Here is a 40590-nt window from a genome sequence, read left to right as displayed (position 1 = left end):
ATGTCGAGATAGGGCAGCACCAGACCTTCGGCCATCAGCGGGATCAGTTTGCGCACATGGGGGTAGGGGTAGATGTAATGCAGCCGTACCCACGCCCCGAGCGACCCCAGATCACGCGCCAGATCGGTGATATGTGCGCGGTGGCCACGGTCTTCGGCATGTTTGATATCGACGCCGTAGGCCGAGGTATCCTGAGAGATCACCAGCAGCTCGTTCACGCCGTTCTGCACCAGCTTTTCAGCCTCGCGCAGGATCGCATGGGCAGGGCGCGACTGCAGGCGGCCGCGCATGTCGGGGATGATGCAGAACTTGCACTTGTGGTTACAGCCTTCCGAGATCTTCAGATAGCTGTAGTGGCGCGGCGTCAGGCTGACGGCCTGCGCGGGCAGCAGATCAATAAACGGATCGGGCGAAGGCGGCACGGCCCCATGCACCGCGTCCAGCACCTGTTCATATTGGTGCGGGCCGGTGACGGCCAGAATACGCGGGTGATGTTCGCGGATATAATCCGGCTCGGCCCCGAGGCAGCCGGTCACGATCACCTTGCCATTTTCGTTCAGCGCCTCGCCAATCGCGTCAAGGCTTTCGGCCTTGGCGGAATCAAGGAACCCGCAGGTGTTCACAATCACCGCATCCGCCCCGGCGTAATCCGGCGACACGCCGTAGCCTTCGGCGCGCAGGCGCGTCAAAATCCGTTCGCTGTCGACCAGCGCCTTGGGGCAGCCCAGCGATACCATGCCGATGGTCGGCTGGCCGGGGCGGGACGGATTGCTGATCTGGGCCTTTGGCGCAAGATCGGGGCGTAGATTTGGTGGGTTTGTGCTCATGAACTGCGCTATAAGCCATGCAAAGGGTCTGGGAAAGGCCCCGCATCAGGCAAGGAGACGGGCGATGAAGTGGATTATTCGGGCAATTGGCATACTGCTGCTGATTTTGGTGGTCGCGGTGGGGTCGCTGTTCTTGCTGCCCGCCGACCGTATTGCGCGAATCGCGGCGGACCAGCTGCGCAACCTGACAGGGCGCGAGGTCACGATCACGGGCGATGTGGGGTTGACCTTCTGGCCGGTGCTGGGGGTGACCGCAGGCGGGCTCGAGGTCGGGAATGCCGATTGGGCCAAGGATGGGGCGATGCTCTCGGCCGCCAATGCCGCCATCGGGGTTGATGCGATGGCGCTGATCCGGGGCGAGATCAAGATCACCAACATTGAAGCACAAAGCCCCACCATCCGGCTGGAGCAACGCCGCGACGGGCGCGCCAGCTGGCAGTTCAGCGACGGCGGCGGCGAGGCAGTCATCGAGACCGCTCCGACCGCGCCTGCGCGCAGCCCGCGCCCGCTGACGATCCAGCGGCTCAATATCACCGACGCCACGTTGATCTATGATGCCGAGGGCAGCGATCTGGTGCGATTTGACGGTGTGGACCTGTCGCTCGACTGGCCCGAACGGGCGGGCGATGCGGTGATCAAGGCCGCCCTGCGCCCCGCGGCCGATCGCGTGTCGATCGAGGCGACGATCAACCGGTTTGATCAATTCCTGAACGGCGATATCCGCCCGTTGCGTGCCCGTGTGGACACCAAAGGCGGCGGCGTCTCGCTGACCGGGAGGGCGGGGCTGACCGGCGCTGTCGCGGGGGATCTCTGGCTCAAGACGTCGGACACAGGGCGTTTTCTGGCAGCGCTCGGGGTGGGTGACATCGCACTGCCGCAGGGCTTGGGAAAGACGGCGGATATCAACCTTGATCTGACCCTGACGCCCGACCGGCGCTTGGCCCTGCGCGAGGTGGTGGCCGATCTGGGCGGGAACGTCCTGACCGGTGCGGCGGATATCACGCTGAACGGCACGCCCGATGTGAACGCGCAGATCAACGTCGGCGCGCTGGACCTGACCGGCTTTGCAGGCAGCGCCCCCAGTGGCACCGCGCCCGCGTCCAGCACCCCCGCGCCAGCGTCCCCGACAGGGTGGTCGAAAGCGCCGATTGATGCGTCCGCGCTTTCCGCCTTCAACGGCGAGGTCGCGCTGCGCGCAGATAGCATTGATCTGGGCACGCTAAGCTTGGGCGCAACGCGGGTGTTACTGCGCAACGACCGTTCGCGTCTGGTCGCCGAACTGCGCGAGATCAGGGCCTATGCCGGTGTGATCAGTGGCGAATTCGTGGTCAACAACCGCAACGGCCTGTCGGTGGGCGGGGCGCTGAACGCGACCTCCATCGCCATGCAGCCTTTGCTGCAACAGACCGCAGGGCTGGGCCGGTTCCACGGTACCGGCGATGCAGAGGTATCCTTCCTCGGGTCCGGCGCATCGCTGGACGCGATCATGCGGTCGCTTAGCGGATCGGGCGCGGTGAATGTTGGGCGTGGGCATATCGAGGGGATCGACCTTGATGCGCTGATGGGCAATTTCGACGTCGAGGGTGGCACGACGGTCTTCGATTCCCTTGCCGCGACATTCGACATGGATCAAGGCGTGCTGCGCAACGACGACCTGCTGATGCAGCTGCCGAACTTTACCGCCACGGGCACAGGGCAGGTGGGGCTGGGGGCGCAAACGCTGGATTATACCGTCACGCCCAAGGCACTGCGGGTGAACGGCGATCGGGGGCTGGCCATTCCGGTGCGCATCTTCGGGCCGTGGGCCGCACCGCAGATCAAGCCGGATTTGCAGGCGGCGCTGGACATGAACTTTGCCAAGGAAAAGGAACAGGCCCGCCAAAAGCTGAACGAAAAGCTGGAGGAGGAACTGGGCGTATCGCGGCAGGACGGGCAATCGGTTGAGGATGCGGTGAAACAAAAGGTAGAGGACGAGCTGCGGCGCGGGCTGTTCAAGATCTTTGACTAGCGGCGCGCCACGCGGGCGGTGTATTTCTAAAACCTCAGTTTGGAAAATTGCAATTTTCCGTGGCGTTTTACGGGCGAGGGGCGGTACGGGCCCTTCGCCGCGCCCACCCCGTCTTTACCTGTCGCGGCGGGGGCGTTAAGGCTGGTCGCCAAGCGCAAGGAGCACCTCCATGGACAATGATCTTTTCAACTCTTTCATGACCGGACCTGACGAGAATGGCCGCTTTGGCGATTTCGGGGGGCGGTTTGTGTCGGAAACCCTGATGCCGCTGATCCTCGAACTGGAAGCGGAATATGAAAAGGCCAAGACGGACGACAGCTTTTGGGCCGAGATGGACGACCTGTGGACCCACTATGTCGGTCGCCCCAGCCCGCTGTATTTCGCAGAGCGTCTGACCGAACATCTGGGCGGTGCCAAGGTTTACATGAAGCGCGACGAGCTGAACCACACCGGCGCGCATAAGATCAACAATGTGTTGGGCCAGATCATTCTGGCGCGGCGCATGGGCAAGAAACGGATCATCGCGGAAACCGGTGCGGGCCAGCACGGTGTGGCGACGGCCACCGTTTGTGCCAAGTTCGGTCTGCAATGCGTTGTCTATATGGGCGCGCATGATGTTGAACGTCAGGCCCCCAACGTCTTCCGCATGCGTCTGCTGGGTGCCGAAGTGATCCCCGTAACCTCGGGCCGTGGGACGCTGAAAGACGCGATGAACGACGCGCTGCGCGATTGGGTCACCAATGTGCGCGACACATTCTATTGCATCGGCACGGTCGCAGGGCCGCACCCCTATCCGGCGATGGTCCGCGACTTTCAGGCGATCATCGGCAAGGAAGTGCGCGAACAGATGGACGCCGCCGAAGGCCGTCTGCCCGACACGCTGGTCGCCGCGATCGGTGGCGGGTCGAACGCGATGGGGCTGTTCTATCCGTTCCTTGATGACAAGGACGTCAATATCATCGGCGTCGAAGCTGGCGGCAAGGGCGTGAACGAAAAGATGGAGCATTGCGCGTCACTGACCGGTGGCCGCCCCGGCGTGCTGCACGGTAACCGTACCTATCTGTTGCAGGACGACGACGGTCAGATCCTTGAAGGCTTCTCTATCTCGGCCGGTCTGGATTACCCCGGTATCGGGCCTGAACATTCCTGGCTGCACGACATTGGCCGCGCACAATATGTGTCGATCACCGATAAAGAGGCGCTTGAGGCATTCCAACTGAGCTGCGCGCTTGAAGGGATCATTCCTGCGCTCGAACCCAGCCACGCGCTGGCGCATGTGATGAAGATCGCGCCAGAGCTGCCCAAGGATCACATCATCTGCATGAACATGTGTGGGCGCGGCGACAAAGACATTTTCACCGTCGCCAAGGCGCTTGGTTTTGACATGAAGGTCTGAGGATCAGACGAAAGCCTAGACACTGACGATTACGAAGGGGGCGGCGCATCGCCCCCTTTTCTTTTGGCGTTGGCCCTATCGGGTCAGCTCTAGGATATCAAAGTCGCTTTCGACCACCGGCGCGGGAAACATCAGCCGCGCCCGCTGGTTGCTGACACGTTCGAACACCGCGACATCGGGTTGCAGGGTGCCATCTCCGGCAAAACCGGGTGGCAGGGCGTCGTAAGCGGGCGGCACCTCTCCCGCGACATAGCCAACGCCTGCATAGACCGCGCGCCCGTCTCGCAGCGTGATGACCCCCGTGGTGCGCTGCGACCCGCTGAGCTTTTCAAACAGATACCCGTTGCCCTGAAACGTCAGGCGGCATTTGAACGGGCTATAGACCACAAGAGCGGGCAGCCCGCCTAGTTTCATCGTGCGGCAGGACCAATCGCCGGCCAGCCCCTCGTCAAAGGCAACTTGCGGCGTGCCGGACAACGCGCGCGACAGGGCGGCCAAATCATCCGCGCTGCCGCTTTGAAACGCTTGCAGCAGGGCATCGCCCGCCGTGGCCTCGAACCGGTCGAGGCGGAGCTGCTCTTGCGGGCGCAGGGCGTCTTGGGCGATGGCTGGGGCGGCGCAAAGCACTGCGGTCAAGGTCGTAGTCAGGGCAGCAGTCAGGCGCAGCATCAGTCTGCCCCGCCGTTCGGGCGCAGGGCATGGGCCTGCAGGATATTCAGCGGCACGATATCCAAGGCGCGCTGATGGGTTGCCTCAAGATGCACCTTTGGCGCGCAGCCCTCGTCCGCCGCTTGCAAGAAACGCCCCGCACAAAGACACCACGGATCGCCCGCCGACAGTCCGGCAAAGCCGAATTCGGGGCGCGGTGTGCTGAGGTCGTTGCCGACATATTTGGAATAGGCCAGGAATTCGGCCGTCATGATCGCGCAGACCGTGTGGCTGCCCTGATCGGCGGCACAGGTGTTGCACGACCCGTCGCGGAAAAAGCCCGTGACGGGGTCGCTGCCACAGACGGCCAGCGGGCCGCCCAGAATATTGATGCTGTCGTCAGGTGTCATGTGCCCCCCAAGGCTGCGCTGATCTGGCGGAAGATGGCGATGTTCTGATCGCTGACCCCGGTATCGCGGAACTTGCGGTCGGCGGCATTGGTCGCGATCACCACCCCGTCAGCGCGGTTGATGTAGATATACTGACCATACACACCGCGGGCCATGAATTCACCCTCTGTCGCGCCTTGGGGAATCCACCACTGATAGCCATAGCCGATCTGCCCCTCTGCCGTCGGGGCCGATGGTGCGGTAGAGGCGGCGACCCAGTCTGCCGGTACAATCTGCTGACCGTTGTAGCGACCTTTTTGCAGGAACATCTGCCCCATGCGGGCGTAATCGCGGGTCGTCAGGTTCAGCCCGCCCAAGACAAAGGCGACACCCGCGCCGTCCGTCACGTAATAGGGCGCGTGCTCCAGCCCCATGGGGGTGATGACCTTTTCCGACAAAAGATCGGTGACGGACCGGCCTGTTGCCCCCCGAACGACCATGCCGATGACATGGGTGTCGATCGACACATACTGCCACTGGCTGCCGGGCGTGGTGAAAGTGTCTTTCAGGCTTGCGGTGAAATCGTCCAGCTCTCCGCCAAGGGCGAGGGCGCGGCCCATCTTGTTGATGTCGGAATCCGGGTCGAGGTAATCTTCGTCGAAGGTAACCCCGCTGGCCATGTTAAGCACGTTGCGCAGCGTCGCCCCGTCATAGGCGGTGCCTTTCAGCTTGGGCGCGTAGGTCGTGACGGGGTCGTCAAGCGATGCAATCGCCCCTTCGTCCAGCAGGATACCCACAAGCGCGGAAAGGTAGCTTTTGGCGACAGACCAGCTGATCCGCAGATCATCGGGCTGGGTGCCTTTAAAGTAGTTCTCATAGACAATCTGACCGTCTTTCAGCACGACCAATGCTGTCACATCCCGCGCCTTGATCCAGTCGTTGACCTCGGCAGGGGGGGCGTATTCGGGTCCATAAGACAGCTCTGCCGTGGGGCCATCACCGCGCGACAGGGGTTTGGACAGGAAGGCCTCGTCCATATGGCTGAAGTTATGCACGATCTTGTCTTCTGCAAAGAGCGAGTTCACCGCGAGCAGCCGCGTGATCTCTTCGCGCTTCCACAGGCCGACAACGACCACAGCCACCACCAGAGCCAGTAAAATACGGCCCAGCCATTTCCCGAATGTGCGCATGAAATCCTCCCTGATATGCGGGGATACCCAAGCACGAAGGCTGCGGTGGTGCCAGATAAACTTGGCGTCAGCCGGTGTAGGTCCAATCGATCCAGCGACCGTGGAAATCGACCCGCGCCAAGGGCAGGGTGATGTCACCGGGCCAGAGCCTGAGCGTCAGCGCGGCCCCCTTGAGGCCCGATCCGTCCTGCTCCATAGACAGCCATGCCAGCGGGCGGTTGCGCGTGGCGCGTTTGCCAGCTGCCTCGATCAACGCCTTGCCACGGGCCTGTGCCGCTTTGGGGAAATACTGCCACGCGACGGTGTGCTGGATCAGGTGCAGGCACCCTTCGGGGGATTGGGGCAGGGTGCGGGCCAGCCAGTCAATCGCATCGCCGCGTTGCACCTGCGCCGTCATGACAGAGGCCGCGGTCCGCGTCAGTGTCAGGCGTTCGGGTTGGTCCGCCCAGATATAGGACATCAGCCGCAACAGGTGGTCGGGCCGCGTCGGGTCCAGCGGGTTCAGATCAACGCCGCGACGTTTTTCGACCTGCGGGTTGATCGCCGGTGGCAGTTTGCCGGTCCAGTCAGGCGACAGCAGGATTGTGGACATGTTCGACCCGAAGCGATGCCCCTCGATCTCGAGGACGAAGTGGTCCCACATCAGGTTGAGCCCGCCGCTGGCCCCGAGTTCGGACAGGTGGATCGGCAGGTTGAAATGCTGCGCCGCGACGCGGGCCCCGGCGATCAACGCGGCAGAGCGGCGGACCTCGTTCGTTTGCGGCGCGCTGTCGGTCCAATCAAGCAAGAAGGCTTCATGCGTTGTGATCGCGTCGCGCACGGCCTCTGACAGGGCTTGGTCGCTCGCCTTGTGCGGGGGGTAAACGGCCATCAGCGCAGGCGCTTTGCGTTTCAATACCAGCGCATGCAGCCCGCCCGCGATGCGCAGGGGAAGGGACGCGCCCGACGGGCCGATATCCCCTTCGATCGCCGCAAATTTACGGCCAAGGGCTGTGTCGGCGGGCCAGTCCCGCGCCAGCACGCCCATCAACTGCCCCATGAAGGGAGACCCAAGTGCGATGCAATGCCCGGCTTGCTCTTCAAAGGCTTCTCGCAGTGTCACTTGAACCGGTCCAACAGTTTTTGCATGGCGCTGCGGTCGTCGGTCTGGGGGGCGGGCTCTGCCTTGGGCTGCGTTGGGGCCGGCTGCGCGGGCTTTGGCGCAGCGGCTTGAGCGTTGGCCGCAGTGCCCGCGGGTTTCTTGGTGCCCGTGCCGGATCGTGGCGGGGCAACACGCAGGGCCACGGCGTTCATGAACTTGGCCGTATCGCCGCGCGCCAGGTCCGCAGCACCGTCGCTGATCCCGCGCAATACGTCATCCAGCCACGCCTGCTCTGCTTTGGCAAAGTCGCGCAGGACATAGCCCGGTACGGCGTCCTTATGCCCCGGATGGCCTACGCCAAGGCGCACACGGTCATAGTCGGGACCGATATGCGCATGGATCGACCGCAAGCCATTGTGCCCCGCATGCCCGCCGCCGGTCTTACATTTTACCTTGCCGGGGGCGAGGTCGATTTCGTCGTGCAGAACGATCACATCTGCCGGTTCAAGCTTGTGAAACCGCATGGCCGATTGCACCGACTGACCAGAGTTGTTCATGAATGTCTCGGGCTTGAGCAAGACCACGCGGTCCGCGCCAAAGCGCCCTTCGATCGTTAGCCCGTTGTGCTTGGTCTTCCATGCGGCAAAGCCGTGGTCCTGCGCGATGCGGTCCAGCGCCATAAAGCCGATGTTATGCCGGTTGCCCGCGTATTTGGCACCCGGATTGCCAAGCCCTACGATCAGTTTCATGCGGACCCCTTCAAGTGGATAAAAACGTTTGTTTGGCCAAGGATAGCAGACCGCGCGGCCAAACGAAATAACGCCCCAACGAAAAACGGGGCCGCCCATGGCGACCCCGTCTCGACCCATCCGCACCCGCAGGCGCGACGGATATATCGGTATCAGTCTTCTTTGACTTCTGTTGCGGGCACTTCGTCTGCTGCAACATCTTCGTCTTCATCATCGTCCTGGCTGGCCAGACCGGAGGGCGCGGAAATCTGCGCGATCACGAAGTCACGGTCGATGACCGGCTTGGTGCCGTTTGGCAGCTTCACGCTCGAGATGGTGAGGCTGTCGCCGATTTCCAGTTCGGAAACGTCGATTGTGATGTGATCAGGGATATCGCCTGCGGTCACAACCAGTTCAACTTCGGGACGTACCAGCGTCAGAACGCCGCCTTTTTTCAGGCCGGGGCTGACTTCTTCGCCTTCGACTTCAACCTGGATGAAGAGGTTGATTTTGGTGGTGCGCTTCAAACGCATCAGGTCGACGTGCGTTGGCAGGTCTTTAACAACGTGACGCTGAACGTCGCGGCAGATGACGCGGACGTCTTCTTGGCCTTCAACCTTGAGGTTGAACAGGGTCGCCTTGAAGCGGCCTGCGCGCAGTTTGGTCAGCAGCTTGTTAAAGTCCAGGTTAATCGGCAGCGGATCAAGGTCACCACCGAATACGATACCAGGAACCATGCCGTCGCGGCGTGCCTGACGAGCGGCGCCCTTGCCTGTCCCCGTGCGTTCGAAAGCTTCAAGATCAGGAATCTCTCCAGCCATTGTAATCTCCAATATGTTTAGGGCGGACATCCTCCAAGGCTGTATGTCCGCGTGAAGCCGCGCGTATAGACGGGTTTGGGCGTTTGGGAAAGACTAAAACGCCGCTTTTGCGCAAGTTGGCCTTGGTTTGCGACCTATGCGGGGCGGGGCAGGGGCTGCGCGCAGGGTTTTCGCCCGCCCTGACATATCAGCCAAGGCGGGCGTATCATGCGAAGAAGGCGCAGCCTCAGGGCTGCCAGTCGCCTTCAAAACCTTTTGGAATAAGCAGGTTATGCTTGCCCAAACCCGCGACAGAGGTTTCACCGCAAAGCGCCATGGACAGGTCGAGCTCCTTATGGATGACCTCAAGCGCCGAGGTAACCCCGGCCTGACCCATCGCGCCAAGCCCGTAGATGAAGGCGCGCCCGATATAGGTGCCCTTGGCCCCCATCGCCATCGCCTTGAGCACGTCCTGACCGGACCTGATTCCACTGTCCAGATGGACTTCGATCTGGTCGCCCACGGCCTCCAGGATCGACGGCAGCGCCCGGATAGAGCTGATCGCCCCGTCCAACTGGCGCCCGCCGTGGTTGCTGACGATGATCGCATCCGCCCCGACTTTCAGCGCCATCCGTGCATCGTCGGCGTCAAGAATACCCTTGAGGATAACCTTGCCGCCCCATTGCTCTTTCAGCTTGGCGATCTTGCCCCAATCGAGCGTGGGGTCGAATTGCTCTGCCGTCCATGCGCCGAGGTTGGCTGTGTCGTCGACGCCGTGCACATGGCCCACGATATTGCCAAAGCTGCGCCGCTTGGCCCCCATCATGCCGATGCCCCAGCTCCATTTGGTTGCCAGATTGGCGAGCGTTTTGACGGTCAGCTTGGGCGGGGCAGAGAGGCCGTTCTTCAGATCCTTGTGGCGCTGGCCGAGGATTTGCAGATCAAGCGTGATGACAAGGGCCGAGCATTTGGCATCCTTGGCGCGCTGGATCAGTCGCGCGACATAGTCATCGTCGCGCATGGTATAAAGCTGGAACCAGAATGGTTTCGTCGTCGCCTCTGCCACATCCTCGATCGAATTGATGGACATGGTCGACAGGGTGAAGGGCACGCCAAAGGCTTCGGCGGCGCGGGCGGCTTTGATCTCTCCGTCGGCGTGCTGCATGCCGGTCAGCCCGACAGGGGCCAGTGCCACAGGCATCGCCACATCCTGCCCGATCATCTGCGTCTTGGTGCTGCGCCCGCTCATATCCACGGCGACGCGCTGGCGCAGGCGGATCTGTTCAAAATCGGTCGTGTTCTCGCGAAAGGTCTGCTCTGTCCAGCTGCCCGATTCCGCGTAGTCATAGAACATCCGCGGCACGCGGCGTTCATGCAGGCGCTTGAGGTCGTCGATGGTGGTGATCACGGGCATGGTGGCAAGTTCCTATGTATTGGTCAGATGATCTAACCAATACGGCCCGTTGAAATCAATTGCTTTACGCCACGACATCGGGCGTCGGGCGGGGCGCTCAGGCCCGATGCGCACCATCCGACAGGGTTTTGACAAAGCTCAGCACGTCTTCGACAGGCAGCCCATCTGCGATTTTCGACACGATGGCAGAGCCGACAACAACCCCATCAGCAACGCTTGCAATGGCTTCGGCCTTGGCGGGGGTGTTCACGCCGAACCCGACAATGACGGGCAGGCCGCTGGCCTTCTGGATGCGCTCAACTTCGGGGGCGACATCGCCCGCATCCGCTTCGGCAGAGCCGGTGATGCCGGTGATCGACACATAATACACAAAGCCCGAGGTGTTCTGCACAACCCGCGGTAGACGTTTGTCATCGGTCGTAGGGGTCGCAAGGCGGATGAAGTTCATACCGGCGGCTTGCGCGGGCAGGCACAGCTCGGCGTCTTCTTCCGGTGGCAGGTCCACGACGATCAGCCCGTCCACGCCGGCCTTCTTGGCCGCCTCTAGGAAGTTATCCACGCCTTTGGAATAGATCGGGTTGTAATAGCCCATCAGCACGATCGGGGTCGTGTCATCCTGTTCGCGGAACGCCGCGGCAAGCGCCAGCGTCTTGTCCAGCGTCATCCCGCCTTCAAGCGCGCGCTGTCCCGCCAGCTGAATGGCAGAGCCATCGGCCATCGGATCGGTAAACGGCAGCCCCAGTTCGATAATATCGACGCCCGCGCCAGGCAGGCCGCGCACTACCTCGAGCGACGTGTCAAAGTCGGGATCGCCTGCCATCACATAGGCGACAAAGGCTTTCTTGCCTTGGGATTTGAGGTCAGCGAATTTGGCGTCGATACGTGTCATGAGGGCGGCCTTTTTACGTTACCCTGCTGCAATGCCGAATATATCACGGGAAATCAATCCAACTCCGCCGGTGGGCTCGGGCGATTTTCCGAAAAACAGGGGGCAAAGACACTGTATTTATGCAGGTGTGCATAACATAGTCCTTTAAATCCCGCCGCCGGTGCCTACATTTATCGCATGAATTATGTACTCGCCCTGCTGTTGCCGCCGCTTTCCATCCTGCTGACAGGACGGATCTTCACGGCGATTATCGTCTTCCTGATCTGGATTCCGGCCGTGATTTTTTCGGGCGGGTTGACCCATCCGATGTTCATCGTGCTCGCATGGATCCTGATTTACCAGACGCACGAGGACCGACGCCTGCGCTAAGACTTGCGCAAAGGCGGCCAAAACCCTAGGACAACGCCAACTTATAAAGGATGCTTGTCATGGGCTTTAAGATGGGAATCGTGGGTCTGCCGAATGTCGGCAAGTCGACCCTCTTCAACGCGTTGACCAAAACAGCGGCAGCGCAGGCGGCCAATTTTCCGTTCTGCACAATCGAACCGAACGTCGGTGAAGTCGCGGTGCCGGATTCGCGCCTGGATAAACTCGCGGCGATTGCGGGCTCCAAGCAGATTATCCCGACGCGGATGACCTTTGTGGATATCGCAGGGTTGGTCAAAGGTGCGTCCAAAGGGGAAGGTCTGGGCAACCAGTTCCTGGCCAATATCCGCGAGACGGACGCGATCGCCCATGTGCTGCGCTGCTTTGAAGACGGCGATGTGACCCACGTCGAAGGGCGCGTGGACCCCGTGGCCGACGCCGAGACCATCGATACAGAACTGATGCTTGCCGATCTGGAAAGCATCGAAAAACGCCGTGCCGGTCTGGTCCGCAAGATCAAGGGCAACGACAAGGACGCAGCGCAGCAAGACCGTCTGCTGGCCGCCGCGCAAGAAGCCATCGAAAACGGCAAACCCGCGCGCACCGTGGAGGTCGACGCGGATGACGCAAAAGCCTGGCGCATGCTGCAATTGCTGACGACCAAGCCGGTGCTTTATGTCTGCAACGTCGGTGAATCCGAAGCGGCCGAGGGCAATGCCCTTTCTGCCAAAGTCGCGGAAATGGCCGCGGCGCAGGGCAATAGTCATGTCGTGATCTCAGCCCAGATCGAGGAAGAAATCAGCCAGCTGGAGCCCGAAGAGGCCAGTATGTTTCTGGACGAGATGGGGCTAGAGGAAGCCGGGCTTGATCGGTTGATCCGCGCGGGCTACGAGCTGCTGCACCTTGAGACATACTTCACCGTCGGCCCGAAAGAGGCCCGCGCCTGGACGATCAAGGCTGGCACCTCTGCGCCGAAAGCCGCAGGCGTGATCCACGGTGATTTTGAAAAAGGCTTCATCCGCGCCGAAACCATCGCCTATGACGATTTCGTGGCTTTGGGCGGTGAAGGCCCCGCCAAGGAAGCCGGCAAGATGCGCGCCGAGGGCAAAAGCTACACCGTCAAAGACGGTGACGTGCTGCATTTCCTGTTCAACACCTGATCCAATCCGGCGGGCCGCTTTCCAGGCGGCCCGCCGATCTGGCGCGCGAGCAGCACCTCCCGCTGCCATCGCCCCACGGCTCTGCCCGCCTTCGCCCTCGACCTACGGATGCCCCCGGCCCGCGCCGCGCGCATAGCGCCGCAAGCCGTATCCCGCCCCCGATATCCTCCGCTATCCCCGCGATCCCGACATTCCCGGTATTTTCTGAGATTACCGCTTGTGCCCCATGCGTTTTCTTGGATATACGAGTCGACGGAGACGTGGCCGAGTGGTCGAAGGCGCTCCCCTGCTAAGGGAGTAGGCCCGGAAGGGTCTCGAGGGTTCGAATCCCTTCGTCTCCGCCATACACCTAGACATTTATCTACATACTGATCAGGTGTTGCGCGGCCCGAGATGGGGCGCGACGTTGCGCTTGGCTTTCCCCTCCGACAGTTTCGCCGCCACCCGCCTTTTGCAAACCGTGCGCCCATGCTTTCGCGAGGAAAGGAGGTGGGGTAGAGGGGGTGTAATACTCAGGAGCGGATCATGGAATTAAAGAACAAGCGTATCATCGTCACTGGTGGCAGTGATGGTATCGGGCGGCATATTTGCCTTAAACTCGCGGCAGTAGGGACGCGTCTGGCCATTCTGGGGCGCGATGCTGACCGTCTGGCTGCGGTAGAGGCTGAATGTATCGCCGCTGGAGCCAGCGAAGCGATCGGCATTGCGTGTGATATCCAGAACCCGGATGCGATCAGCGGGGCGGTGGAGCAGGTGACAGCTGCATTTGGCGGGCTGGATATTCTGATCAACAATGCGGGCATCTGGCACAAAACCGGTCCGCTGGATGAGATCCCGCCGCAGCTTTTGCAGGCGACCGTGCAGACCAACCTGACGGGTTTGATGCAGATCACGCAAGCCGCCATTCCGGCGCTGCGGGCGAATGACGAGGGGATCATTCTGAATGTCGTCTCCAAGTCCGGCGTCGTCGCGCAGGCCGGGCAATCTGTCTATACCGCCACGAAATACGGGGTGCGTGGCTTTACCGAGGTGCTGAAAGCGGACGAGGAAAACACCGGCGTGCGCGTGGGCGGAGTTTACCAGTCGGGGACAAACACGGGGATGTTCAGCAAGGCGGGGGAGGATGTGCCCAACCATATCTTTACCGAGCCCGACGATCTGGCGGATGTGGTAGTCTTTGTGCTCTCGCGGCCGCCGAAACTGTGGATCCACGATATCCGCATCGAATTGTGAGCCGCGGGCGCATCTGTCGCGCCCGCTGGCAAGACGGGTGCCAGTCCAAACATCGCGTCACGTGAAACATGGGGGCGGGGGTAAAGCCCCGCCCCGCCCTCAAGGCATCAGGTGGTTTTCTTGTCGTTGACGATGTTCATCGACGCCACGCCGCTTTCGCCGAGGTCGACCGCGGCAAAGGGGCCACCGTGGTGCATTTGGCCGGGGTCTTTCAGATCGACCGGTGGTGCTTCGGCAAGGATCTTCTCGGCGAACTGCTCTGCGTTGTCTTTCGGGCGATAGCCGAGGAAGGACGCTTTGGCATTGTCCACCGGCGCGCGGTCGTTGTTGGACACGCCGTAGACGACGCTGAAGCCGACCGATGGGGTATCGATGGCGCGGGTGACCAGTTGGATCAGATCGTCATAGGACAGCCACGATCCCAAGGCGCGGGTGTTGTTGACCTGCGCGCAGCTGAGGATGCGCAGGCACACGGCCTCTAGCCCGCGTTTGTCCCAATACATGGACGCAAGGTCTTCGCTAAAGCATTTGGCGAGGCCGTAGAATGTATCGGGCTTGTGGGGCGCGTCGATGCCGATGAAGTCGGATTTCTTGTGCATGCCCACGGCGTGGATGGAGGACGCATAGACGACCCGTTGAAGCCCGTGCTGATAGGCGGCTTCCCATACGTTGTAAGATCCGACGAAATTCGGGCCCAGCAGTTCCTCGAAGGGTTTTTCGTCGACGATGGCACCGAAGTGGACAATCATATCGGCACCCTCCAGCAACGGCGCGATCTGGTCATAGACGGCGACATCGGCCTTGGCGTAGCTTTCGCCTTCATAGAGCTTGCCGATGTCATCGACAATGTCGGTGCTGACCAGTTCTTGGCACATCTTGGACAGGGGTTCACGCAGGTAGGACCCAAGCCGCCCTGCGGCCCCCGTCAGAACCAGTTTCTTCATCATGTCGTTTTCCTTCCACTATCGTTTTGCGAGGCCAAGCAAGGCTGCGCGCCCGCACAAAGGGGTGTTGCCTGGCATGGGTATGTCATCGGGGCAGGGGGATCAAATCACCGCCTTTTCAATCAACGATTGGTTTTCCTCGATCCGGCGGTAGGCGTAGGGGCCTAGGTCCAACGTGCGGTATGCGCCATAGGCGATCCATTCAGCGATGCCACGGCCAAGGGCGGGTGCCTGTTGCAGCCCGTGACCGGAAAACCCGTTCAGGCACAGGAAATTCTCGACCACACTGTGCGGGCCGACAATCGCGTTCTGGTCCAGCGTGTTGTAATCGTAGTGCCCGACCCATTCGTTGATCACCTTGACCTGATCGAACTGCGGGACGCGGGTGGCGATGGCGGGCCACACCTTGTCCTCCCAAAGGCTGTGGTCAAAGGCAAAGTCATCATAGGCGACCGCAGGATCTTCGCGCGGGGGGCAGCCCGCCATGTAGTATTTCCCTTCGGTCCTGAAATGCACCCCCGACGGGTCGATTGTCAGCGGCAGGTCGCGGTCCAGCGGTTTGGCGGCATCGAACACAAAGGTATAGCGTTTGCGCGGCTCGACCGGGAGGGTGATGCCGGCCATGCCCGCCGTCGCGGCCGCCCGCGGGCCAGAGGCGTTGACCACCGTCCCGCAGGCCACCGTCGCGCCGGATTTCAGCGTGACATGGGTGACGGATGTGCCATCGGCGGCTTTGGTCATCGCGGTCACTTCGTCGTGCAGGTATTCCACCCCGTTGCGGCGAGCCATGCGCTTGAACCAGTCAAACATGGTGCCGCCGTCGAAATAGCCTTCGTCCACACGGTTGTGGTTGGCGGCAATGATGCCATCAAGCTGATAGAACGGGTAGGCGGCAGCGACCTCGGCGGCGGTCATGTGTTGCGTGCCCGCCCCCAGTGCCACCTGTATCTGCTGGTTCTGTTGCAGCGTCTGCGCAAACTCTGGCGTGTCCGCGAGGTAGAGATAGCCAAAGCTTTGCAGCGCCAGATGCGGCACCTCTGGATCATCGCCCATAAACCGACGGAAGTTCTTGATAAACTCGGCCCCGAACTGCGACACCTTCACGTTGATGGCCGAGCTGAACTGCTGGCGGATGCAACTGTTGGTATGGCTTGTGGCGGCGTATTCATAGGTGGGGTCACGTTCGACCACCAGAACCTTGCCGTCAAAACCGGCCATCTGGGTCAGCCACCATGCGACCGACGATCCAAAGATCGCGCCACCGATAATGACAACGTCATAGGTGCTGTGATTGGGCTGCGGCATCGCGATACTCCTTCCACATATGGGCCACATAGGGGCCAGACAGACGGGATGCCGTGCAGCGGTGTACAACAGGGCAGCCCTGCCACGACTAAACGCGCAACACCGGCCCCCGTCCATAGCTTGTGAACGCGGGGGGCCATTTCCGCGCCCGCTTGCCGCGCGATAGATTACCCATTGGCCAACGCGATGCGCGTGGGTTACACAAAGTTGTCCAATGACAACGCTTTGCTGGACAAATGTAGTGAGTGCCGTAGGTTTCGGTGTAACGCTGGAAACCCGTTCAGGTGGAGAAAAGGCCCGTGCAAATGGACCGACAAGAAATCGAAAACTTGATTGCCCGTGTCGCGTTGAAAGACCGCGCGGCGTTTGACCAGCTCTATGATCGTGTTTCTGCGAAACTTTTCGGGGTTTGTCTGCGTGTGTTGAACAAACGCGCCGCAGCAGAGGACGCCATGCAGGACAGTTTCGTCAAAATCTGGAACAATGCCGATAAGTATAATGCCAATGGCCTGAGCCCGATGACGTGGCTGATCACCATTGCGCGAAATACCTCTATCGACCGTCTGCGGGCCCGCAAAAAAGGCCATCAGGACGTGAATACGCCCGGTTTTGAACTTGTCTCCCCCGGTCCCACGCCCGAACAATACGCCGTTGCCTCGTCAGAGGCGTCGCGCCTGTCGGGCTGTCTTGATACGCTGGAAGAAGACCGTGGCAAAGCCATTCGGGGTGCCTATCTGGATGGCGAGACCTATTCCGATCTGGCTGAACGCTTTGGCGTGCCGCTGAATACGATGCGAACCTGGCTGCGCCGTGGCCTGATCGCCCTGCGGGAGTGTATGAGCCAATGACCCAAACGCCTGAAACACCCCATGATGATGATCTTCTGGCCGCCGAAATGGTGTTGGGCCTGTCGTCTGACGACGATATGATCGCGGCGCGTCATCGCATTGCGACTGAACGTGATTTCGCGGATCGCGTTGTGTTCTGGCAGGAACGCCTGACGGCCATGACCGACGGGATCGACCCCGTCTCGCCGCCCGCGCGCGTGAAGAAAAAGCTGATGGCGCAGGTCTTCCCCAAGCAGCGGGTTTCGATCCTGCAACGTTTGTGGCTCTGGCAGGGGGTGGCGATGGCATCGCTGCTGTTTGCGGGCTACCTTGGCGTGCAACTGCTTGAGATCAACACACGTCCGGGCGGCGATCAACCGACCGTTCTGGCGGCACAGCTGGTCAGCGACACCAGCCCGTTGCAAGTGTTGGCCGTGGTCGAACCGGTCAAGCACGAGATCGCGCTGCGCCGCGTTTCGGGCTCCGCGAACGAGGGGCGTGTGCTAGAACTTTGGGCGATCCTGCCCGATCAGGCTCCGGTTTCCTTGGGCGTTCTGCCCGACAGCGAGACGACGCGGATTCTTGTTCCGGCAGAGCTGCGCAGCCAGGCGGCACAGATCACGCTGGCGATTTCGGATGAACCCGTCGGCGGCTCGCCCACGGGGGCGCCTACGGGCGATGTCCTGGCCGCAGGGGCTATGTCTGAACTGTAATCCGGGTTTTATCGGGTTCGCTGACTTTTTACGCAAATGCTTCGCCCGCTTTCATGTGGGCGAAGTCTTTGTTTCTTAATGGTATTTGAGAAAGTTTAATAAAAACTTTGGTTTTTTGCGTTTTCGGTGAAACTTCTCGTTTTCTACTTCCGTGTATTTCCACAACTCAGGCCGACACTGGTTGCAAGCCCATGTCGCTGAGGGACCGTGCCGTGTTTTTGGCGCGGTTTGGTAACGAGTTTGTTGGCGTGGAACCATGCATTCCGCCAACGGGTTTATCCAGTATCGGCACCTCGCGTGCCTTGTAACGAGTACCGCCGGATGTCAGCGCGACGTCCGGCGGCCCTTTCAACAGACATCCAATCTATCCGCAGTACCGCAACCTTAAGGGGGCATTATGAAACGCCGGAATTTCCTGAAATGCACAACGATGACGATGGCGGCCTTGCCGTTTGGCGTAGGCGCGGCGGCGCAGGCCGGGACCGTGGCACAGGGCGACTTTGAAGTCAGCCGCACCCCTGCCGAATGGCGCGCGCAACTGGGCGATGACGCATATGCCGTCCTGCGCGAGGGGGATACCGAACGCGCATTTACCAGCCCGCTGAACGATGAGGTCCGCAAAGGCGTGTTCCACTGCAAGGGTTGTGATCAGGCCCTTTATAGTTCCGAGACCAAGTTCAAAAGCGGCACCGGCTGGCCAAGCTTCTTCGCCCCGCTGGACGATGCTGTCGAAACCATGCCGGACAAGGGGTTCTTTACCACGCGGACCGAGGTGCATTGCGACCGCTGCGGTGGCCATCTGGGCCATGTGTTCGATGATGGTCCTGCACCCACGGGCAAACGCCACTGTATTAACGGTTTGGCGATGACCTTTACGCCCGCCGCCGCCTGATGCAGCGGGTTGAGAGGATTGCGATTTACACGGGCCGCCTGCTTTTGGCGGCCCTTTTCGTCGCGGGATTTGTGCAAAAGCTCGTGGACCCTGCAGCGGCGCAGGGTTTGCTGTCGGATCGCGGATTGCCCGTGTTCCTCGTCTGGCCCGCGATGCTGTTCAACGGGGTGGCGGCGATCAGCCTGATCTTCGGTCTTTGGCTCGCCCCCATGAGCGCAGCACTCGCGCTTTATTGCATGGCAACGAGTATCTTCCACTTCATACCTGATGACCCGTGGCAGATGTCGATCTTTGTCAAGAACTGGGCGATTGCGGGCGGATTACTGGTACTCGCAGGGTACGCCGCGCGACATCGCGGGGCCTCAGGTGCCGTGGGGTTTGGCCCGTAGCGTCGGATCGGCCTGCGTCGGGTCTTCGGGCCAAGGGTGGCGCGGATAGCGGGCGCGCATGTCTTTGCGCACATCGGCATAGGACCCAGCCCAGAACCCCGGCAGATCGGTGGTCACCTGCACGGGGCGCTGTGCGGGGGACAGCAGCGTGATCTGCAAGGGCTGCCCTGCGATCATGGGGTGACGGGTAGTGCCAAAGACCTCTTGCAGGCGCAGGGCGATCTGGGGCTGCGTTTCGCTATAGTCAATCGCGATCTTGCGCCCCAGCGGCGTGGTGAAATGCGCAGGCGCGGCACGATCAAGTGCTTGCTGGTCGTCCCAGCTCAGCCGCGCGGTCAGGGCAGGCAGCAGGTCAAACGCCTTCCAGTCGGCGGTGCTGCGGACACCTGCCAGATGACCGGGCAACCAATCCTCCAAGGTCTCAAGCAGGTGATCCTCGCTGAAATCGGGGAAACCATCGCCCATCAGCCGTGCCCGTGCGAGAAACAGCGCCGCCGCTTTGCCGGGCATCAGTCCCAGCTGCCGCACCCCGTCGAGCATGGCCTGCGCTATGTCTTCGGCGGGGGCGTCTGACCACGCCCTGTCGTCCAGCACCAATGCGCCAAAACGTTCCTGCTGCCGCGCCAGCACGCGGCCCTCGCGGCGGGACCAGACGCAGAGTTTATGCCATCCGATTTGATCCGCGAAGCTTTCACGCAGATCGCTGTCGGACAGGCGCGCGGCTTGGCGCATGCGTGCTTCTCGCGGGTCGCCGTCAAGATCGGTCGCCACCAGCAAGCGTTCCCCCGCCAGCGGATCGCTCTCGGACAGGATCGCGCCTTTGCCGCCCGACATAACGTATCGCGGCGCGTCGCCCTTGCGCCGCAGCGCCACCCTATCGGGGTAGGCAAGGGCCGCCAGCACCCCCAGCGTATCGGGGCCGTCACCGGTTTGCCCTCTGGCCAGCCGTTTGGCGTCTTGCTTGATGCGTGAAAGGGCCGCGTGGTTGACCTCGGCCGGGACGCGCTTGCCCGCGACCGCATCAAGCCGCAGCGCCAGATCGACAGAGCCGCCGCGCAAGGGGTCACGCTCCGACAGGATCGCGGCCAGCGTCGGGGCGCTGCGCCCGCCTTTGGCGACCATATGCGCCAGACGGGGATGCAGCGGCATCTTCGTCAAGCTGCGGCCATGCTCTGTGATCCGACCCGTCGAATCCAGCGCCCCCAGCATGTGCAGCACGGCCTGCGCTTCGGCCAGACGGCCTGCATGAGGCGGGGTCACGAACTTCAGGTCATCGGCCTGCGCCCCCCAGACTGCCAGCTCTAACGCGAAGGCGCATAGATCGCCGGCCTCGATCTCGGCGGGGGGGTAGGCGGCCAGCGCGCCTTCCTCGCCGCGGGTCCAGAGTTTGAACGCGGCCCCTTCCGACACACGCCCCGCACGGCCCGCGCGCTGCGTCGCTTCGGCGCGGGTTACGCGGTCGGTGATCAGCCGCGACATACCAGAGGACGGATCGAACTGCGCCCGTCGCGCGCGGCCCCCGTCCACCACGATCTGCACCCCTTCGATGGTCAGCGAGGTTTCCGCGATAGAAGTCGCGAGCACGACCTTGCGCCCTGTTTTGGCCGGGGCAATCGCAGCGCGCTGCGCTTTGAAGTCCATCGCGCCGAACAGCGGGGCGAGCGTGCAATCGGCGGGCAGCCGTCCGGTCAGCGCGCTTTCAACCCGTCGGATTTCACCTTCGCCGGGCAGGAACACCAGCGCCGATCCGGGGGCGGTATCCAGCGCGTGCAACACCAGATCGGCGACTGCCTGCTCGAACCGTTGCTTGCCTACGGGCCGGTCCAGCCAATGGGGCGTCACCGGAAAGCTGCGCCCTTCGGAGGTGACCACCGGAGCCTGCATCAGGGCGGCGACGGGGGCGGCGTCCAGCGTGGCGGACATGGCGACGATCAACAGGTCATCGCGCAACGCTTCGGCCACCTCCAGGCAAAGCGCGAGGCCCAGATCCGCGTTCAGGGATCTTTCGTGGAATTCGTCAAAGATCACGGCGCCGACACCGGGCAGGTCGGGGTCGTCTTGCAGCATGCGGGTCAGAATGCCCTCGGTCACGACCTCGATACGGGTGGATTTGCTGACGGCGCTGGCACCGCGGACGCGAAAGCCCACGGTTTGCCCCGGTTCTTCGCCCAAGGTCGCAGCCATGCGTTCGGCAGCTGCACGCGCGGCAAGGCGGCGCGGTTCCAGCATCAGGATGCGGCCGTTGGTCAGCCCCGCGTCCAGCATCGCCAGAGGCACGCGCGTGGTCTTGCCCGCACCGGGGGGCGCTTGCAGCACAACACGGTCCTGGTCGCGCAGCGCGTCGATCACCTGCGGCATCACGTCATCAATGGGAAGGGTAAAAGCCATAGGCGTGGTTATGGGCGAAACCCAGCGCGGGGCCAAGACCCGGCCTGCGGTCTGGACATTTGCGCCGCCGGGATCGAAACATGGGCCAAAGGCGTGAGGGGCAGAACCAATGAACATCGACGATCTGGCAAAGGGTATCGCAGCAGGGGAGCGCCGCGCGCTGGCGCGGGGGATCACCTTGATCGAATCCGGTCGCGAGGATCACCGTGCGCAGGCGACAGAGCTGCTTGCCGCGCTGCCCAAGGGGCGCGAGGCGCTGCGGATCGGGTTGTCGGGGACGCCGGGGGTGGGGAAATCCACCTTTATCGAAAGCTTTGGCATGATGCTGATCGGGCGCGGGCTCAAGGTCGCGGTGCTCGCAATTGACCCGTCCTCTTCGCGTTCGGGCGGGTCGATCTTGGGGGATAAGACGCGGATGGACCTCTTGTCGCGCGAACGCGATGCTTTCATCCGCCCGTCGCCCAGCCAGACGCATCTGGGCGGCGTGGCCCGCCGCAGCGGTGAAGCGGTGACCCTGTGCGAGGCCGCAGGCTTTGACGTGGTACTGATCGAGACGGTCGGCGTCGGCCAGTCAGAGACGGTGGTGGCAGAGATGTCCGATGTTTTCATGCTGTTGCTGGCCCCCGCGGGCGGGGACGAGCTGCAAGGCGTCAAGCGCGGCATCATGGAGATGGCGGATATCATCGTGATCAATAAAGCCGATGGGGATCTGAAACCCGCCGCGTCGCGGACCTGTGCCGATTACGCGGGTGCCCTGCGGCTGCTGCGCAAACGGCCACAAGACCCCAAGGGGTTTCCCAAGGCGATGATGGTGTCAGCGCTGGAGGAAAACGGGCTGGACGAGGCATGGGCAGAGGTAGAGGCCCTGACCGAATGGCGCCGCGCCGAAGGGTTCTGGCAACATGCCCGTGCCGCACAAGCCCGCTATTGGTTTGAACAGGCGGTAAAGCAGGCGTTGCTTGCGCAGTTGGAAAAGCCCAAGGCTAAGGCCGCGTTGACCGAGCTTAGCGATCGTGTGGCACAGGGGCTGGCGGACCCCACCAAAGCCGCGCTGGATTTCGTCACCCAGCTGGACCGCTAACTGCCGCCGCCCGCCTTGGGGTGGGCGCGGTTATAGACATCCATCAGACGCGCGGTATCGACAGCCGTATAGGCCTGCGTGGTCGAGAGCGAGGCATGGCCCAAAAGCTCTTGGATCGCACGCAGATCGCCCCCCGCATCCAGTAGATGCGTGGCAAAGCTGTGGCGCAGCGCGTGGGGTGTGGCGCTGGCAGGCAGGCCAAGCTGCATCCGTGCATCCGCCATCACCTGCGATATCGCCCGCGCCGCCAAAGGCCCGCCGCGCATTGCGCGAAACAGCGGCGCATCCCGTTCCTTCCCAAAGGGGCAGACGCGCAGATAGGCACCCACGGCATCGCGCGCCGCAGGGAGCACGGGCACCACCCGTTCCTTGCCGCCCTTACCGATGATGCGCAGCACCTCGGGCAGGGGCGCGTCGGCCCCCTTGAGGCCAAGCGCTTCGGATATCCGCAGCCCGCACCCCCACAGCAGGGTCAGGACCGCCACATCCCGCGCGGCCACCCAGGCGTGACGCGACTGCATTTCCACGCTGTCGATCATCGCCTGAGCGGCATCAATCGCCAACGGGCGGGGCAGCTTTTTGGAAAACTTCGGCGATCTGGTCGACAGCACGGCGGTAGGCTCGAACCCCTCGCGCTCTGCCAGCCAGCGATAGAACGCCTTGACCGCGGACAGCTTACGCGCCATCGACCGTGGCCCGACATCCCCACTGCGGGTCTGCGCCATCCAGGCGCGCATGTCCGAGATGGTGATCTTTGACAGCGCGCCCAAGCCTTGGCTGTCGCCCTTGTGTAGCGTCATGAACGCAAGGAAATCGACCAGATCCCCCTGATAGGCGGTAAGCGTGTTCTGGGCAGCCCCTTTCAGGGCGCGTTGATGGTCCAGCCAGCTTTGCAGGGCGTCCCGCGCGGCGGGGCTGATCAAAAGCGCGTTTGCCCCGCTCAAGACAGCCAGCGGCGCATCGTCCGCTCGAACACGCCAGCGAAGAAGCCCAGCAGGTCGGTGCCCTGTTGCGGGCTGAACATATGCGGGTCTTCGGAGCCAAGGATCAGCAGGCCCGGCAAACGGCCCGCGCCAAAGTTCAGTTTCAGGCAGGCTTCCGACCGTATCCAATCCGCCGCGCCGCCGTAGATATGTTCGGGGCTGTGTTGCACACCGCGCAGGGTCACCTGACGCACCGTGCCGCCGCGCCCGTGCGACAGGTAGTCGTCGATAAAACCCGGTTCGGCGACGTTCAGCACATCGCCCAAGCGCTTGATCGCGGGATCGTCGTCATTCTCGGCAGATTCCAGCACCAGCCGCACAGCGTCGACCCGCAGGATATCGGCAACCTCGCCCCCGAGATCCTTGAGGAAGGGTTCGAAGTCCACAGGGTCAAGCATGCGCAGGATCGCGCGGTGGATCTGGTTGGTCCCCGCAAGGTTTTCATAAGCCGCGGCGATCACGTTGCGGTGCGTGTCCTCAAGCCGGTCCAGACGGGTTTCCAGCCGGTCCATGGCGATGCCGCGCAGATCGACAATATTGCCCCCCATCGCGCGTTCATTCGCGGCGATCAGGGCTTGCATCACGTCGTTGTCGTCAAGAATGACGTCGGGCTGTGAAATAATCGCTTCCCGAAGGGAATCTTCGATCTTGTGGTTACTGCTCATGCGGGTCTCTTTTTATATTTGGCACTGACATAGCACGCGCGTCAGGCTAAATCTGCTTTTTTCTTTTGGCGTATGGCTGGTTTTTCGGCGTCAAACCGCCCGCTCGCCGCGCATGGACGGGGCAGAGGCAGGGCGAGGCTGGTGCGGTTTTCTGCGAGGGCATGGGCCGACTACGGGCCCATGCAGATCGTGGTGGGCACGCGCAGCCTGTGACGCGCGTGCCCCTTTGTCGTCGCCTTAAGGCGGGATCAGAGGATGTTCTGACCTGTCTTTGCCCAATCGGCCATGAAGGTCTCGAGCCCCTTGTCGGTCAGCGGGTGCGCGGCCAGCTTCTTGATCACTTCTGGCGGGGCGGTCATAACATCGGCACCGATACGCGCAGCGTCCAGCACATGGTTCACGGTACGGATCGACGCGGCGAGGATTTCAGTCTCGAACCCGTAGTTGTCATAGATCGTGCGGATGTCCTGGATCAGGTCCATACCGTCAAGGTTGATGTCATCCAGACGCCCGATGAATGGCGAGATGAAGGTGGCACCGGCCTTGGCGGCGATCAACGCCTGGTTCGCCGAGAAGCAGAGCGTGACGTTAACCATCTTGCCCTCGTCCGACAGCACTTTACAGGCTTTCAGACCGTCCCACGTCAGGGGCAGCTTCACGGTGATGTTTTCTGCGATCTCGGCCAGTTTGCGGCCTTCGGCGATCATGTCGTCCGCTTTGGTCGCGACAACTTCGGCAGAGACGGGGCCGTCGACCAGATCACAGATCTCTTTCGTGACTTCCAGAATGTTGCGGCCGGATTTCAGGATCAGCGACGGGTTTGTTGTTACCCCGTCTACCATGCCCAGATCGTTCAGCTCGGCGATGGCATCGATTTCGGCGGTATCTACGAAGAATTTCATGTTACGTCCTTCAGGTTGGAATAGGCAGCAGGAATGGCTATGTCTGTCGCCTAGGGCTTTAGCGCATCATCCGCCAAGCTGGAACCCTAATTCCCGTAACCCCGTTCCGGAGCGATTGGTGAAACCGCCAGAATTTTTTCATGCAAGTGAGCTGGTGGCCGTGATGACCACCCAGCCGCTGGGCCGTGCGCTGGATTACAAAGCGCCCGAAGGCGGCTGCCATATGGGGGCCTTCGTCGAGGTGCCTTTGGGTCCGCGCAAGGTGATCGGTGTCGTCTGGGGCGCTGGGCAGGGGGATTACGATCTGTCCAGGATACGGTCGGTGATCCGCGTGCTCGATGCGGCCCCCATGCGCGAAGAACTGCGCAGTTTTCTGACCCGTGCCGCCGCCTATACGCTGACGCCGATGCCCGCGATGCTGCGGCTGGCGACGCGTGCGCCGGGGCTGGGCGACCCGCCGTCGATGCGCAAGATTTACCGGCGCGGCGAGGGGGAGCCTGACCGGATGACCGACGCGCGGCGTCGCGTGTTGGAAACTCTGGCGGAGTATGGCGACCTTTCGTTCACGCTCAAGGAACTGGCCGAGATGGCGGGGGTGACGGCGTCGGTGATCAAGGGGTTGGTGACCCAGGGCGCAGTGCTGGAACAGGACAGTCCGCGCGATCTGCCGTTCATGCGCATGGACCCCAGCTTGCCCAGCAAAGAGCTGACGGAGGATCAGGCCTCGGCCTCGGCGCTGCTGGCGGCGGGGGTGGCCTCGGGCACATATGGCACCACCTTGCTGCGGGGGGTGACCGGATCGGGCAAGACCGAAGTCTATCTGGAGGCCGTCGCCGCTGCGCTGAAATCCGGCAGGCAGGCTTTGGTGCTGCTGCCGGAAATCGCGCTGACCGAACAGTTCTTGCACCGTGTGCAGGCGCGGTTTGGCGCAAAGCCTGCGGAATGGCACTCGGGTGCCACGATGACAGAGCGGCGTCGCATCTGGAAAATGGTCGGACAGGGACAGGCTCAGGTGGTGATCGGTGCGCGGTCGGCGCTGTTTCTGCCGTTCCAGAACCTTGGTCTGATCGTCGTCGACGAGGAACATGACACCTCGTACAAGCAGGAAGAAGGCGTGCTGTATAACGCCCGTGACATGGCCGTGCTGCGGGCGTCGATCTGCGGGGCGCAGGTGGTTCTGGCCTCTGCCACTCCGTCGTTGGAAAGCTGGGCCAACGCCGAGGCGGGCAAATATACGCGGGTCGAGCTGACATCGCGCTTTGGGCCGGCGGTGATGCCGACGATGGGCGCGATCGACATGCGCAGCGAAGGCCTGCCGAGCGATAAATGGGTGTCGCCCACGTTGAAGGTCGAGGTCGACAAGCGGCTGGAACGGGGCGAGCAGGCGATGCTGTTCATCAACCGCCGCGGCTATGCGCCGGTGACCCTGTGCCGCGCCTGCGGGCATCAGATCGGCTGCGATCACTGCGATGCGCGGATGGTCGAACACCGCTACCTCAAACGGCTGGTCTGCCACCAATGCGGCGAAAGCAAGCCCATGCCCGAGGTCTGCCCCTCGTGCGAGGTCGAAGGCAAGCTGGCTGCCGTGGGGCCGGGGGTGGAACGTCTGGGCGAAGAAGCCGCCGCCCTTTGGCCCGAGGCGCGGGTCGCGACGCTAAGCTCGGACATGTACGGTTCGGCCCGCGCGCTCAAGGCCGAGATTGCAGGGATCGCCGACGGGGCGGCGGATATCATCATCGGTACGCAGCTGGTTGCGAAGGGGCACAATTTTCCCAACCTCACGCTGGTGGGGGTCATCGACGCGGATCTGGGGCTGATGGGATCGGACCTGCGCGCGGCAGAACGAACCTATCAGTTGATGCGGCAGGTGGCGGGGCGCGCCGGACGGGCCGAGGCTCCGGGCACCGCGCTGTTGCAGACCTTTCAGCCGGATCACCCCGTGATCCGCGCCATTCTGGCAGGCGACGAGGAGGGGTTCTGGAAAGCCGAAGCCGGAGAGCGCCGCCACGCCGGCGTGCCACCCTATGGCCGGATGGCGGGCATCATCCTGAGCGGCCCTGATGTGGCCGCGCTGTTTGATGCGGGCAACCAGCTGGCGCGACAGGATGCGCCGCTGCGGGCCGTCGGCGCGCAGGTCTATGGGCCCGCGCCCGCGCCAATCGCACGGGTGCGCGGGCGCCATCGGGTGCGGCTGCTGGTCAAGGCCGAAAAGGCCGCCCCCTTGCAAGAGGCATTGGTGAAATGGGTCGCACAGCTGCGGTTGAAGAATGATGTGCGCATCGCCGTCGATATCGACCCTCAGAGTTTTTATTAGCGGTGCGAAGTGCTTGCCCCTGCGGGGCAAGGGCCTTCGGCGAGGATTTTGGGCCATTTGGAAGCTGCGGTTGCGCGGAGCATGCGCGTGAGGCGGGTGATTTGATCTCGTCAAGGGGCGGGAACGGGGGTAAGGAATTGCCCATGACCCAATATGTGACCCTTGAAGATGCGAAGCATCAACCGTTCTGGCGCCGCCCTGTGGCGCTGCTGTTCCTGATGGCGCTGGCGATGCCCATTGCCTTCAACACATGGTCGGCGCTGCTGAATAACTTTGTGATCGAGGTCGCCGGGTTCGACGGGTCGGACATCGGGTTGCTGCATACGGTGCGCGAGATACCGGGCTTTCTGGCGGTCGGCGTGATCGCGATTATCCTATTCGTGCGCGAACAGGTATTGGGGTTGGTATCACTGGTGCTGCTGGGGGTGGCGACGGCGCTGACCGCGTGGTTCCCGTCGATGGGCGGTATCCTGACGATCACCATGCTCAGCTCTATCGGGTTTCACTATTACGAGACGGTGAACCAGTCGCTGCAGCTGCAGTGGCTCAAGATCGAGGACGCGCCGCGCATGATCGGCTGGCTGATGGCGGCGGGGTCATTGGCGACGCTGGTCGCCTATCTGGCGATCATGGCGCTATGGGATACCTTGTCGCTGTCCTATAACATCGTCTATCTGATTGGCGGCGGGGTGACGGCGGTGATCGCGCTGGCGGCGCTGCTGGCCTATCCGCAGTTCGAGGCCCCGACACCGCAGGTCAAGAAGATGGTGCTGCGCAAGCGGTACTGGCTGTATTATGCGCTGCAATTCATGTCAGGCGCGCGGCGGCAGATCTTTGTTGTCTTTGCGGGCTTCATGATGGTCGAACGCTTTGGCTTTGATGTGCATGAAATCACCCTGCTCTATCTGATCAACCTGATCGCCAATATGATCTTTGCCCCGCTGATGGGCCGCGCAGTCGGCTTCTTTGGCGAGCGGCGCACGCTGAGCTTTGAATACATCGGGTTGATCATCGTGTTTCTGGCCTATGGCGGCGTCTATTATCTGGGCTGGGGCGTGGTGGTGGCCGCGACGCTTTATGTGCTGGATCACATGTTCTTTGCGCTGGCGCTCGCGCTCAAGACCTATTTCCAGAAGATCGCCGACCCTGCCGATATCGCGCCGACGGCGGCGGTGGCCTTTACCATCAATCACATCGCGGCGGTGTTCCTGCCTGTGGGGCTGGGGCTGCTGTGGCTGATCTCGCCCGCGGCGGTCTTTTTTCTTGCGGCGGGGATGGCGCTGGTGTCGCTGTTGCTGTCGCTGATAATCCCGCGCCATCCCGTGCCGGGCCACGAGACGATCTTTTCCAATCCGCTGCCGGCCCCGGCCGAGTAGCACCCCCTGACATAGCCGGACGTCGCGCGGCGATATCGGCGATCCTGACGGAGTTTCCCATGCCAACATTCACAGCTTTGACGACCCTTGAAGGACGCAAGCCCGCCTATGCTTTGGGCGAGGCGATGGAGCGGCTGGTGCCGGAACCCACCGGTGTCGGCGTTTTCGAGATGGAAGACGGCTCGGGCCTGTGGGAAGTCGGCGGCTATTTCGAGGAAAGCCCGGATGAGACGGCGCTGGCGGTGTTGGCGGCCTCTATGGGGGCGAAGGAATTTGTCGTGTCAGAGCTGCCGGAAACCGATTGGGTCGCCCATGTGCGCCGCGAGCTGTCGCCGGTCGAGGCAGGGCGGTTCTTTGTTTACGGCAGCCATGACGCGGACAAGGTGCCCGAAGACTGCGAACCGTTGTTGATCGAGGCGGCAATGGCCTTTGGCACCGGGCACCACGGCACCACATTAGGCTGCTTGCGCGCGTTGGACCGTTTGGCGAACGGCGGCATGGTCGGGCAGAACGTGGCAGACATCGGCTGCGGTACTGCGGTGCTGGCGATGGCGGCGGCGCGCATCTGGCCGAACCCCGTGTTGGCCAGCGACATCGACGAGGTTGCCGTCGACGTGGCCCGCGCCAATGCGGCGGCGAATAATCTGGCCGACCGTTTGATCTGCGTCGAGGCCGCGGGGTTTGACCATCCCGAACTGGCATCGCGCGCGCCCTTCGATCTGGTATTCGCCAACATCCTGAAAGGGCCGTTGGTCGCACTTGCCCCCGATATGGCCGAGGCGCTGGCCACCGAGGGCTATGCGATTCTATCTGGCATTTTAAACGAACAGGCGGATGACGTGATCGAGGTTTATGCGCAATCCGGCATCAATCTTGTCAACCGAGAGGTGATTGGTGATTGGACCACGTTGACTGTCCAGAAAATGCCATAATCTTTGTCACTTTTCGCCACGAACAAGGTCGAAATGCAGAGAATTTGACACATTCTTGCTTTATTATGATCTTGCGAGAGGTGGGGGCCTTTAGCGACTAGAGGCTGCCATGGTTGATGCTCGTCAACAATTTGGGACACGCGTAAAGAGTTTAGAGAGTAAGAACGTCAAGCTCGCTCGGGGCTATTACACCACCATCCGTGCCGACGGGCTGGTTGTCGCGCGGCCGGCGCGGCGCGGCCTGCGGGTGCCGACCAAATTACTGGTCGCCTTGGTGGCCCTGTTCGTCTGCTTCAAAGGGTTCGTTCTGGCGGCGATCGGCCCCACGGCCTATGACAGCAGGCTGGACAGTTTGGCGCAGGGCACCGTGATCGAACAGGCGGGGGCTTGGGTTTTGCAGGTCGATCCGGTGACGCAAACGCTTGCCCGTAAGCTGGGGCCGGTCTTTCGCGGATAGGGGTGCTGCGGGACGGTGGCCTGCACCGTCATTTTTCACTGTCGTAGAATAAATGAAGCCACGCAGATCATTCAGATGTGCGTGGCTTGTGCTTTGGGTTGGCAGCCCCTTGGGCGCTATGAAACATCGACCCTTAGCGGATGAAGTGGTTCATTGCGACGCGTTCGATGTCGCCACGGACCAGACCGATATCGTCGAGTTCACGGTCGGACAGCGCGGACAGGGCGTTGCGTGTGACACGTGCATCGTTCCATTTGATGATGCTGCCGACAACGTCGCCAAGATGCGCGAAAAAGCGGTTAACAGCTGCGGCGGTGCCGTAGGTGGTTGGGGTATTATAGTAAACAGCCATTGGAGCCATCCTTGAATAAAGAAAAGCCGGATAATCCGGCGGTGCGCTGTGCAATTAGGCAGAATGAAAACACTTCACAACACCCACCGGCGCATGTGTGTTCTGCGTTTGCTGCATAGCAGCATTTGGCGGTTTAGCGCCTATTCATAAGGGGTTTTCCGCTATTGGCGCGGGGGTCGTTTTCAGTGGCTTGAGCGTCGCAACCCGCCCCGAAATTCAGGTTGCAGGTTGAATTGTGACTTTTATGTGGCGCGGTGCAAAAACCTTGGTGGATGTTCGCGTTTCGTGCTACTGCCTTGGAAAAAGAAAATTCTTGAGGATAATGGGCATATGATACGGGTAATCGGCATTGATCCGGGCTTGCGCAATATGGGCTGGGGCGTCATCGACGTGGCCGGCAGCCGCATCACGCATGTGGCGAACGGCATTTGTCAGTCCGAGGGGGTCGATCTTGCCACGCGTCTTTTGTCGCTCCATGCGCAGTTGACGCGCATCATCGTGACCTATCGACCCGATGCCGCGGCGGTGGAACAGACTTTTGTGAACAAGGACGGTGCTGGGACGCTCAAGCTGGGGCAGGCGCGGGGGATCGCGATGCTGGTGCCTGCGCAGGCGGGGCTGGCGGTGGGTGAATATGCGCCCAATACGGTCAAGAAAACGGTCGTTGGCGTCGGCCACGCGGATAAGGGGCAGGTGCTTCATATGGTACGCATGCAATTGCCGGGGGCAGAGATTGCCGGCCCCGATGCCGCGGATGCCTTGGCGATCGCGATCTGTCATGCGCATCACGGGGGAGCCTCGACCTTGGCGCAGGCCGTCGCAAGGGCAAGCGCATGATTGGCAAGATCACAGGACGTATTGATTATCGCGCGCCGGATCATCTGCTGATCGACGTGCGTGGTGTTGGTTATCTGGTCTATTGCTCTGACCGGACGATGGCCGCGCTGCCCGGCGTGGGCGAGGTGGTGGCGCTTTTCACCGATCTGGTGGTGCGCGAAGACCTGATGCAGCTTTTCGGCTTTCAGACTTTGGCGGAGAAGGAATGGCACCGGTTGCTGACCTCTGTTCAGGGGGTGGGGGCCAAGGCATCGCTGGCCATTCTGGGCGCGCTTGGGCCAGATGGTGTCAGCCGCGCCATCGCGCTTGGGGACTGGAACGCGGTCAAAGTGGCCAAGGGCGTCGGCCCCAAGATCGCGCAGCGCGTGGTGCTGGACCTCAAGGATAAGGCGCCGGGGGTGATGGCGATGACCGGTTCGCTGGCCGAGGCGCATGGCGAGGTCGAAGCCGCAGCAGAGGTGATCGAAACCGCTGCCCCCAAACGCCGCCCCGTGGCCCCGCCGAACCAGTCCGCGCAGGCAGAGGCGCTGTCGGCGCTTGGCAACCTTGGCTATGGTCCGGGCGATGCGGCAGGGGCCGTGGCGCAAGCCGCCGGAGAGATGCCCGAGGCCGACACCCCGCAGCTGATCCGCGCGGCGTTGAAACTGCTTGCCCCCAAAGGATAGGATGCGCATAGCCGCGTGGCCGTCCGTATGAACCTTGCTTGGATATTTGATGATCGACAGTGACCCAACTTTGCGGCCGGACCCGCAGCCCGGTGATATAGACCGCGCCCTGCGCCCGCAGATGCTGGATGAATTCGTCGGTCAGGCCGAGGCGCGGGCCAACCTCAAGGTGTTCATCCAATCCGCCAAGCAGCGGGGCGAGGCGATGGACCACACGCTGTTCCATGGCCCGCCCGGATTGGGGAAGACCACGCTGGCGCAAATCATGGCGCGCGAGCTGGGGGTCGGTTTCCGCATGACCTCTGGCCCTGTGCTGGCAAAGGCGGGCGATCTGGCGGCGATCCTGACCAACCTCGAAGCCCGCGACGTATTGTTTATCGATGAAATCCACCGTCTGAACCCAGCCGTGGAAGAGGTGCTGTATCCCGCGTTGGAAGACTTTGAACTGGATCTGGTGATCGGCGAAGGGCCCGCCGCGCGCACCGTGCGCATCGAATTGCAGCCCTTCACGCTGGTTGGCGCGACAACGCGCATGGGGCTGTTGACCACGCCGTTGCGCGACCGTTTCGGCATTCCTACGCGTTTGCAGTTCTATACCGAGGATGAGTTGTTCATCATCGTCGATCGCAATGCCCGCAAGCTGGGGGCTCCCGCCGATGAAGGGGGCGCACGCGAGATCGCCAAGCGCGCCCGTGGCACCCCGCGTATCGCGGGCCGTCTGCTGCGGCGCGTTGTGGATTTCGCCGTGGTCGAAGGCGACGGCCGGGTGACCCGCGCGCTGGCGGATATGGCGCTGACCCGTCTTGGCGTCGACAAGCTGGGGCTGGACGGGGCTGACCGCCGCTATCTGCGTCTGATCGCCGAGAATTATCAGGGCGGACCGGTCGGGATCGAAACCATGTCGGCGGCGCTATCTGAATCCCGTGACGCGCTGGAAGAGGTGATCGAGCCCTACCTGCTGCAACAAGGGCTGATCCAGCGCACGCCGCGGGGACGGATGCTGGCGCAGAAAGCCTGGTCGCATCTGGGGATGGCACCGCCCAAACCCCAAAGCGATTTGTTTGGCTGAGGGCGGGGGTGCCTTCGGCGAGGATTTAAGACCATTTGGAAGTTGAGATGACACCACAAGAGATCGAAGCGCTGTTTACCCGAAGCGACGACAGCTATGCCTTTGCCCGTTGGGGCCGTCCGTTGGCGCCTGTGGTCTTTGGCGTGGATGATGCGACGCTGACCGTGGTCAAAAGCGCGATCGAGGCGGTCTGTCAGTTGGCGGGGCACAGCATGTCAGAGACCGACCCCGAGCTTGGCAGCAATCTGATGATGTTCTTTTTCAAGGATTGGGCAGAGCTGTTGGAGGTGCCCGATCTGGACCGTCTGGTGCCTGATCTTGGCCCGTTGGTGGAAAAGCTGGATGCGGCGGGGGCCAATCAGTATCGTCTGTTCCGCTTCGACGAGACAGGTGCCATCAAGGCATGTTTCGTCTTTCTGCGCATGGACGAGCAGCTGAGCGCGATGCCCGCGCAAGCCCTGGCACTGGGGCAGATCGTGCAGTCGTTCTTGCTATGGTCTGATACTGCGTTCCGCGAGGTGTCGCCACTTGCTCTGCACGAGGGGGCGACGATCCTGAAGCCAGAGGTGGCGGCACTGTTGCGTGCGGCCTATGACCCCGTGATGCCCGTGGCAGCGCAGGACCCGTCTCATGCACTGCGTTTGTTCGCGCGGGTGGGGGCGGCGCAATGACCCATCATCTGCCGATCCGCGTTTACTATGAAGACACCGATATGGCGGGGATCGTCTATTACGCGAATTACCTGCGCTATATCGAACGGGCGCGCAGTGACTGGGTGCGCGAGATGGGAATTGACCAGCTGGCCATGAAGGCCGAAGGCGTGGTCTTTGCCGTGCGGCGGGTAGAGGCGGATTACATTCAGCCTGCGGTCTTCGACGATATGCTTGATGTAGAGACATGGGTCACGTCGATCACGCCGGCTCGCATGGTGATGCAGCAAGAGGTCAAACGCGGCGATACGGTTCTGTTCCGGGCAGTGGTCACGATTGTTTGTATCGCGGCGTCAGGTAAACCCTGCCGATTGCCAGCGAAACTTCGCTCAATCCCCGTCTAGCAGGCGGATTGGCCCCATAATCCTAGCAATAGATATTGCACTCGGCTAAGCTTGTGCCAAATAGCGCCTTGGAAAACAGGGCCGTTGAGGCAGATGAAGCCCCTTTTGGGCGCAACAAAAAGAGCAGAACCGATGGAAGCAGAAACGCTGGCGGCGGCAAGCGAGATTGATTTCTCGCTCTTGGGTCTATTTCTCCGCGCAACGATTACCGTAAAACTCGTGATGATCATGCTGATCGTCGCGTCCTTCTGGTCGTGGTCGATCATCATTCAGAAGATGATCCAGTACCGCCATGCCAAAGCCGAGGCAGAGCGGTTTGACCAAGCATTCTGGTCGGGCGAGCCATTGGACGGGTTGTATGACACGATCGGGCCGGATCCGGATGGGGCCGCAGAAAAGATTTTCGCCGCCGGTATGACGGAATGGCGCCGGTCGCACCGCGAGGATGGCGGGCTGATCCCCGGTGCCACCGCGCGGATCGACCGCAGCATGGATGTGGCGATTGCCAAAGAGGCAGAGCGTCTGCAGAAGGGCTTGCCCGTGCTGGCGACCACCGGGTCGACCGCGCCATTTATCGGTCTGTTCGGGACCGTGTTCGGGATCATGAACTCTTTCATCGAGATCGCGGCCCAGCAAAACACCAGCCTCGTCGTCGTCGCCCCCGGTATTGCCGAAGCGCTTCTGGCCACAGGCATCGGCCTTCTGGCGGCTATTCCCGCGGTTATCTTCTATAACAAGCTGAGCGCGGATTCAGACCGTATTCTGGGCGGCTACGAAGCCTTTGCTGATGAATTCGCCACCATTCTCAGCCGTCAGCTGGATAGCTGAGCCATGGCAGGTGGTGTGATGAAAAAGCAGGGCGGGGGTGGCCGTGGCCGCCGTCGCGGCCGTGCGCAGCCGATGGCAGAGATCAACATCACGCCGTTCGTTGACGTGATGCTGGTGCTCTTGATCATCTTTATGGTCGCAGCACCTTTGCTGACCGTTGGCGTGCCGGTCGAGCTGCCCAAAACAGCGGCCACCGCCCTGCCGTCCGAGCAGGAGGAGCCGTTGACCGTGACCGTTCTGGCGGACGGATCCGTGCAGATCCAGAAGACAGAAACCGCGCGTGATGATCTGGTTGCCAAGCTGCGTGCCATTTCGGCAGAGCGTGCGAGCGACCGTGTGTTCCTGCGTGCGGATGGGGCTGTGCCCTATGCCTCGATTATGGAAGTCATGGGAGCGCTGAACGCAGGCGGCTTTAGCAACATCGGTCTGGTGACTGAAACCGGCGGGCCGAAGTTGGACGGCACAGGCGCGTCAGGCGGGTAACCATGCACAAGGGGCATTACATCTCTGGCGCGGGTCACTTGGGGCTCATCGGCTGGCTATTGCTGGGGAATATCTTTACCTCGCACAGCGACCCTGTGGAGATGCAGGAGGTGTCGGTCATCTCTGCCGCACAATATGACGAGATGGTCGCCGCGGCGCAATCCGCGCAGGCGGAGGCCGCAGCGCAGCCCGAGCCTGCCCCTGAACCGGAACCTGCCCCCGAACCAGAACCGACCCCTGAGCCTGCGCCGGAGCCCGAGCCCGCCCCGGAACCGGAGCCTGTACCAGAGCCTGAACCCATCGCACCGCCCCCCTCGGAGGACGTGAGCGATCAGGCCCCCGAGCTGCCCGAGCCGCCTGCCGATGTCGCCGTTCTGACGCCAGAGGAGGCACCCGTCGCCGTGCCGCGCCCTGTAGAGCGCGTGGCCCCCGAACCCGTAGAGGCCCCGGATCCCGAGGCGCGCACCGATGATGTGCTGCGCGAGGCCGCGACACCGGATGCGCCGGCAGAGAAGGTCGTGGAAGAGGCACAGGAAGCCACCGCCCCCGAAGAGGCGACGACGCAGATTGTGACCGAAGCAACGGAAGCGCCCAAAGCGTCGCCGACCCAATCCGCACGTCCTCCGGCCCGCCGCCCCACACCTCCTGCGCCGCAGGTGGCAGAGGCACCCGCCGAGACGCCGAAACCCGAAACGCCGAAACCCGCCACACCGAAGCCGGAAACACCCAAGCCAGAGGCCCCCAAGCCGACGCCCGAACCGACAACGGATAAGGACGCCGTGGCAGCCGCCCTCGCCGAAGCCATGGGAGAGACCGACGCGCCTGCAACGCCGGCGGCACCCTCTGGCCCGCCATTGTCGGCTGGCGAGAAAGAATCGCTGCGCGTGGCGGTATCGTCGTGTTGGAACGTGGGGTCCCTTTCCTCCGAGGCATTGCGCACTACTGTAGTGGTGAGTGTCGCAATGAACCAAGATGGCACGCCACAGACCAATTCGATCAAGATGACCAGCAGTTCGGGCGGATCACAGGGGGCTGCCAATCAGGCGTTCGAGGCCGCACGGCGGGCAATTATCCGCTGCGGCGCGCGCGGGTATCAGCTTCCTGTAGAAAAATTCGGTCAATGGCAGAATATTGAGATGACCTTTAATCCTGAAAGGATGCGCATCAAATGATTGTACGAATTCTGAGCCTCTGTCTCGCGCTTATCGGCGGTGTTGCCTCGGTCGCGCAGGCGCAGGATGGACCATTGCGGATCGAGATTACCGAAGGTGTGATTGAACCCTTGCCCTTTGCCGTGCCCAGCTTTCAGCCCGAAAGCGGGGACGCGGGGCAGATGGCCGTTGATCTGGCGCGGGTCGTGTCCGAAGATCTTGTCGGTTCTGGTCTGTTCCGTGAAGTACCGGCGAGCGCCTATATCTCGACCGTAAGCGATTTTAACGCGCCGATCCAATATGCTGACTGGAAAGCGATCAACGCGCAGGCGCTGATCACCGGTGCCGTCAGTGTCTCGGGCAATACGTTGAACGTGAAGTTCCGTCTGTATGACGTATTTTCGGGCGCTGAACTGGGGTCGGGCTTGCAGTTTTCGGGCACGGTCGATGGCTGGCGTCGCATGGCGCATAAGGTGGCCGATGCCGTCTATTCGCGTATCACGGGCGAAGGGGGCTATTTCGACAGCCGCGTCGTCTATGTCTCTGAGACGGGGCCCAAGGATGACCGCGCGAAACGGCTGGCTGTGATGGATTACGATGGGGCCAATGTACGCTATCTGACCGACAGCTCGTCGATCGTGCTGGCACCGCGGTTCTCGCCCTCGGGGGATCGTATTCTCTACACCAGCTACGAAAGCGGCTTCCCGCGGATCTATGTGCTCGACATCGGGTCGGTGCAGCGTCGCGTGCTGGAAAGCGCCGAAGGCACCATGAGCTTTGCGCCGCGGTTCTCTCCGTCCGGCAATACGGTTGTCTATTCGCTGACCCAAGGCGGGAACACGGATATCTACACGATGGATATCAACACCGGCCAGTCGACACGGCTGACCAACACACCTGCGATTGAAACCGCGCCCAGCTATTCGCCGGATGGCAGCCGGATCGTTTTCGAAAGCGACCGTTCGGGATCGCAGCAGCTGTATATCATGCCTGCAACAGGCGGCGAGGCGACGCGGATCTCGTTTGGCGAAGGGCGCTATGGCACGCCGGTCTGGTCGCCGCGCGGCGATCTGGTGGCCTTTACCAAGCAGAACAAGGGCCGGTTCCACATCGGCGTGATGCGGCTGGACGGGTCGGAAGAACGTCTGCTGACCGCGTCGTTCCTGGATGAAGGCCCCACATGGGCCCCCAACGGCCGCGTCATTATGTTCGCGCGGGAAACCCAAGGGGCAGGCGGGGCGTCGTCGCTGTATTCGGTCGATATCTCGGGCCGGAACCTCAAGCCTGTGCGCACCCAAGAGGGCGGATCGGATCCGTCTTGGTCGCCGCTTCAGAAGTAAACAACAGCCATAGTGCCTTGGTGTTTCCCAATACCAAGGCACTATGGTAACACCGTCACAACAGACACATTAAAATGCTATCGTCAAAAAGGCACAGTCCATGAACCGCATTCTCACCGCAACTCTATTGATCGCAGCGCTGGCCGTATCGGCTTGTACCAACCCTGACCGCTTTGGCGCGGACGGCATGAATAACGGTGCCGCGAATGGCGCAGGCCTGAACGGGGGCATTATCCCCGGCAGCGCGAACGACCCGGCTTCTACGGCATATTTCCAGCAAGCCGTTGGGGATCGCGTGCTGTTCCTGGTTGACCAATCCAACCTGACACCCGAAGGCCAAGCGACGCTGGACGGTCAGGCAGCCTGGTTGAACACCAACACCGATTACCAAGCCGTGATCGAAGGCCACGCGGACGAGCAGGGCACACGGGAATACAACCTTGCGCTTGGCGCACGCCGTGCCAATGCAGCGCGCGAATATTTGATCTCGCGCGGGATCGCCGCCAGCCGTCTTCGCGTTGTAAGCTATGGTAAAGAACGCCCGATCGAAGTCTGTTCGAGCGAGGCATGCTATGCCAAGAACCGTCGGGCCGTGACCGTACTTGCGGGCGGTCTGACCAGCTAAGTCGTCTACGTTAGGTTAGGATTTTAATATGCGGTTTGCTTTGATTGTAGCGCTTGGACTGGCCTTTGGGCCGGTCGCGGCGCAGGCGCAGGATGCGCAGACTTTGGCGGATGTGCGTCAGGAACTGACGGTACTGAACGTCGAGGTGCAAAAGCTGCGCCGAGAACTGTCCACCACTGGCGGCGCGAGCGTTGCCGTGACCGGTGGGTCGGTGCTTGAGCGCGTCAATGCAATGGAAAGCGAACTGCAGCGCCTGACCTCTAAAACCGAAGAGCTGGAAAACCGGATCAACCGCGTGGTCACCGATGGGACCAACCGGATCGGTGATCTGGAATTCCGGCTGGTCGAGCTTGAAGGCGGCGATGTGGGCAGCCTCGGCCAGACCTCTACCCTTGGCGGGGGCGAGATGCCCGCGACCATGGCACCCGCCACGCCCGTGCCCGCACCAGCGGACCCGTTGGCCAATACTTCTACCCCCACAAATACCGCAGAACTTGCGGTGGGTGAAAAAACAGACTTCGAGCGGGCGAAGGCGGCGCTCGCTGACGGTGACTTTCGCAGCGCCGCAGACCAGTTTGCGACCTTCAATCAGACCTATCCGGGCGGACCGCTAGGCCCCGAAGCCGATCTGCGGCGCGGCGATGCGCTGGACGGTCTGGGGGATACCCGCGAAGCGGCACGCGCCTATCTGGCAAGTTTTAGCGCCGATCCCGCGGGGCCTGTCGCGGCAGAAGCACTGTACCAGCTTGGCAGCTCTTTGGGGGCCTTGGGCCAAACCCAAGAAGCCTGCGTGACCTTGGGCGAAGTCGCATCGCGCTTCCCCACAAGCCCCTTCGTCGCGCAGGCGCAATCCGAACGCAGCGTGCTTGCCTGCCAGTGATCTAATGACCGACCCGCTGGCGCAGAGCATCGCCGCCAGCTTTGACTCCGCACCGCCGCGCGTATTGGGTGTGGCGGTGTCGGGGGGCGGCGACTCTGTCGCGCTTTTACATCTTCTGAACGACTATGCCCGCAGCCGCGGGATCGCGCTGCACGCAGCGACCGTCGATCACGGCCTGCGACCCGAGGCCGCCCGCGAAGCCGCGATGGTCGCCCGCCAGTGTCGCGCGCTTGGCGTTCCGCATGACACGCTGAGGTGGACGGGCTGGGACCACAGCGGCAATTTGCAGAACGAGGCCCGCAAGGCGCGTTACCGGTTGTTGGCGGATTGGGCACGGGGGCAGGGCATTGACGCTGTCTGCATCGGGCATACCGCCGACGATCTGGCAGAGACTTTCGTGATGCGTTTGGGGCGCCGGGCAGGGGTCGACGGGCTATCCGCCATGCCTGCGGTTTTCGACCGACATGGCATGCGTTGGCACAGGCCCTTGCTCAACGCCCGACGCGCCGACCTGCGCGCGCATCTGACGCAACGCGGCGTGACTTGGGTTGATGACCCCAGCAACGAGGATGACAGCTTTGCGCGGGTGCGCATCCGCAAGGCGCTGACGGTGCTGACCGATCTGGGCGTTGATTCTGCCGCACTTGCCGATGTCTCGCGCCACCTTGCCGATGCCCGTACCGCGCTTGACGCGCAGATGTTTGCCGCCGCACGCGCCCATGCCCACGTTCAATGCGGTGCCGTGGCGATGAATTGGCAGGCACTGTGTGACCTCCCGACAGAGACACGCCGCCGATTGCTGACCCATACGATCGCTTGGATCAACGGGGCCACCTACGCCCCACGCAGCAGCGCCGTGGCAGAGGTGCTGACGGCGCTTGATGATGCCGGTGCCGCGACCGTGCAGGGGTGCGAGCTGCGTTTGAAGCGCGATAAACTGTGGATTTACAGAGAGTTGCAGGCGGTGCGGGCGGTTGATGCGCCCGTGGGCGCACTTTGGGACGGCCGC

The 40590-nt window shown here is 62.2% G+C and carries 42 protein-coding genes and 1 tRNA gene; 27 read left to right on the top strand and 16 right to left on the bottom strand.

Annotation, left to right across the window (positions count from 1 at the left end; translation table 11 throughout):
• A partial coding sequence (locus B3849_RS08205) for a radical SAM protein (RefSeq protein WP_286780008.1) occupies window positions 1-827 on the bottom strand: 827 nt, incomplete at its 3' end.
• A 64-nt stretch (window positions 828-891) separates the two neighbouring features.
• Between B3849_RS08205 and B3849_RS08200 the strand changes: the two genes are divergently transcribed.
• Window positions 892-2835: an AsmA family protein gene (locus B3849_RS08200; protein ID WP_278425832.1), complete on the top strand. Its 1944-nt coding sequence runs from the start codon at window positions 892-894 to the stop codon at window positions 2833-2835.
• A gap of 169 nt (window positions 2836-3004) precedes the next feature.
• Window positions 3005-4231 (top strand): tryptophan synthase subunit beta, encoded by a 1227-nt coding sequence (trpB, locus tag B3849_RS08195; protein ID WP_005851582.1) that lies wholly within the window; start codon window positions 3005-3007, stop codon window positions 4229-4231.
• 75 nt (window positions 4232-4306) lie between these two features.
• Here trpB and B3849_RS08190 read toward each other — a convergent pair whose 3' ends face one another.
• The 8 genes from B3849_RS08190 to trpA all read right to left on the bottom strand — a co-directional run bounded on the left by B3849_RS08190 (window position 4307) and on the right by trpA (window position 11370).
• Entirely contained in the window at window positions 4307-4858 is a 552-nt protein-coding gene (locus tag B3849_RS08190) for a DUF4893 domain-containing protein (protein WP_278425847.1), read from the bottom strand.
• A 41-nt stretch (window positions 4859-4899) separates the two neighbouring features.
• A complete protein-coding gene (locus B3849_RS08185; protein ID WP_278425831.1) occupies window positions 4900-5289 on the bottom strand; it encodes a DUF2237 family protein in 390 nt (129 codons plus the stop codon).
• Window positions 5286-6458, bottom strand: a complete 1173-nt coding sequence (locus tag B3849_RS08180; RefSeq protein ID WP_278425830.1) for a serine hydrolase domain-containing protein — start codon at window positions 6456-6458, stop codon at window positions 5286-5288. Before B3849_RS08180 ends, B3849_RS08185 begins: the two co-directional genes overlap by 4 nt.
• Window positions 6459-6525: 67 nt before the next feature.
• Window positions 6526-7560 (bottom strand): DUF2332 domain-containing protein, encoded by a 1035-nt coding sequence (locus tag B3849_RS08175; protein WP_278425829.1) that lies wholly within the window; start codon window positions 7558-7560, stop codon window positions 6526-6528.
• Window positions 7557-8288 carry an aminoacyl-tRNA hydrolase gene (gene pth / locus B3849_RS08170; RefSeq protein WP_278425828.1) on the bottom strand — a complete coding sequence of 244 codons (732 nt, stop codon included), beginning with the start codon at window positions 8286-8288 and terminating at the stop codon, window positions 7557-7559. The genes B3849_RS08175 and pth overlap by 4 nt, the downstream gene beginning before the upstream one ends.
• A 152-nt stretch (window positions 8289-8440) precedes the next feature.
• The gene (locus tag B3849_RS08165) at window positions 8441-9088 is read right to left on the bottom strand and encodes a 50S ribosomal protein L25/general stress protein Ctc (protein ID WP_005851594.1); all 648 of its coding nucleotides are present in this window, start codon (window positions 9086-9088) and stop codon (window positions 8441-8443) included.
• A 226-nt stretch (window positions 9089-9314) separates the two neighbouring features.
• Window positions 9315-10481 (bottom strand): alpha-hydroxy acid oxidase, encoded by a 1167-nt coding sequence (locus B3849_RS08160; RefSeq protein ID WP_278425827.1) that lies wholly within the window; start codon window positions 10479-10481, stop codon window positions 9315-9317.
• Between the two features lie 97 nt (window positions 10482-10578).
• A complete protein-coding gene (gene trpA, locus B3849_RS08155) occupies window positions 10579-11370 on the bottom strand; it encodes a tryptophan synthase subunit alpha (RefSeq protein WP_286780007.1) in 792 nt (263 codons plus the stop codon).
• A gap of 177 nt (window positions 11371-11547) precedes the next feature.
• On the opposite strand from trpA, the gene B3849_RS08150 reads away from it, so the two are divergent.
• The 4 genes from B3849_RS08150 to B3849_RS08135 all read left to right on the top strand — a co-directional run bounded on the left by B3849_RS08150 (window position 11548) and on the right by B3849_RS08135 (window position 14129).
• Complete coding sequence (locus tag B3849_RS08150) at window positions 11548-11739, top strand: hypothetical protein (protein WP_005851599.1); 192 nt, start codon at window positions 11548-11550, stop codon at window positions 11737-11739.
• Window positions 11740-11798: 59 nt separating this feature from the next.
• The gene (ychF, locus tag B3849_RS08145) at window positions 11799-12896 is read left to right on the top strand and encodes a redox-regulated ATPase YchF (RefSeq protein ID WP_005851601.1); all 1098 of its coding nucleotides are present in this window, start codon (window positions 11799-11801) and stop codon (window positions 12894-12896) included.
• A gap of 254 nt (window positions 12897-13150) precedes the next feature.
• Window positions 13151-13240: transfer RNA gene (locus B3849_RS08140), tRNA-Ser, on the top strand.
• Between the two features lie 181 nt (window positions 13241-13421).
• A complete protein-coding gene (locus B3849_RS08135) occupies window positions 13422-14129 on the top strand; it encodes an SDR family oxidoreductase (protein ID WP_278425824.1) in 708 nt (235 codons plus the stop codon).
• Window positions 14130-14236: 107 nt separating this feature from the next.
• On the opposite strand, the gene B3849_RS08130 is transcribed toward B3849_RS08135, so the two are convergent.
• Both B3849_RS08130 and B3849_RS08125 read right to left on the bottom strand, forming a co-directional pair.
• On the bottom strand, window positions 14237-15073 hold the full coding sequence (locus B3849_RS08130; RefSeq protein WP_278425846.1) for an NAD-dependent epimerase/dehydratase family protein: 837 nt from the start codon (window positions 15071-15073) through the stop codon (window positions 14237-14239).
• Between the two features lie 102 nt (window positions 15074-15175).
• Window positions 15176-16378, bottom strand: coding sequence for an NAD(P)/FAD-dependent oxidoreductase (locus B3849_RS08125; RefSeq protein ID WP_286780006.1), 1203 nt, complete (start codon window positions 16376-16378; stop codon window positions 15176-15178).
• Between the two features lie 305 nt (window positions 16379-16683).
• Here B3849_RS08125 and B3849_RS08120 point away from each other — a divergent pair, with 305 nt between their 5' ends.
• The 4 genes from B3849_RS08120 to B3849_RS08105 all read left to right on the top strand — a co-directional run bounded on the left by B3849_RS08120 (window position 16684) and on the right by B3849_RS08105 (window position 19199).
• Window positions 16684-17226, top strand: a complete 543-nt coding sequence (locus B3849_RS08120; protein WP_005851609.1) for a sigma-70 family RNA polymerase sigma factor — start codon at window positions 16684-16686, stop codon at window positions 17224-17226.
• Window positions 17223-17918: an anti-sigma factor gene (locus B3849_RS08115; protein WP_286780005.1), complete on the top strand. Its 696-nt coding sequence runs from the start codon at window positions 17223-17225 to the stop codon at window positions 17916-17918. Before B3849_RS08120 ends, B3849_RS08115 begins: the two co-directional genes overlap by 4 nt.
• A gap of 397 nt (window positions 17919-18315) precedes the next feature.
• Window positions 18316-18810 carry a peptide-methionine (R)-S-oxide reductase MsrB gene (gene msrB / locus B3849_RS08110; protein WP_005851613.1) on the top strand — a complete coding sequence of 165 codons (495 nt, stop codon included), beginning with the start codon at window positions 18316-18318 and terminating at the stop codon, window positions 18808-18810.
• Window positions 18810-19199 carry a DoxX family protein gene (locus B3849_RS08105; RefSeq protein WP_278425820.1) on the top strand — a complete coding sequence of 130 codons (390 nt, stop codon included), beginning with the start codon at window positions 18810-18812 and terminating at the stop codon, window positions 19197-19199. The genes msrB and B3849_RS08105 overlap by 1 nt, the downstream gene beginning before the upstream one ends.
• Here B3849_RS08105 and hrpB read toward each other — a convergent pair.
• On the bottom strand, window positions 19173-21587 hold the full coding sequence (gene hrpB / locus B3849_RS08100; protein WP_278425819.1) for an ATP-dependent helicase HrpB: 2415 nt from the start codon (window positions 21585-21587) through the stop codon (window positions 19173-19175). The two genes, B3849_RS08105 and hrpB, sit on opposite strands and share 27 nt — an antisense overlap.
• A 109-nt stretch (window positions 21588-21696) precedes the next feature.
• Here hrpB and meaB point away from each other — a divergent pair, with 109 nt between their 5' ends.
• Window positions 21697-22668 carry a methylmalonyl Co-A mutase-associated GTPase MeaB gene (gene meaB / locus B3849_RS08095; protein ID WP_286780004.1) on the top strand — a complete coding sequence of 324 codons (972 nt, stop codon included), beginning with the start codon at window positions 21697-21699 and terminating at the stop codon, window positions 22666-22668.
• Here the strand turns inward: meaB and B3849_RS08090 are convergent.
• From B3849_RS08090 to fsa, 3 genes are all read right to left on the bottom strand, one after another.
• A complete protein-coding gene (locus B3849_RS08090; RefSeq protein WP_278425817.1) occupies window positions 22665-23612 on the bottom strand; it encodes a tyrosine recombinase XerC in 948 nt (315 codons plus the stop codon). The two genes, meaB and B3849_RS08090, sit on opposite strands and share 4 nt — an antisense overlap.
• Window positions 23609-24316: a DUF484 family protein gene (locus tag B3849_RS08085; RefSeq protein WP_005851624.1), complete on the bottom strand. Its 708-nt coding sequence runs from the start codon at window positions 24314-24316 to the stop codon at window positions 23609-23611. Before B3849_RS08085 ends, B3849_RS08090 begins: the two co-directional genes overlap by 4 nt.
• 248 nt (window positions 24317-24564) lie before the next feature.
• The gene (fsa, locus tag B3849_RS08080) at window positions 24565-25218 is read right to left on the bottom strand and encodes a fructose-6-phosphate aldolase (protein WP_009826101.1); all 654 of its coding nucleotides are present in this window, start codon (window positions 25216-25218) and stop codon (window positions 24565-24567) included.
• A gap of 118 nt (window positions 25219-25336) precedes the next feature.
• On the opposite strand from fsa, the gene B3849_RS08075 reads away from it, so the two are divergent.
• The 4 genes from B3849_RS08075 (at window position 25337) to B3849_RS08060 (ending at window position 30297) form a co-directional block, all read left to right on the top strand.
• Window positions 25337-27532, top strand: coding sequence for a primosomal protein N' (locus B3849_RS08075; protein ID WP_286780003.1), 2196 nt, complete (start codon window positions 25337-25339; stop codon window positions 27530-27532).
• Window positions 27533-27675: 143 nt separating this feature from the next.
• Window positions 27676-28908, top strand: a complete 1233-nt coding sequence (locus tag B3849_RS08070; RefSeq protein WP_278425816.1) for an MFS transporter — start codon at window positions 27676-27678, stop codon at window positions 28906-28908.
• Between the two features lie 59 nt (window positions 28909-28967).
• Window positions 28968-29840, top strand: a complete 873-nt coding sequence (locus B3849_RS08065; RefSeq protein WP_180828728.1) for a 50S ribosomal protein L11 methyltransferase — start codon at window positions 28968-28970, stop codon at window positions 29838-29840.
• A 109-nt stretch (window positions 29841-29949) separates the two neighbouring features.
• Window positions 29950-30297 (top strand): hypothetical protein, encoded by a 348-nt coding sequence (locus B3849_RS08060; protein WP_037943314.1) that lies wholly within the window; start codon window positions 29950-29952, stop codon window positions 30295-30297.
• 133 nt (window positions 30298-30430) lie between these two features.
• On the opposite strand, the gene B3849_RS08055 is transcribed toward B3849_RS08060, so the two are convergent.
• Complete coding sequence (locus tag B3849_RS08055; RefSeq protein ID WP_005851636.1) at window positions 30431-30649, bottom strand: DUF1127 domain-containing protein; 219 nt, start codon at window positions 30647-30649, stop codon at window positions 30431-30433.
• A 330-nt stretch (window positions 30650-30979) separates the two neighbouring features.
• Between B3849_RS08055 and ruvC the strand changes: the two genes are divergently transcribed.
• From ruvC to tilS, 12 genes are all read left to right on the top strand, one after another.
• Complete coding sequence (ruvC, locus tag B3849_RS08050; RefSeq protein WP_278425815.1) at window positions 30980-31486, top strand: crossover junction endodeoxyribonuclease RuvC; 507 nt, start codon at window positions 30980-30982, stop codon at window positions 31484-31486.
• Window positions 31483-32151, top strand: coding sequence for a Holliday junction branch migration protein RuvA (gene ruvA, locus B3849_RS08045; protein WP_037943315.1), 669 nt, complete (start codon window positions 31483-31485; stop codon window positions 32149-32151). The genes ruvC and ruvA overlap by 4 nt, the downstream gene beginning before the upstream one ends.
• A 49-nt stretch (window positions 32152-32200) precedes the next feature.
• Window positions 32201-33220 carry a Holliday junction branch migration DNA helicase RuvB gene (gene ruvB, locus B3849_RS08040; protein ID WP_037944909.1) on the top strand — a complete coding sequence of 340 codons (1020 nt, stop codon included), beginning with the start codon at window positions 32201-32203 and terminating at the stop codon, window positions 33218-33220.
• 47 nt (window positions 33221-33267) lie between these two features.
• Window positions 33268-33891: a hypothetical protein gene (locus B3849_RS08035; RefSeq protein WP_180828729.1), complete on the top strand. Its 624-nt coding sequence runs from the start codon at window positions 33268-33270 to the stop codon at window positions 33889-33891.
• Entirely contained in the window at window positions 33888-34274 is a 387-nt protein-coding gene (ybgC, locus tag B3849_RS08030; protein WP_278425813.1) for a tol-pal system-associated acyl-CoA thioesterase, read from the top strand. Before B3849_RS08035 ends, ybgC begins: the two co-directional genes overlap by 4 nt.
• A 132-nt stretch (window positions 34275-34406) precedes the next feature.
• A complete protein-coding gene (gene tolQ, locus B3849_RS08025) occupies window positions 34407-35102 on the top strand; it encodes a protein TolQ (protein WP_005851646.1) in 696 nt (231 codons plus the stop codon).
• A gap of 3 nt (window positions 35103-35105) precedes the next feature.
• A complete protein-coding gene (gene tolR / locus B3849_RS08020; protein ID WP_243251264.1) occupies window positions 35106-35585 on the top strand; it encodes a protein TolR in 480 nt (159 codons plus the stop codon).
• A gap of 2 nt (window positions 35586-35587) precedes the next feature.
• Window positions 35588-36757, top strand: a complete 1170-nt coding sequence (locus B3849_RS08015; RefSeq protein WP_278425812.1) for an energy transducer TonB — start codon at window positions 35588-35590, stop codon at window positions 36755-36757.
• Window positions 36754-38076, top strand: coding sequence for a Tol-Pal system beta propeller repeat protein TolB (gene tolB, locus B3849_RS08010; protein WP_005851653.1), 1323 nt, complete (start codon window positions 36754-36756; stop codon window positions 38074-38076). The genes B3849_RS08015 and tolB overlap by 4 nt, the downstream gene beginning before the upstream one ends.
• A gap of 100 nt (window positions 38077-38176) precedes the next feature.
• Window positions 38177-38701 carry a peptidoglycan-associated lipoprotein Pal gene (gene pal / locus B3849_RS08005; protein WP_005851654.1) on the top strand — a complete coding sequence of 175 codons (525 nt, stop codon included), beginning with the start codon at window positions 38177-38179 and terminating at the stop codon, window positions 38699-38701.
• Window positions 38702-38729: 28 nt separating this feature from the next.
• Window positions 38730-39581 (top strand): tol-pal system protein YbgF, encoded by an 852-nt coding sequence (ybgF, locus tag B3849_RS08000; RefSeq protein WP_005851655.1) that lies wholly within the window; start codon window positions 38730-38732, stop codon window positions 39579-39581.
• 4 nt (window positions 39582-39585) lie between these two features.
• On the top strand, window positions 39586-40590 hold a 1005-nt coding region (tilS, locus tag B3849_RS07995; RefSeq protein ID WP_286780002.1), incomplete at its 3' end, for a tRNA lysidine(34) synthetase TilS.

This window comes from Sulfitobacter sp. UBA4523 (assembly GCF_002388305.1).
In the GTDB taxonomy this organism is placed as follows: Bacteria; Pseudomonadota; Alphaproteobacteria; order Rhodobacterales; family Rhodobacteraceae; genus Sulfitobacter; species Sulfitobacter pontiacus.
Note: the sequence above shows the minus strand (reverse complement) of the source record. Positions and strands in the feature narration are given on the sequence as shown.

What these genes read in the sequence shown, in the direction of transcription:
- B3849_RS08200 (WP_278425832.1), top strand. Translation starts at nt 892, where the DNA reads ATGAAGTGGATTATTCGGGCAATTGGCATACTGCTGCTGATTTTGGTG.
- trpB (WP_005851582.1), top strand. Translation starts at nt 3,005, where the DNA reads ATGGACAATGATCTTTTCAACTCTTTCATGACCGGACCTGACGAGAAT.
- B3849_RS08185 (WP_278425831.1), bottom strand. Translation starts at nt 5,289, where the DNA reads ATGACACCTGACGACAGCATCAATATTCTGGGCGGCCCGCTGGCCGTC.
- B3849_RS08180 (WP_278425830.1), bottom strand. Translation starts at nt 6,458, where the DNA reads ATGCGCACATTCGGGAAATGGCTGGGCCGTATTTTACTGGCTCTGGTG.
- pth (WP_278425828.1), bottom strand. Translation starts at nt 8,288, where the DNA reads ATGAAACTGATCGTAGGGCTTGGCAATCCGGGTGCCAAATACGCGGGC.
- B3849_RS08165 (WP_005851594.1), bottom strand. Translation starts at nt 9,088, where the DNA reads ATGGCTGGAGAGATTCCTGATCTTGAAGCTTTCGAACGCACGGGGACA.
- B3849_RS08160 (WP_278425827.1), bottom strand. Translation starts at nt 10,481, where the DNA reads ATGCCCGTGATCACCACCATCGACGACCTCAAGCGCCTGCATGAACGC.
- trpA (WP_286780007.1), bottom strand. Translation starts at nt 11,370, where the DNA reads ATGACACGTATCGACGCCAAATTCGCTGACCTCAAATCCCAAGGCAAG.
- B3849_RS08150 (WP_005851599.1), top strand. Translation starts at nt 11,548, where the DNA reads ATGAATTATGTACTCGCCCTGCTGTTGCCGCCGCTTTCCATCCTGCTG.
- ychF (WP_005851601.1), top strand. Translation starts at nt 11,799, where the DNA reads ATGGGCTTTAAGATGGGAATCGTGGGTCTGCCGAATGTCGGCAAGTCG.
- B3849_RS08135 (WP_278425824.1), top strand. Translation starts at nt 13,422, where the DNA reads ATGGAATTAAAGAACAAGCGTATCATCGTCACTGGTGGCAGTGATGGT.
- B3849_RS08130 (WP_278425846.1), bottom strand. Translation starts at nt 15,073, where the DNA reads ATGAAGAAACTGGTTCTGACGGGGGCCGCAGGGCGGCTTGGGTCCTAC.
- B3849_RS08125 (WP_286780006.1), bottom strand. Translation starts at nt 16,378, where the DNA reads ATGCCGCAGCCCAATCACAGCACCTATGACGTTGTCATTATCGGTGGC.
- B3849_RS08120 (WP_005851609.1), top strand. Translation starts at nt 16,684, where the DNA reads ATGGACCGACAAGAAATCGAAAACTTGATTGCCCGTGTCGCGTTGAAA.
- B3849_RS08115 (WP_286780005.1), top strand. Translation starts at nt 17,223, where the DNA reads ATGACCCAAACGCCTGAAACACCCCATGATGATGATCTTCTGGCCGCC.
- msrB (WP_005851613.1), top strand. Translation starts at nt 18,316, where the DNA reads ATGAAACGCCGGAATTTCCTGAAATGCACAACGATGACGATGGCGGCC.
- B3849_RS08105 (WP_278425820.1), top strand. Translation starts at nt 18,810, where the DNA reads ATGCAGCGGGTTGAGAGGATTGCGATTTACACGGGCCGCCTGCTTTTG.
- hrpB (WP_278425819.1), bottom strand. Translation starts at nt 21,587, where the DNA reads ATGGCTTTTACCCTTCCCATTGATGACGTGATGCCGCAGGTGATCGAC.
- meaB (WP_286780004.1), top strand. Translation starts at nt 21,697, where the DNA reads ATGAACATCGACGATCTGGCAAAGGGTATCGCAGCAGGGGAGCGCCGC.
- B3849_RS08085 (WP_005851624.1), bottom strand. Translation starts at nt 24,316, where the DNA reads ATGAGCAGTAACCACAAGATCGAAGATTCCCTTCGGGAAGCGATTATT.
- fsa (WP_009826101.1), bottom strand. Translation starts at nt 25,218, where the DNA reads ATGAAATTCTTCGTAGATACCGCCGAAATCGATGCCATCGCCGAGCTG.
- B3849_RS08070 (WP_278425816.1), top strand. Translation starts at nt 27,676, where the DNA reads ATGACCCAATATGTGACCCTTGAAGATGCGAAGCATCAACCGTTCTGG.
- B3849_RS08065 (WP_180828728.1), top strand. Translation starts at nt 28,968, where the DNA reads ATGCCAACATTCACAGCTTTGACGACCCTTGAAGGACGCAAGCCCGCC.
- B3849_RS08060 (WP_037943314.1), top strand. Translation starts at nt 29,950, where the DNA reads ATGGTTGATGCTCGTCAACAATTTGGGACACGCGTAAAGAGTTTAGAG.
- B3849_RS08055 (WP_005851636.1), bottom strand. Translation starts at nt 30,649, where the DNA reads ATGGCTGTTTACTATAATACCCCAACCACCTACGGCACCGCCGCAGCT.
- ruvC (WP_278425815.1), top strand. Translation starts at nt 30,980, where the DNA reads ATGATACGGGTAATCGGCATTGATCCGGGCTTGCGCAATATGGGCTGG.
- ruvA (WP_037943315.1), top strand. Translation starts at nt 31,483, where the DNA reads ATGATTGGCAAGATCACAGGACGTATTGATTATCGCGCGCCGGATCAT.
- ruvB (WP_037944909.1), top strand. Translation starts at nt 32,201, where the DNA reads ATGATCGACAGTGACCCAACTTTGCGGCCGGACCCGCAGCCCGGTGAT.
- B3849_RS08035 (WP_180828729.1), top strand. Translation starts at nt 33,268, where the DNA reads ATGACACCACAAGAGATCGAAGCGCTGTTTACCCGAAGCGACGACAGC.
- ybgC (WP_278425813.1), top strand. Translation starts at nt 33,888, where the DNA reads ATGACCCATCATCTGCCGATCCGCGTTTACTATGAAGACACCGATATG.
- tolQ (WP_005851646.1), top strand. Translation starts at nt 34,407, where the DNA reads ATGGAAGCAGAAACGCTGGCGGCGGCAAGCGAGATTGATTTCTCGCTC.
- tolR (WP_243251264.1), top strand. Translation starts at nt 35,106, where the DNA reads ATGGCAGGTGGTGTGATGAAAAAGCAGGGCGGGGGTGGCCGTGGCCGC.
- B3849_RS08015 (WP_278425812.1), top strand. Translation starts at nt 35,588, where the DNA reads ATGCACAAGGGGCATTACATCTCTGGCGCGGGTCACTTGGGGCTCATC.
- tolB (WP_005851653.1), top strand. Translation starts at nt 36,754, where the DNA reads ATGATTGTACGAATTCTGAGCCTCTGTCTCGCGCTTATCGGCGGTGTT.
- pal (WP_005851654.1), top strand. Translation starts at nt 38,177, where the DNA reads ATGAACCGCATTCTCACCGCAACTCTATTGATCGCAGCGCTGGCCGTA.
- ybgF (WP_005851655.1), top strand. Translation starts at nt 38,730, where the DNA reads ATGCGGTTTGCTTTGATTGTAGCGCTTGGACTGGCCTTTGGGCCGGTC.